Origin of the sequence: Peribacillus sp. NPDC076916 (genome assembly GCF_050269675.1) — a bacterium.
GTDB classification, from domain to species: domain Bacteria; phylum Bacillota; class Bacilli; order Bacillales; family DSM-1321; genus Peribacillus; species Peribacillus aracenensis.
The window spans coordinates 1-57,149 of sequence record NZ_JBNNIU010000019.1; the positions used below are offsets into that span (position 1 = coordinate 1).

Sequence of the window (57,149 nt, forward strand, 5' to 3'; positions counted from 1 at the left end):
GAAATGTTTGACTTGCTCATTTGCTTTTTTGATAGTGTGTGCTCACTTAAAATTTAACGTTGGCGCTTTGTTTTGTTCAGTTTTCAAAGAGCAATATCTTTCGAAACAGCTTATTTATAATAACATTTTCATTACCGTGAGTCAACAACTTTTTTAAAACTTTTTAAAAGTTTGTAATCTGTTTGCAACTCGTTCGTAACGACAGATATAAATATAACACCATTACGTTAACTGCGCAATACTTTTTTAAAAGTTTTTTTGAGATAATGTTGTTTTTCTTTCAAGCCCTCGAATCCATTCTATTGAAAGACATGAAATTATAATAAAAAAACAAAAACCGAATGGGACATACCAGGATCATGAGCTACGCCCAATGATCCCAGCCATCCGAATTCGGCCTGCAATCAATATTCATTTTGGTTATATTAGCGATGTCTCATCAACGGGAATAATAGGACGTCACGTATAGACGGAGAATTGGTCAATAGCATAACCAAACGGTCAACACCAATTCCAAGTCCGCCAGTTGGCGGCATTCCATATTCTAACGCCTCCAAGAAATCTTCATCCATTTCATGGGCCTCATCATTACCTTGCTCCCGCTCTTTTAATTGAGCTTCAAAGCGTTGACGTTGATCAATAGGATCATTTAGCTCCGTGAAGGCATTTGCATGCTCCCTACCTACAATGAATAACTCAAAACGATCTGTGAAACGGGAATCTTCCGGATTTTTCTTTGCCAAAGGAGAGATTTCCACCGGATGGCCATAGATGAATGTAGGCTGAATCAACTTATCTTCTACCTTCTGTTCAAAGAATTCATTTACGATATGGCCGAACTCCATGGATTCCTTAACTTCAATCCCATTTTCTTTAGCAAGCTGCTGGGCTTCTTCTTTACTCATTTGAGTCCAGAAGTCCACACCAGTATATTCTTTTACAGCATCAACCATGTGAAGTCGTTTCCATTCCGGCTTTAACTCTATCTCATACTCCCCATACTGGATGGTAGTTGTCCCCAGAACTTCTTGAGCGATATGGGCAATAAGGTTTTCCGTTAAACTCATGATATCTTGGTAATCCGCATATGCCTCATATAATTCGATCAATGTGAATTCAGGATTGTGTCTTGTAGATACTCCTTCATTTCTGAAAACCCGGCCAATTTCATAAACTTTCTCCAATCCGCCGACGATTAAGCGTTTTAGATGAAGTTCGATGGCAATCCTTAAATTCAAAGGCATATCCAAGGCATTATGGTGAGTAAGGAAAGGGCGTGCTGCAGCTCCACCAGCAACAGAGTGCAGTAGAGGCGTCTCCACTTCAAGGTATCCATGATCATCCAGATACCGTCTCATGGCTTGTACAATACGACTGCGCATGATCAATGTGTTTTTGCTTTCTTCATTTGTAATTAAATCGACATAACGCTTCCGATAACGCTCTTCAACATCCTTTAGGCCATGAAATTTATCAGGCAACGGGCGAAGCGCTTTAGCAAGGAACACATATTCTTTAGCTTTAATGGAAAGTTCCCCGACTTTCGTTTTGAAAATAACGCCAGTTACCCCTACGATATCGCCAAGATCCGTTTGGTTGAAAATTTGGTAAGAATCTTCTCCTATGTTATCTAAACGGACGTAGATTTGGATTTGGCCGCTAATATCCTGGATATGGGCAAATCCCGCTTTCCCTTTTCCACGCTTCGTCATGACACGGCCAGCGATTGTAACTTCAATTTCTTTTTCTTCAAGATCTTCTTTTTCTAATTCACCATAAGCACTGACTATCTCCTCAGTGTTATGTGTGCGCTCGAATCTGCTCCCGAAAGGGTCTTGTCCATTATCCATCATGGCCTGCATTTTATCGCGCCTTACCTGCAGTTGGTCATTCAATTCTTCATGACTCACGAAAATCATCTCCATCTTTATTAATAAATGCAATTATATAATTAATCAGAAATTCTTTTGCATACATATTTATTCTTACATAAAGTAAAGGAATTCAACAGCTTTTTATCTTAAAACATCGTTTATATACATATAAAAACTGCCAGGATTACTGGCAGTTTAAGATAAGCGTATTATAGGAAAATAGGAAGGTAATGTCAAACATCAGACCATTTGGATATTTTGTTGCTTCGCTTCAATTTCATCAACAAGTCCATATAGAAGGCTAACAACATCGTCCCTTGTTTCACAAACATTAATCCCTTTACGAGCCATAGCATTCCCTTTAACACCTTTTAAATACCAAGAAGCATGCTTGCGCATTTCACGAACAGCGACATTTTCATTTTTCAACGCGATTAGACGATCCATATGAAGCACGCAAACTTCCATCTTTTCACGAACAGAAGGTTCATCCATCAGTTGACCAGTTTCCAGATATTTCACAGTCCTGTAAATCATCCACGGGTTACCTAGAGCTGCACGGCCGATCATGACTCCATCAACACCCGTTTCCTTGAGCATTCTTTCCGCATCCTGTGGAGTTTCCACATCGCCGTTACCGATAAGTGGAATATTAATTGATTTCTTCACTTCACGGATGATGTCCCAGTTAGCTTTTCCTTCATACAATTGAACTCGTGTTCTGCCATGCATGGAAACAGCTTTACCACCCGCGCGTTCAACAGCCTGGGCATTTTGAATCGCAAAAACGTGCTCATCATCCCAGCCTATGCGCATTTTCACCGTTACCGGCTTTTCAACAGCATCAACCACCGCTGAAACCATCTCATAAATTTTGTTTGGATCGAGAAGCCACTTTGCACCCGCATCACATTTAGTGATTTTAGGGACAGGGCAGCCCATGTTGATATCAATGATGTCAGCATTTGTATTTTTATCTACAAATCGTGCTGCTTCGACCAAAGATTTCTTTTCACCGCCAAAGATTTGCAGACTTAACGGCTTTTCTCTTTCATCTATATAAAGCATATTCATCGTTCTAGCATTTTGTAAAACGATTCCCTTGTCACTGACCATCTCCGCACAAACAAGGCCAGCACCAAATTCCTTGACGGTCAAGCGGAATGCCGAGTTACAGACTCCCGCCATCGGTGCTAGCACTACCGGATTCTTCATTTCTATATTGCCTATTTTTAACACGGTGTGCCTCCTATAACATTCTTTCATTTATCCTCTGGTGGCTGAAGCTCCTCAATGGAAACATGAAGAATTTCCGCCACTTCCAGTAAAAATGCTTCTGAAGGGCTGCGGTTCCCTCGTTCGACTTCTCCCAACAAGGAAACAGAAACGCCTATTTCTTTCGCAAATCCCTCCTGGGTATAACCCTTTAACTTTCGAAAAGCGCGAATACGCCTTCCCCATTTTTCACCTTCCATAATCGAACTCCTTCTTTATCCGAAATCTGTTCAAGCAGGTCGCTCAAAGGTGCATACATTTGCGGAAGTGATATATCAGGGTCCACTTCCATTAAAGGCACGATAACAAAAGCCCTCTCGTGCATACGAGGGTGCGGGACTGAAAGAATCTCTGTCTCAATATTTTCATGATTATATAACAAAATGTCAAGGTCTAAAGTACGGGGACCCCACCTGATTTCCCTTTTTCTCCCTAATTCTTGTTCAATTTTCATACAAGCGTGAAGTAATTTTTCCGGTTCTAAATCGGTTTTCACTTTTAGGACAGCATTTAAAAAACAGTCCTGATCTTCATATCCTATCGGGTCTGTTTCGTATAAAGAAGAGCAGGCCACCAACTTGATATGCGGATTTTCAGACAGTAACTGGAAAGCCCTTTGGAATGTTTCAAGGCGATCCCCTAAGTTCGAACCTATTGAAAGGTAAGCAATATTTACCACAATCAGCGTCCCCTTACAATCTCTATAGCAACCGAGTCATAATGACCTGCTATTGGAGGATCTGGTTTATAAACCTTCACGGTGCATTTCTCGATGGAAGAATATTTAATAAGTAGTTCAGAGGCAATTTTTTCAGCAACAGCCTCCACTAACTTAAAAGGTACTCCCTCGACAACACTTTTACACACTTCATATAACTCACCATAGTTGATGGAGTCTTCAAGGTTGTCACTCTTCCCAGCCTTGGCTAAATCAGTCTGGACAATCAAATCCACCTTAAACCGCTGGCCAAGCTTCGTTTCTTCCGGAAAAACTCCATGATAACCGTAAAACTCCATTTTATTCACATATATCTTATCCATTTCATTCACCTTTTCCTAATAAAGCATCCATCATCTTTGCAGTACGTGCCATTTCCTTCACATCATGTACACGAACCATTTGACAGCCTTGTTGAATGCCATGGCAGATCGTGGCGGCTGTTCCTTCCATCCGCTCATCAGGCGGCAGGTCCAGAACATGTCCAATCATGGACTTCCTTGATGTTGCTAGCAGTACAGGATAACCTAAAGATACCAGCTTATCAAGATTCCTCATCATTTCCAAATTTAAATTTAAATCTTTCGCAAAGCCGATTCCCGGATCGAGAATGATGTTTTCATCCTTGACCCCCGCATCCTTAACCAACATGATACTTTCGAATAAATCCTGTAGTACATCCCGCACAAAATGTCCATAACTCATATTATCCCTGTTATGCATCAAGATAATAGGCACCTTATATTCCGCAGCAACCTTTGACATCAAGGAATCAGCCTTACCTCCCCAAATGTCATTTAATATATGGGCCCCTGCTTTTACAGCCGCTTCGGCTACTCTTGATTTATACGTATCGACCGATATTGGTACCTCAATATTACGGGATATGGCTTCAATAATCGGGGCGACTCTCTCTATTTCCTCTCCATCCGATATCCTCTCATAGTTAGGACGGGTGGACTCCCCGCCTACATCCAATAAATCAGCTCCGTCGTTAACCATCCGTTCGGCATGCTTCAAAGCGGCATCTATCCGATTATATTTCCCGCCATCCGAAAAGGAGTCCGGCGTAACATTCAAAATACCCATAATTAAGGTTCTATTACTGTAATCCAAATCAAATGAACCGCATTTTATTTTTGACGCTCCAGCTAATGTCATCCAACGTTCTCCTTCGCCTAAAGAAATCTATATATATGAGTTTACCCATTTACATAGGCATAGTGCAAGTTCCATGAAGATTTGGGAAGCTTCTGCAGACTTTACTACAAAAAGAAAAGCAAAGCCCCTAAGGAAGGAACTTCGCTTCTAATTTTAGTGTCTTGTCTTACTCAAAGTTATATAATGGCGTACTTAAGTAACGTTCACCATTACTTGGTATGATAGCTAGTACCTTTTTGCCTTTTCCCAGCTTGTCAGCCACTTTAATGGCAGCTGCAATTGCTCCACCAGAGGAAATTCCACCAAGGATTCCTTCCTCTTTAGCCGCACGGCGGGCATAATCAAACGATTCCTCTGTATTGACTTGAATGATTTCGTCATAGAGATCAGTATTCAAAATACTTGGGACGAAGCCCGCACCGATTCCTTGGATTTTATGAGGTCCTGGAGCCCCACCCGATAATACCGGAGAGTCCGCAGGCTCAACAGCGTAAATCTTAATGTCAGGGTATTTTTCACGCAGGACTTCACCAGCACCTGTTATCGTTCCGCCAGTACCGATTCCGGCAACGAATGCATCCAGACCTTCATCACCAAAGGCTTCAACGATTTCAGGTCCTGTAGTGTTCCGATGAACTTCAGGGTTGGCTACATTCTCGAATTGCTGTGGAATGAAGTAACCTTTTTCTTTAGACAGCTCAGTCGCCTTTGCAATTGCACCCTTCATTCCTTCAGGTCCAGGAGTAAGAACTAATTCTGCACCATAAGCACGAAGCAAGTTACGGCGTTCCAAACTCATCGTCTCCGGCATAACCAGAATTGATTTATAGCCCTTTGCCGCAGCTACCATTGCAAGTCCTATTCCAGTGTTTCCGCTTGTAGGTTCAATGATCGTATCACCTGGCTTGAGGGTACCATTTTTTTCTGCCGCTTCGATCATCGCAAGGGCGATACGGTCTTTTACACTACTGCCTGGGTTAAAATACTCAAGTTTCAGATAGATATCTGCACTGTTTTCATTTTGAAGCTTGTTTAACTTCACAATAGGTGTTTGTCCAATTAAATCGATTACAGAATTAGCTATACGTGCCATTTTCTCCACTCCTTATCATTTCAATACCGAGTATGTTTATTGGTTTTATAAATTTAAAGTTACCAGTTTTTATAGTTCATTGTCAATGATTATATACTATATTCTAAATTTTCTCACACAACCATAGACCTACTTTTGTTCTTTCAATCCATAAAACCATTCTACATCAAATTCGTCCCAGAAAATTTTCCCTGAGACCGGTGCCTGAATCTGTTCAAGAGCTATTTGGCGGTGAATCTTGTCTTTAACCTCATCATATTCATACTGCTTGCCCTCTATTCTTTCATGCAGATAGATAATGGCCCAGCCTTCTTCCGTTTGAATCGGATCACTCCACTTTTTCACCTTCAAATTCTCGGCAGCAGTAATGTATTCCTTGGAGACTTTCTCGTTATCCTGGGATATATAACCCATGTCGCCTCCTTGGTTGGCAGTGAATTCATCAAGGGATTTTTCCATCGCTAAGACATCAAAGGGGACGCCCTTCTCCAGTTCACGTACGATTTGGTCCGCTTGCTTTTTTGTAGACGAGGTAATATGGGATATATGGAAAGCTGTAGGGATTCTGTAGATATCCTTATTATTATCATAATGATTCCGCATTGCCGTTTCGGAGACCGAAACGTCCTTGGTGAGGAGCTTCTCGAGGAGGAGACTCGATTGAATTTCCTGCCTCAGTTGATCGTTACTTTTATTAAGGTTCTGTCCGGCAGTCCCATACATCGTTTTCATCATTTTAAGTTCCCGATCAAGCTCTTCATCCGAAATTTTCACTTTATATTTTTCAGCTGCCTGTTTCACGACCTCTTTATCGACCATTTCCTCAAGTACATCTTCCCCATATCTTTTTTCGAGCTCATTAATCCATGCGTCCCGGGAAATATCCTTAGATCCAACCTTTGCGGCCGTTTCTTCCCCGATGACGGATTTTGAAATGATTAGTGGTTTTATGACAAAGATAATGATAGTCAATAGGTTCAACAAGGCAAGGGCAGCAATAATCGCCCGAAGCTTTTGTTTTGGCAAACCCTTATCCCCCGTATATTAATTTTTGGTTTCTGCTTCTAGTTCCTCGAGATCTTCCTTCGAGAATTGGTAGGTCTGATTACAAAAATGACAATGTGCCTCCGCTTGTCCCTCTGTATCAATGATATCCCTAATCTCAGCTTGCCCTAGGCTAATCAATGCATTTGCAATTCTTTCCCTAGAACATTGACAGGAGAATTGGACATCCATTTTTTCTAGTATATTCACATTGCCCTCACCTAAAATTTCGGTTAGGATTTCTTCAGGAGTCATCCCGCTTTGAATCATCTTAGAAACAGGAGTTATCGTGCTTAGTCGATTTTCAATTTTCGAAATCGTATCTTCCGATGTGCCCGGCATCAACTGGATGATGAATCCACCCGCTGCAAGGATTGAATTATCCGGATTCACCAGGACCCCAACCCCCACAGATGAAGGCACCTGTTCGGAAGTAACAAAGTAATAGGTGAAATCTTCACCTAATTCTCCCGATACAAGCGGTACCTGACCTGAAAAGTAATCACGAAGACCGATATCTTTTACAACAGTCAACAATCCATCGGTACCCACCGCTTTCCTTACATCAAGCTTTCCTTGCTCATTCAAATCAAAATGGGTTTGCGGGTGAGTGACATATCCGCGGACTTCTCCCTTTGCATTGCTGTCGACCAATATGGAACCGATCGGTCCTCCGCCCTCGATTTTAATCGTCAGCTTTTCTTCACCTTTTAACATTCCGCCCATCATGACACCTGCAGTCATCGCCCGTCCAAGGGCAGCTGAAGCAGTAGGCCATGTATAATGGCGCCGCTGAGCTTCTCCTACCGTGTCTGTTGTTGAAACAGCATATGCCCGAACCTGTCCCTCATAACCTAACGCCTTTATTAGATAATCTTTCATTTATTTTTGCTCCTTTCATGCTTTGTTTTACTTCTTCACTTGCTCACGATTACGTTTATAAATCAACTGCAGCCCCTTCAAGGTCAAAAATGGCTCCACTACGTCAATCACAGTAGACTCATTGGCAATTAAGGTAGCCAATCCACCAGTTGCTATTACCGTTGGTTCTAGATTACTTTGCTCCTTAATTCGATTAACGATACCTTCTACCTGTCCAACATACCCATACAAAATGCCAGCCTGCATGGCGGACACCGTATTTTTCCCAATAATCCCTTCTGGCCGGCTGATTTCTATTCTTGGAAGTTTGGCTGCCTTTGAATAAAGTGCTTCAGTAGAAATATTTATACCCGGGGCAATGGCTCCGCCCATGTATTGTTTATCCTCATTTATATAGCAATATGTAGTTGCCGTGCCAAAGTCCACGATAATGAGAGGGCTTCCATATTCCTGAATGCCTGCAACAGCATTAACGATCCTGTCCGCACCCACCTCACGCGGATTTTCGTATTTAATATTCAATCCAGTTTTTATTCCAGGTCCAACTATAAGCGGTTTAATGCCAAAGTATTTTTTGCACATTCGTTCAAGCGCAAACATAATTGGCGGAACTACCGAAGAAATGATGATTCCATCAAATTGATCAAACGAAAGACCTTCATGTTGCAGCAAAGACTTTATGACCATTCCATACTCATCTTCTGTCTTGTGACGGTTAGTCTCAATTCGCCAATGATATTTTAAAATATCTTCATCGTATACGCCTAGTACAGTATTCGTATTCCCAACATCCAATACAAAAATCATCGTTTCATCACTCCGGTAAATTATTCTCCAACATCATACCACACTGTTATTTACCACGCTATTAGTCGCACTTTTCGAAAGGTAACCCAGAAACTTCATCATAATTAATTCAAGAGTGAAGAAAAGGGTATTTCCGAGGCGGAAATACCCTTTTGAATTCAGTCAACTTAAGACTTTTTATTGTCATCTTCGTTCGGGAAGGAAAGCGGCTGGTCTTGAGGCGCACCTTCTTTGATTGGAGGAGTATTCAATCCTTCCTCCGTTATTTCAAGGTCCTCAGGTCCTCTCTTATCCAATGGATCTAATAAGGCCTCTTTTTCTTCCTTCTTCGTATTGATGTTCACCTTGACATTCTCATCAGTTGTTAAATTCCCATTGAGGGCTGTATAATCCCGTTCTGGCAATTTACCATTATGGAATAAACCTTTGATCTGTTCAGCATCAAGTGTTTCCACTTCAAGCAAGGTTTTTGCGACCAAATCAAGTTTTTCACGATTTTCAGTAAGAATCGTCTTACATCTTTCGTAAGCTTCCTTGATGATACGTTGAATTTCAAGATCAATTTCATATGCTATTGCATCTGAATAGTTTTGATCATTGTTGAAATCTCGGCCTAGGAAAACCTGACCTTGTGAATTACCGAATTGAAGTGGTCCGAGTTTACTCATGCCATATTCCATGACCATGCTCCTAGCTATGCCCGTTGCACGTTGGAAATCGTTATGGGCACCGGTACTCACTTCTCCGAATGTGACCTCTTCGGCTACACGACCACCCAATAGCCCTACGATTTTATCTTTAAGCTCAGGTTCCGTCATGAAGAAACGATCCTCTTTCGGCAGCATAACTGCATAACCGCCAGCTTGACCACGAGGGACAATCGTAACCTTATGAACGACTTCGGCATCATCCAGAACCAATCCAATAATGGTATGGCCTGCTTCATGCCACGCTACGATATTTCTTTCCTTTTTGGAAATGACACGGTTTTTCTTGGCAGGTCCAGCGATAACGCGATCCGAAGCTTCATCCAAATCGGACATGTCGATCTTCTTCTTATCTTGACGGGCAGCTACAAGCGCAGCTTCATTCAGTAAGTTTTCAAGATCAGCACCAGAAAATCCTGGAGTACGCTGAGCGATCGCTTTCAAATCGACTGTTTCTGCTAATGGTTTATTGCGTGCATGCACTTTCAGAACTTCTTCACGGCCCTTAACATCAGGGCGGCCCACCGTTATTTGACGGTCAAAACGTCCTGGACGCAGTAATGCCGGATCCAATACATCAGCACGGTTAGTCGCAGCGATGATTATGATTCCTTCATTGCCACCGAAACCATCCATTTCCACCAGAAGTTGGTTCAATGTCTGTTCGCGTTCATCGTGACCGCCGCCAAGACCTGCGCCACGTTGACGTCCGACTGCATCAATTTCATCGATAAAGATGATACATGGTGCATTCTTCTTAGCATTTTCAAACAAATCACGAACACGGGATGCACCGACACCCACAAACATTTCAACAAAATCAGAACCACTGATTGAGAAGAAAGGAGTTCCGGCTTCACCAGCCACTGCTCGTGCAAGTAAAGTTTTACCTGTACCAGGAGGCCCTACTAAAAGTACCCCTTTAGGAATACGGGCTCCAAGCTCGGCAAATTTTCGAGGATCTTTCAAGAATTCAACAACCTCGACAAGTTCCTGCTTTTCTTCGTCCGCCCCGGCAACATCGTTGAAGCGTACTTTTTTCTTATCATCATTATACAATTTCGCCTTACTTTTCCCGAAGTTCATGACACGGCCACCACCGCCGCCCTGAGCTTGGTTAAGTAAAAAGAAGAAGAGAATAAAAATGATTACAAATGGAATGATGGAAGTGAAAAATGTCACCCAGCCACTTGTTTTTTCTGGAGGTTCAACAGTGATGATGTCCTTATCCAACTTGGTTACGGCATCATTGATTCTGCTTTGAGAATATTCACTGAAAGGCACGTACGTCACAAAGAATTTATTTTCCTCATAACCTTTGAGCTTTCCTGTGATTTCAAATACACTGCTTTCGGGCTGCATCGTCAGTGCAGTAACATCCCCATTCTCCAAATGCTTATAGAATTCATCTTGGGTCATTTTCTCCGTTGGTTCATTGTTATTATTAAAAATGCTTACAATCCCAATGATGACCAAAAAGATCAGTAAATAAAATATGGTATTACGGAAGATCCGATTCATCCCTTACCTCCTCCCACGGGTAAACAAACTATAGTAAATACTATCATACAAAATTAATGAATTACAATAATTTAACACCGCTGTTTTTATCTGGTCTTCTCTTTCAAACAAGTACGATTAATTCGAGTAAATTTCAGGCTTCAATATGCCAATATACGGGAGATTACGATACTTTTCCGCAAAATCAAGACCATATCCGACAACAAATGCATCCGGAACGATGAACCCGGCATAATCCGGAGTGATATCCGCTTTCCTGCCTGTTGGTTTATCCAATAATGTAACGATTTTAATTGATTTTGCTTTTCGATAACGGAAAAGTTCCGCAAGATAGCTAAGAGTCAAACCGCTGTCGATAATATCTTCAATGATTAAAATATCCCGGCCTTCAACCGATGTATCAAGATCTTTGATGATTTTCACTTCACCGGAAGATACAGTGGAGTTACCATAGCTTGAAACATCCATAAAGTCCATTTCAAGATGTGTATCCACACGTTTCAGTAGATCTGACATAAATGGCATGGCGCCTTTCAGCACTCCGATGGCCAACGGGAACTTACCTTGGTAATCAGCTTCAAGCTGCGCACCCAATTCCCTGATTTTTTTTTGAAGTTCTTCCTCTGATATTAAAACCTTTTCAATGTCGTTTTGCATGGTCATTGTAATTTATTGCCCCCCAAGAAGAATTAAGCTTTTTTATATTCTAAGTAGATTAAAGATTTTTCATCAGAAATAATATCCGGCTCAATATTCGATTTCTTTAAACCAGGTAGCCAAATGGCCGTTCCCGTTTGATCGATGATGACCGGCCACACATTTCTTTCTAGCATCGGGATCTTTTCATTAATAAAAATATCCTTTAACTTTTTAGTTCCACCCAATCCCTTGACGGCTATCCGTTCGCCTTCATTCCTGGTTCGGACTGTAAGAGGAAACTGAACAGCTGATTCGGGAAGAATAAAAGAATGATTTCCTCTAAGTACCGGAATTTCTTCTTTTATATAGTGCGCTTTAATCTTATATCCATTCGGAAGAATAGTCTCACCGGGAATTTGTAATTTAAGGGAATATTTATGGCTTTTTTGCCGAAAAAATCTAAAAGTGCAAGCTTGATATGATTTTTCCGCAATAAGGCCCTCCGGAAGATGCAATTCTGCAGATGGTTGAGGATTTAAAAACAAAACTAAAAGTTGGTCAATATGTAATGCCGAAAGCGATGAAGGTCTCTCCAAATAAAGATAGTTTAATATTAGTTGAATCGCCCTTCTTTGTAAAGGTTTAGGCATCGCTAGAACCTTATCAATCTGAATAACCGCTTGATCTTTATCCTGTTGGATCCAAACCTCGGACATTTTGCTTGAAACCATGTTCAAAAAAAACTCTTCATCTTCATAAAGCTCTTCACTGAATCGCTGAAAATGCTCATGAACCTTTCTATTTTCTTTCTTTAAAAATGGAAGGACTTCATGTCTAAAACGATTTCTTGCATAGGCACCCGTTTCATTGCTCGGATCAAACCTTGGTTCAATATTATGAAGGCTCGCATATTCGATTATTTGGCTTTTCGTAATTTCAAGAAAAGGCCTGACCAGATTCCCGGTATGGAACCGTCTTTTTATAGGAATACCAGCTCTTGCCTTACCTGTCGCCCCTCTTGTTAAACGCATGAGCATCGTTTCTATTTGATCATCTCCATGATGCCCCAGGACAAGCGTGGAGGCTTGATGTTTATCCATCATTTCCTCATAGAAAGCAAAACGCGACTTTCTTGACGTTACTTGTGAACTTTCCCCCGTCTCCTCCATCCGGGCAGGAACATCGATCCTTTTTCCCTCGAATGTAATGCCCCACCGTTTACATATATGCTCGACATATTTGTAATCCTCATAGGATTCTTCACCTCGAAACATATGGTCAACACTTGCAACGATCATCTCGTAATGAAAAAGAGGTTGAATTTCCTTAAGGATATGGAGAAGCACCAATGAGTCCGGTCCTCCGGAAACGCCTATTAGCAACTTCGAGTGTTCCTTAATCAATTCATTTCTATAAATGGTACTCAGAACTTTTTCCTTTAACATACAATCTTCCTTCTTTATGAACAGGCATTAGTTTTATACGATTCAATCATGAAATGGTTTCAACTATTCCATGGCATTCACCTAATAACTATATCATAACAACTGTTCATATATGTATAGAACATAGAGCATCGATATGATGGCAACCAGCAAAAAAGTTTCAAAAAAACCGCCACTTTTCTTTTTTGAATGGTTTTGGGACCTTCTTGCTTGTCTCGTTGCAGGTTGTATTGTATGCGGCTGACCTGCCGCTGCCTGAGTCGGGCCCTTTTTCTTCGAATGATTTCGCTTACTTAGAACCATGACCAAATCCTCTCGCATTTGGAGGGCTGAATCATACTGACCGCGGAGAGCTTTATCCAGCATCTTCCTATATGGGTGCAATTCCTTTTTCTGCTTAATCAGGTCGTTAAGCTGTCTATACCCCTCCCCTTTCTTGTGGAAACGTCCAGGGTAGGCTGAATTGATTATAATCATCGCCACAGCGAACAAGTCATATTGCGGATCAGCCTTTCTTGACCCAAGTCCCCAGTAGCCCCTGTCAAAAAACTCAGTGAATTCTTTAACAGATCGCCCGATTAAGGTGGTTCCGCCAACATCCACACACCGTACCTTATAGGCTGGTGAAGTCACGATCAAATTCTCAGGTTTTAAATCCCCGAATACCCATCCATTGGCATGCAAGGCAGACAAGCTTGTTAAAAGCTGAAGCATCAAGACTCCAATCCATGATGAACCTTTTTTATCGATGAAACGCAAAAAATCGTGTCCGTGGATATATTCCATGACATAAAAAGGGAGCTGCTTTCCTGTTTTCATGAAATCATCCGCTTCCAAAAAGGAAGGTCCAAGGGTAGACCCCTGGACCTTGGAAAAGGATTTTAGGATATTCATCTCCGAAATAATGGACGTCCCATTATCACTGAGCTTTAAAGCATAATGACGATTTCCGCTTTCAACCAAATAGACGATCCCGTTCGCCCCACACCCCAATTCCTTAATTATTTTGTACTCATTTTTATTCCATTTTCCAGTGACAACACTGCCAGGTAGGAGTTTACATTGATTCCTCAAAGTATTGTTCATCATCATGTGATAACAATCCCCTCAATGAACGTTTTTTATTGAAATATGTCAAAGCTTCACGAATGGCTGGACCAGTCGGAGTGAGTCCCCCTGTGCTAAGCTTAGGAAAAGTTGCCGTCAAGGCTTCAAGGTTCGGGGTCCAATCCAGCAACTTTTCAACATCATTTCTTTTCCCAGGAAATACGAATACGGAAAAACGGCTGTCACCCATTCTTGCATTCATACTAAGGGAAAGATCTAATAAGGAATCTTTTACTGTAGGCAGTTTATGTTTCATGCTTGCACTTGTATCAACAAGAATCAATACTTCGAGCTTGCTTGTTTCCCCAAGCTCATCGACCACCTCCATCACTTCTCCTCGTTTATCAGGCGGAAGATCCTCCATCGTTTTTGAATCTCCAAGTATTTGTTGAAGTTCACGATTGATAACTCCCTGTATAGTTTGAGTCATTGCCTTTTGGGTCACCATTTGAACGGTTTGGGACAACTGCTGAGCATAGACTATTTGACTTACGCCACCTCCGGAACTTGCAATCTTCTCAATTTCCTTAAGCCCCTTTTCATCTATCACATCATTTTCCATGACACCTATGACATTGATGGTTATGCCTTGCTCCCTTGCTAATTCAGCCATGGCAGAAGGTTCCTCACCATGATTTGAACATCCGTCGGTTATAAGCAAAATCTGTCTTAAGGTTCCTGTTTTCATGTTTTGCTCTCCCTTCCTATCAATTTGTTACCATAATTGACTAAAAAGGGGGAAATTATACGCCAAAGAAATCGCGTCAAGTCACATCATGGAGTGAAGAGATTGAAAAGAGTGCAACCCTTACCTTTTATCCGTCTTCCATTTCTCCACCTCATTTTGGTTGTATTTATTTATATAAACGGCCCCTACTGTGCCTTTTTACGTTTTGGAGAAACGGGAATGGACGCCCATTTCGGTGTGTTATGCTTAATTTTCGATGTAACCACTGTCATGTCATCATCTATGATCCCTTTAGTTCGGATGACTTCTTCCAATATTAAATCAGAGATTTCCTGCGGGTCGTCTGTTTCCATTTCCTTGATTTTTCGTTTAAGCCAGAACTCGATATTTTCGACATGTGCGGGGCCATCGAACACTCCATCGCTCATCATGATTAATATGTCCCCTGCCTTCAGCTCTTCTGATACAACATCAACATCGAAATCCTGGATGATTCCCATAGGAAGGTTACTTGATTCGATTTTTATTATCTTATCCCCCCTTTTAATGAAACTCGGTATCGAACAGATTTTTAAAAACTTAGCCCTTGCGTCCTGAAGATCAATCATTGCCAAATCAAGAGTCGAAAATATTTCATCGGTAGTGCGTAGAGATAATACGGAGTTTACGGATTTAATGGCTATTTTTTCTTCTATTCCCGATTGTAAAAATTTTTGTAGCAGCTTCAATGTCTCTGTACTTTCAAAATGGGCCCTTTCCCCATTTCCCATTCCATCACTGATGGCTATCGCGAATTTTCCGCAGCCAATTTCCATGGTCGTATAACTATCTCCTGATACAAGCCCTCCCCCCTTGGCAGCATGAGCCACACCCGTTTCGACCGTGAATTTTTTTGCTGACCTAAATATCACCTCACATTGCCCGTTTGGATATGTTGCACACTCTTCTGAATGAACGACTATCGTTTCCCCTAAAATGTCAGAAAGCATGGGTGCAATCAACTTTTCACATTCCCCTCTGCCCTGGCAGTATGGGACACTCATCTCTATATCAACATTTCCTTGTTCTAGACTGTATATTTCAACATGCCCTATGTGCAGGCCAAAATCCTGGATAGCTTCCAAAATGGATTCTTCATGTACATGATGATTCTTCCTTTCCCTTTGAATTTCTTTCGCAAAATCATCCATTACTGCCGAAACGCCCCTCAGTTGATCCGCCACCAGCTTCCGACTTTCCTTCACCTGCCTTTTTAATTTTTGGTTAGCTTCAAAATAAGTAAGTTCCTGTGCTATCGCCCCAATGACCTGAGGCCCGCGGCTACAATATTTCCCCCATTCTTTCGAAGTTTTTTGGGGGAGCTGACCATTATTTTCACTTAATTGAAGCATAATTTCCTGCATGCCGTCATAGGTTGTATTAAAGTTCTTGGACCAGCATTGTTCCTTCTTAAAACAAAGCTGGCACGTCTTTTCCGTTACATTACTTAAGAAGTAGTCGAATTCTTTCTCATCTTCCTCCAATCTCCCCCTTTCATCCACTTGGGAAAAGCTATTTGAGAGCGCCTCAAATACATGTGAGAATTGCTCCACCCTTTGAGCGGTGACATCCCTCACTTTTCGGGCATACTGCTGCTGTTCATCAGAATTCTCGACTGTTCCCGGTATATGTTTCGCTATTTTGTTGATTATGGATGACGGCGTCAATATAAATAGGGCCACAGCTATAAGTGATTCATAAAGGGTCACCATAATATTATTGGTGCCCTCACCATATAAACCTATCAGTAATGTAGCAATCAAGAGGCCGCTAGCAACCCCTATCTTCCTTCCCTCTTTCAATAAGCCTCCCAGGAGCCCTGAAAATGCGAGAAGGCTCATTTGATAAAGACTTGCAATACTTGCCAAGCTGAATATCAATCCAGTAACTACACCTACAGTGGAGCCTATGGCGGCCCCTCCTGCCAGCCCGAAGAGGAGGACCAGGTATCGCGAGAATATATGGTCGAGTGATAAATCGTAGATCATCCAGCCGATGGTTCCGGTCATCACCGAAGCCAGCAGGATGATGATGCTGACGATTTCCTCCGTCTTTAATGATTGGGACTTTGTCCGAACGGTCAGCATCGGGATGGATTGTATGAAGATTAAGGTTAAAATCATTGCGAGTCCCGCCTCTACCCCTATCATCATTAAGTCATACAGCTGAATCGTTCGAAATACCAGATATTGCTCCGCCAGGTTGACCAGGAATAGTGAAGCAAAGACGTACATCGACATGGTCTTGAATTGTCCTTCCACGGCGGGCTTCTTGATTTTATGAAATAACAGGAGCAGGAACGCCGATGCAAAGATGACTAAACTATTCGAATAGTGAACGGTCAGCCCACCTGCAATCAATCCGAATAAAGCCAGTGGAGCCCTATCACGTCTCATGAGAAAAACAGCTGCGAAAAACGGAAGTCCAAATGGTGCAAGCTGCGAAAGAATTAAAGCCCGTCCTAATAAAAAACCGATAATTGCTAAAGAGATACCTTTTTTTATGAATATGTCTTCCGACTTCATTTGCAGTTGTTGGATCCAATTGATGGCCCCTGCCTTCGCTTCTTTTAATTGAACATCTCCAAGAGGTTCCATCATAGGTCTTTCTACTTTTTCCATTTCAACACCCCATTCGTATTAGTGGTTTTTATTATATAGAGGGCTTATCTATTTTTTTGTCAGAATTTTATAAGCGGATAAAAAAAACGTTCGACGAAATTCTTCTTGAACAATCATTTGTATACAGGTTTTTGTCCCTTTTTTCCCAATACGGAAACAGGCGTTCTTTTTATTTTTGAAGAAAAGCAAAGTTTTTAGGTTATTTTTGCGGAAAATAACACGAATAAATAATCAGGAAATGGAAACCGACAAACTTTATTTTTTTTGTTGACATTTTTTCTTCACGACTGTAAGATATAACTTGTGCTTCAGTAGCACTTACCATTATGGCGGCGTAGCTCAGCTGGCTAGAGCGTACGGTTCATACCCGTGAGGTCGGGGGTTCGATCCCCTCTGCCGCTATCTTTTTTCATGAAAATCACGGCCCGTTGGTCAAGCGGTTAAGACACCGCCCTTTCACGGCGGTAACACGGGTTCGAATCCCGTACGGGTCATCATATATCAAAAGCGCCTCTGTACACTTATATCGGTAAGTGTGCAGAGGCGCTTTTTTATGTCGTTGGTAAATAAAAGAAGACAAGCCAGCAAGCTTGCCTTTATCTACACTATGAATAATTTCACAGGAAAAGTTGCTAAACTATTATTTTCAGCAGCAGTTTTATCCGCGTCTTCCTCCTCGACCTCCCCGTTTCGTTTCGGTGCTACGTTTAAGGGTCGTTAAGCGGTCTTCGCTATCTTTTAAGAATTTAGCCATTTTTTGCTCAAAGTTTTCTTTAGGCTGGAAACTATTACCTTTCGAGCGGAAGTCTTTGGAACGGCTGTCATTCCCTCTTCCTTGGCGCGGACGTGGTGTGTATGCAGGTTTTTGCTCAGCTTCAGGACGGTCTATCGCTTTTTTTATGGACAAGCCGATCTTGCCATCTTTAACGTTGATGACTTTCACCTCAACTGTATCGCCCACTTTTAAATGATCATTGATATCCTTGACATAGTTATCAGCCACTTCACTGATATGGACAAGACCGGTTGAACCTTGAGGTAGCTCTACAAATGCACCAAAATTAGTTATGCCTGTTACTTTACCTTGTAACTTGCTGCCTACTTCGATTGACATAAAAAAAATGTTCCTCCTTAGAAATGTTAAAAAAATCTCTTCACATTATATTATAACGAAAGTAAAAAAACAGTGTCAATATTAGTCACTATCTTCCTTCCCTTTTGGAAGGGTAAAAATGATTTCACCTTTTTCAGATAAGAAATAATCCCGTCTGGCTATTTTCGCTATATAATCGTCGTCATTAAGCTTTACGATTTCTTCTTTAAGAAGGGTCTCGTCTTTTTTCAATTCGGCTAACTTCCCCTTCATTTCTTCCTTTTGTTTAACTTTCTCATCCAGTGCAACATTTTGCGTTATGAGGGTGGAAACAGCAAAAATCAAAAAGACAGCGGCGAAAACTGAGTAAAGGGTTAATCTACGCATTAGACCACGCTTCTTTTTTTCTACGGTTTGTACTTTTTTCTCTTGTTGAGCGACGTAGGGATTTTCCATTTTTGCCACTTTCTTTTTACGCAGGCTACTCATTTTTTATCGCTCCTCATTTCTTTTTATTTCTCCATCCATTTAGCGTTCTAAATATAGAATTCTTGATTTTCAATAAAATCCCTTTTCCTTTATTATAAAACTTCCCGACGTTTTTCGTAACAAAAACCGGCAATAAATTCCATATATAAGTCAGAATCCATTTTACTGGTCTCCAGAATATAGTCAAAATAAAGAGAAGTATTTTTCCCGCCCATTTTAATAATGCCAAAACGAACTTACTTATCCCGATGATGATGGCCAATACAGATACTAATACCCATTTTATCGGTAGAAATATCAGCATGTGAACCGAATTCGTTATAAATCTCGCCAACTTTATCACAAGTATTATCAAAAACTCTAATGAACGTTGATAGAAACCTTTGAAAAGTGCTTGATAAGCTGAAAAACCGCATAATAAGGCCAAAAATAAATAGAGGCGAAACTCCCCCTCATTCACTAAAAACAAAACATAAAAAATAAGGAGACCCTGAATGATCCAGAAAAGGAAGTCATGGATGAATACAACCCACCTTTTCCTTTCTGAACGATTCAGGAACCGGCTATACGTATCCAGGGCAGCTCCAAAGCCACTGCCCATGCCTATCATCGCAAGCAACGTATAAAATTGGATCGTTAAGTTCATTTGAACAACTTGCCAAAGAAGCCTTTAGCTTTCTCCCCTGATTGCTCATCTAAATAAACAAGGTCGAAAATCTTTCCCTTAATCGAAACGATGCCTTTATCAACGTCTAAATTCTTCATTTGCAAGTTTTGGCCCCGGATAGATAAGAAACCCATTGACGTTTCGAGCAGAAATTCTTCATTATCGAAACTTTCAACTTGTTTGACACCGGTAATATCAAGCAAACGGCGGCCTTTCATCGTTACATCATGCTCTTGGGTCGTTCCTTTTGTGTAACCAGCATTCGGATCAATATATTGGCTCATTTTTTCATCCCTCACAGTACCACTGATTTTGTACAAGTGTATGTCCGTAAGAGTGGAATTAGAACCAAGCCTGTTCTTACTCCTCTGCTAGCTTTTCTTCCTTTACGATGGTATACATATCTGCAGCGGCTTCTTTTTTCGTCGTTTCTTGAATTTTATCGACGCGTACCGTAACAAGCTTTTGACCGAACCTTACAGTCAACTCATCGCCATCTTTCACATTCGAACTTGCTTTGGCCTGTTGTCCGTTAATCGTGATTCTCCCTTTATCCGCAACCTCCTTGGCAAGTGTGCGGCGCTTAATCAACCTTGAAACTTTTAGGAATTTATCCAATCTCATCGACATTCAAATCTCTCCCTTAATTAAAGTCCTTTAGTTTTTGCTTCATCCCAATATGAATCCAGTTCTTCCAATGTATAATCCTCAAATTTTTTGTCTGCCCTTTGAATGCACTCTTCTATATATGTAAAACGCTGGTGGAATTTCCGGTTTGCTTTGTAGACGGCTTCTTCCGCTTGTATGTCATAATAACGTGAAATGTTGACAAGCGCAAAAAAGAGGTCGCCCAGCTCTGATTTTATTCTTTCGACATCCCTGTTCGGGCTTAATATTTCCTCTTCCAATTCCTGTACTTCTTCCTTGACCTTTTTCCAGGCTTCGGAAACCTCATCCCAATCAAATCCAACCTTGGCAGCCCTTTTTTGATACTCTTCGGCCCGTAGTAAGTTTGGCAGCGATTTCTCAATACCATCCAGTATGGATTTCGGAGTTTTTGTTTCGCTCCCTTTTTCATCTTCTTTGATTTTCTGCCAGTTCACTAATACATCTTCCTCACCGTTCACTTTAACATCTCCGAATACATGAGGGTGGCGTCGAATCATTTTTGCCGTAATGCCTTCAATCACATCATCTATCGTGAACATGCCCTCATCTTCACCAATTTGTGAATGAAGCATCACCTGAAGAAGGACATCCCCAAGTTCACCAATCATGCCCTCGTCGTCCTCTTCATCGATGGAATCAATCAGCTCATATGCCTCTTCTATTAGATATTTCTTCAAGCTTTCATGAGTTTGTTTCTTATCCCAAGGACATCCGTCAGGACCTCTAAGTTCTGAAATGACCTGCCGCAGCTTAGAGAACTCCCTATATCGTAAAGCTTCTTCGCTAACAGGCGGGACATAAACACTCGTCAAGTTACTTAACTCCATCTGACGGTCGAGTTCGAAGAGGGCGCATTTTGTCACTTTTTCCTGACTGCTTCCTGCCGCTGTAACAATATATACCTCGTAATCATCCGGTAGCTTTTCCATTAAGGTCAGCTTCACATTGGATGCACTGAATGCGTCATACACCTGTCCGATTATCATATGCTGGGCAATGTGCAAATCATCTGGTGAAAGAGCTGTTCCATCCAATAGCTGAAACCCTTCAATCGGATCGATTCTAACAGCCTGAAACAAGGGATCAAGGAAACTTTGCCCGCCTTCCAACTTAATGGCTATTCCAAGAGCCGGACCCTTTTCAAGCAAAAGCTGCACCGTTTTTTCCGCAACCATGGGATGCCCCGGAACTGCGTATAGAACGGAACGGTTTGAAGCCTCTTGTAATAATGTTCCGGCAATTTCTTCATATACAGCTTCAAATTGGTCGTGCTTTTCATATATCCCGTCAAACGCCGTGAAATTTATCCCTTCCTTTTTCAAATCCCCGATTACCGGATGATCGATCGTTCTGACGAAACATTGTTCCGTTTGAATCAATTTTTTATAAATACCTAGCGGAAGCTGATCTAAATCCCCTGCACCAAGGCCTATTATCGTAATCTCATTCATGATTTCGCATACTCCTATTCGTTATTATAAATCGTTTAAGCTTCGAACCTGCAGGTATAAGTGAAAGTTCTTCTTCACCAAATAAGCCTGCATGAATGGCCGTCATCACAAAAACGGCCGCACCGATCCCTACACCGATCAAAGCTTGGATCGTAGCTAACAAGCGGCTCTCGCCTGATAACATCAATTCGAATAAACTATTGAATAAAACAACCGCCGTACCCATGTAAACCGTACTCTTCAAAATTATTAACACGTGCCTCTTTTCAATTAATGGCTTTTTGATCTGTACCCTCAATACCACATAAAATAATACAGACATGATCATAAACGCAAGCACTGTTGCCGAGGCTGCTCCCGCGATCTTGTAATGGGGCACTAGAACAAGGTTCAAAGCCCACTTGCTGCCAACCCCCACAATCGTGATGATCACCGGCACGAACGAATGGCCTAAACTTTGAATCACTGCCGCTTCTGCCATTATGAGGGATGTGAATAAGATCGATAAAGAGAAAATTGCTAAAGTAATCGTCCCTTTGTTATCCGTGAACAGCATATGGTTGACAGGCTTCATCGTCACCACCAGCCCAATCGCAGCAGCAAGTCCTATCGTCGCACTTACTCGAAGCGCCAATTTGATCTTATTCAATAATTCATGCTCACTTTTCCTCTGAACGAATCCGGATATTACAGGTACAAGCGCCAATGCAAAAGAATTGGCTACGACTGTACCTAGCTGAAGCAACGGCTGTCCTCGATCATATACCCCTTTCCATTCTTTTGCTTCCCTTTCCCCCATTCCCGTTTCCCTCAGTAAGGAATACAGGTGCAATGAATCGACAAACTGAAACAAGATAAGGATCAAGCCAGTTATGCAAAAGGCAAGCCCTTGAAAAATCAGGGCTTTGGAGATTTTGATGAAATTTACAGGTTTGATTCTCATTCGTAAAAAAAGCTTCCATTCTTCTCTTAAAATAACGAAAGCAATAAGCAGTACCAGGCCAGTTATGCCGCCGGTGATCGAACCGAGGACCGCCCCCTTGCCGACCACATAATGAGAATAGCCCTGAGAAACGAATATTGTTGAAAGAACCAGAATCGTCAACACACGGATGCATTGTTCAGCGACCTGCGAACTTGCCGTAGGCAGCATGTCGTTTATGCCTTGAAAATAGCCTCTTAACACAGATGAAATCGGCATTAATAAATAGGAGTAGGCAACGATTCTCAGCAGACCGGCTAAATGCGGATCCTTCATCCACCCTGCAATCCAATCAGCTCCAAGGAATAGTGCAGCAAACATCATGACTCCTATCGAACTTAAGACGACGAATGAAGTCACTAAAATGTCCTTGACCGCAAAGTTATGTTTGGAGGAGTCCCGTTCTGCAATAAGTTTAGATATGACTACCGGAAAGCCGAGTGTTGATAATGTAAAAGCAACACCGTAGAAGGGATAAACCTGTTGATAGATATAAAACCCGATGTCACCCGCAATGTTCTGATATGGTATGCGATAGGCCGCGCTCAATACTTTTACGATAATCGCCGCTGCGCTCAAAATCAGCGCTCCCCGGAAAAGTTCATTTGATGTTTTAAAAGGCTTTTCAGCCATTATTTTTCCCCTTTTCACTCATATGTGGTAGTTATTATAGCATAATTCCAATGGTTATTTTTAATTCCAGCGCATACTGTTAATTAGTTTCCATATTCACCTTGAAGAATAATCTCAGCCTCTTTATGTTTGCCCCCATCGGGTTAACCTTTTAGAAAGAGCAAAAAGGACAGCGCGATTGCTGCCCTTCCACCTTAAAAATTATAATGGCATGTCCATGGTTACTGTTCCATTTGTCTAGCTAGGAAACTTGCTGCTGTTTCAACCGATTTCTGTTCCACTTCACCAATGGTACTATCTTTAGAGAAAATCAAGACGGCACCAATCGGGTCGCCACTCGCAATGATCGGAGCTGCCGTATAAGATTGGACATCTTCATCATTGGAATCAACGAATGAAATTTGTCCGTTTGGAGACTCCAGGACAGGATTTCTTTCTTCCATGATTTTTTCCACCAGGTCACTAACACTTTTATTTAAGTATTCTTTTTTGGAGCCGCCTGCCACTGCAATGTAAGTATCCCTGTCACAAATCATAACTGGGTTTCCAAGGCTATCATAAAGTGCTTCTGCATATTCCCTTGCAAAATCGCCTAATTCACTGATAGGAGAGTATTTCTTTAGGATGACTTCTCCATCCCTATCCACAAATATTTCCAGTGGATCTCCTTCACGAATACGGAGGGTCCTGCGAATTTCTTTCGGGATGACGACTCTTCCTAAATCATCAATTCGGCGAACGATACCAGTTGCTTTCATCTAATGTTGCCTCACTTTCATCTAATTGATTTGATAAATCCTCATTTTGTAGCAAAATCATCACCAGCTATTGTACTTAGTATTTTTCTAATGGTAAGTTCTATGCACTTTGAAAAAATTTTTCTTCTTGTTGCATTTTTTTACCATGGTACCTAAAAAAATTTCTTCAAGAGGACTATCATTCAATTTTAGTTTTTAGTGGCTTGCGTCTCTTTTTTTACATACTGTAAACCCTTGGTCATCTCAAATAAGATATTAAGCCATTTGCTTTGTTCTACACCTTTTATGTGCAGGACCAGTTTCATTCGATTGCCGTCCATGCCAAAGCCCACCATTCGGCCATACTTCGATCCCAGCTCGAACACCTTTTGTCCATCCACATCGCTGCTGACCTTTTCCCTAAGGAGAATGCTGATTTCCTGCTTTAATTGTTTAATGCTTTCAATTCCGGCCTTTTCAGCATATACCTTCATCTCAGCAATCATGAATAAATAGGAAACTTCTTCTGGGTATTCTCCGAAACGATCGATCATTTCATCCTGTAATTCTTCCACTTCTTCAAGCGACGCAATCCCTCTGAACCTTTTATACATTTCTATTTTCTGATGTCCATCCATTATGTAGGCATCAGGGATATAAGCATCCACCTCAACGTCAATTTCCAGGGTGTTCTTTTCTTCGGCTGGTTGGTCATTACGTTTCGCATCTACAGCTTCTTTCAACATTTGTGAATAAAGATCAAAACCAACTGAATCGATGAAGCCATGTTGTTGAGCCCCTAGAATGTTTCCAGCTCCCCTGATGGATAAATCACGCATCGCGATTTTGAACCCTGAACCCAATTCTGTAAATTCCTTAATGGATTGAAGACGTTTTTCTGCCACTTCCGTCAACACTTTATCTTTCCTATAAGTGAAGAATGCATATGCCACCCGGTTGGATCGCCCTACACGTCCACGCAGCTGATAGAGCTGTGAAAGTCCCATTCTATCCGCTTCATTCACTATGAGCGTATTGACATTCGGGATATCGACACCCGTCTCTATAATGGTTGTACTTACCAAAACATCATATTCGCCTTCTAAAAAGCTGAACATGACGGCTTCCAGTTCTTGCTCTGTCATTTGCCCATGAGCATAGGTGACACGGGCATCGGGCACCAGCATGGAAATTTCTTCTGCTTTTCTTGCTATATCCTCTACCCGATTGTAAAGGAAATAAACCTGCCCCCCCCTTGCCAATTCCCGTTCTATGGCTTCCGTTACCAACGAGCCATTATACTCCATGACATAAGTTTGGATCGGGAACCGGTTCTCAGGCGGTGTTTCGATTACGGATAAATCCCTCACGCCCAACATGGACATATGAAGGGTCCTCGGAATCGGCGTCGCAGTCAAAGTCAGTACATCCACATTCGTTTTTAACCGTTTGATCTTTTCCTTATGTGTAACGCCAAAACGCTGTTCTTCATCAATGATAAGCAATCCCAAATCGCGGTACACGATATCCTTGGATAAAATCCTATGCGTTCCAACGACAATATCCACCGTGCCGGCCTTCAATCCTTTAATCGTCTCCGTTTGCTGTTTTTTAGTCCGGAAACGGCTCATATGACCGATCGAAATGGGATAATCCTGAAAACGCTCCCTTAATGTTTCATAATGCTGCTGGGCGAGGATTGTGGTCGGAACAAGAAATGCAACCTGTTTGCCATCCATTATGGCTTTAAAAGCAGCCCGGATCGCCACCTCTGTCTTCCCATATCCAACATCGCCGCATAATAAACGATCCATCGGCCGTTCACGTTCCATATCCTTTTTGATTTCGACTATGGAACGTAATTGATCTTCCGTTTCGTTATAAGCGAATGATGTTTCGAATTCTCTCTGCATATCACCATCAGGTGAAAAGGCATAGCCCTTTGCGGCTTCCCTTTCTGCGTATAATTTGATTAAATCATCGGCAATGTTCTCAACGGATGATTGAACCTTACTTTTGACACGTTTCCATTCCGTTCCGCCTAGCTTATAAAGCTTCGGTTCTTTTCCTTCAGAACCGACATATTTTTGGACAAGATCAATTTGGTCGACAGGAACATACAATTTGTCATCCGCTTGATAACGAATATTCAGGTAATCTTTATGGACCCCATTTATCGTAAGGGTTTCAATTCCCAAGTATTTACCGATACCGTGGTTAACATGAACGACATAGTCACCGATCTTCAGTTCGGAATAACTCTTGATTCGCTCCGCATTCGATAGTTTTTGTCTCCGTATTGATTTTTTTGACTTCTTATTAAACAATTCCGTTTCCGTAATGATACTGAACTTTTGCATAGGTAATTCAAAGCCGCTATTTAGACTGCCGCGTAAAATCTGTACTTTACCTGGAAGAATGCTGTCCGCATTAAACAGTTCTGCAGCCTCTATATCATAATCGGCTAAAACCGAATGCAGCTTTTTTACCCGTTCTTCATCCTGTCCAAGTATGACGACTGTATATTTCCCTTTTTTCCAACGTTCCAATTCAGCTTTGAACACATTCATCTGTCCATGGAAATTTTGCATTTGTTTACTGGAAAAATTCAGGATATTCTGAGGATTCGTATGCGGTACATGCCGTAAAAACAAAGAAAGGTATACAAACGGCCTGCTGGATTTCATGATTAATTCCTGCATCGGATGAGCCAATTTGATGTCATGGATAATTTGTCCCTGACTTAAAAGATCCGTGTACCACCCAGCCTCTTCTTTTTCCAAAGAATCATTGATTTCCTGGATTCTACTGATTTCATCCAAGAAAACCAAACCATTTACCGGTAAATAATCTATTAAACTAGCTGGATCTTCATACGCTAAACTTAAGTATTTAAAGATTTTGTCGGGTATATTCCCCATTTTCAGCTGTTCAAGTTCATAACTGATCGTTTGAACCAGCTGTTCCTTGGTTTTCTCGTCTTTAAGTTTCTTCAAGCTTTTACTTAATCCGCTCTCGAGCCTTGTTATGATTCTTTCGATATGCTCCGTCTCTAGCAAAGCCTCACTGACGGGACCAATCGTCACTTTCTTGAGTTTCTCGATGGATCGCTGATCTTCGCTTGAAAAGGTCCTTATTGAATCTATTTCGGTATCGAATAATTCAATTCGTATTGGATTGGGTTCGGTGATCGGATAAATATCGATTATACCGCCCCTGATACTGAATTCACCTGGAGAAGCAACCATTTCAGACCGGTTATAACCCATGGCAATGAATTTACTAAGCGTTGGTTCAAGCTCGATGTCTTCCCCTAAAGTAAAGATAAGCTGATGTCTCTTCCAAATATCCTTCGGAGGAAGCACGCGACGCACCCCGGGAATTGGCGCAATGACGATCCCTTTCTTTCCCTCCGCCCAAAAGTTCAATGCCTCTACACGTTGGGCCCTTAATTCCGGGCTGGCAACACTCAAATCAGCCGCAATCAATTCATTGGCTGGATATATATATAATTCTTCCTCGGGAATGAAACTGGATAAGTCCTCATGGAATTTTTGTGCTTGCAATAAATTATGGGTAACCAATAAAATGGGCCTATTCGTCTTTTCATATACGGAAGCCAGCAATAGAGACCTCGAGGAACCTGTGAGACCAGAGACGATCTGCTCCTTAAGTCCTTCATCGATGCCGGCTATTAACGAATGAACATCATCTTGTTTGGAGAACAAGTTCTGCAATCCATTCATTTTCTTTCCCCCTCCTCTCTTTAACGTGCGAAAAACATTTGTAATCCTTTTATTTGAACTTGGCCATTTCACCAAGCGTCCTCTTTATTAACGGCAATTTTATGTGCCCTGGTATTCCAGACAAACGGAAAAATGCTTTGGATTTTGTCCAAAGCCCTCTCCCGCTAATGAATAATATAATCGTTTTCATACAAATCAGGGTTTCTTTGCAGCGTTTCATGGCAATCTTCACATATCGCCCTTACATGCATATCCCCTTCAGAATCATAAACGATCATCTCTTGTCGCTCTTCATCGGTAAGTTGATTAAAACCTAACTGCTCCGTACTCAGTGAGTGTGCCTCGATTGAGCCCAGCTTAGTTCCGCAATGTCGGCATCGATAATGGAGAGCCATTTGGTAACCCCCTATTTTAGTAATAGTGTTAGTATGTACAAAAATAGAGGAGTTTTATTCAGCGAAACAGGAAGATATTATTCTTTACTTATATCTACTCTCTGCTTATTGGTTATATTCGTTCATGACCTGTATAAATGGCTTTTCCATCCAAGCTTCACAAGAAGCTGCGCTTTTTTCGATCGTTGCCCCGACATGATCCCATTCTTCAGGCGAAAAACGCCCCAATACATAATCAGATACCGGAATGCGGCCAATCGGGCGGCCAATGCCTATTCTGATTCGATTGAATTCTTGCGTACCCAAATGGGCAATTGATGATTTTATCCCATTATGACCGCCTGCACTACCCTTTTGACGAAGGCGGAGCTTCCCTGGAGGCAAATCAAGGTCATCATAGATAATAACCACATCCGCGATATCCACCTTAAAGAAATGCATGACAGCCGAAATGGATTCGCCTGACAAATTCATGTAGGTTAATGGTTTAAGCAATAAAACTTTTTCTCCCTTTACCATCCCTGCACCATATATTCCCTTATGTTTTGCTTGATCAAGCGGAATCGACCATCTTTTGGATAACTCATCTATTACTTCAAATCCGACGTTATGCCGGGTTTTTTCATACTGTTTACCTGGGTTCCCTAACCCTACAATAATTTTCATGATTCACACTCCGTCATTACGGTTATTTAGGGAGTTACGCTGGGACGAAGTTTTTCCAAGATCATTGACCTTAGAAAAATAGTACCCTAATTTCAAGCTGGCCTGCAAGCGACAGGAGAACTAATTAGGAAAAATCCTAATTTAAGGAATCCATTACGAAAAAAATGGTCCGGTTTAAAAGACTGCATCCAGAGATTGAAAAGACGTAACTCGTTAAGAGCTACGCCTATTATATCACGATTCACTTGTTTAATCCCGGCATCATGACTCTTGTGATGCCTTGGTTTCCCTGCCTTCTTCATTTTCAGGGATACCGCCATCTTGCTGTTCACCTGTACTTATTTCCTCTTCCTGACGAGGAGCCAAAACGGATGCAACAACTTCTTCTCCATCATTGTCGATTGTAACTTGCTTTTTCGTTTGGATATCGGATATGTAGATTGTATCCCCTACCTGAAGTTCAGTAACGTCCACATCGATGGAGTCAGGAATGTCATTAGGTTTAGCCGTAACCGTGACTTCATGAAGTGACTGCTGAAGGACCCCACCGTCTTTCACGCCTTTACAAACACCGACAAGGTTAATGCGAACTTGCGCTTGTAATTGAGCGGACATATCTACAATTAAAAAGTCTGCATGATAAATGGAGTTCTTTATTGGATCCTTTTGATAGTCAGAGAGCATGACTTTATAACTCGAACCTTCCATTTCCAAAGAAATGATTCCATTACGGCCTATTTCCTTGATCGTCTTTTGAAGCTCGATACTATTGACTGAAATGGCCGTACTGTCATTTTTATTGCCATATACTATCGCAGGGATTTCGCCGCTTTCCCTCAAATTCCTTAAATTAGAGTGTTTTGAATCCGTACGTTCTTTTGCAGCTAATATATTACTCATACATCCTCCGCCTTCCTGAATATGAATTACAAGTTTCTCTATATTTAACATTTCCCTAAATGGCGAATCATTAAACATGAAAGGTAAAATCCGAAGGAAGCAAGAAGGGGATAAACATATGGTAAACATAGGGATTTCCCACAAAATCTTTTTTCGCTCATTCAAGCGTGAATTGCCTTTTTTTCCATTCCCCCCTCAACTTGCATCACTCTGTCAAGGATTTGTGCTGCTAGTGATGAGTATTGAATACTATCCTTTTTCCGTGGTCTCGGCAGATTGATTTCCTTATTCATGACGACTTTTCCCTCTTCGATTAATATGACGCGGTCGGCTAGCATTACGGCCTCTTCAACATCATGTGTAACAAGCAAGGCAGTAAAGTCCCTTTTCCTCCATAATTCTTCAATCAGCCTTTGCATGCCAATTCTCGTCAAAGCATCCAATGCCCCTAACGGCTCATCCAAGAGGAGAATGTCAGGTTGGTTCACCAATGCCCTTGCTAATGCAACTCTTTGTTTTTGCCCACCGGATAAAACGGACGGCCAATCACTTGCCCGGTCTGCTAGGCCCACTTGCTCCAGTAATTCCATAGCATTTGGCTTCCAATCCCCTTTCAAGCCGATACCAATATTTTCAAGGATTTTTTTCCAAGGAAAAAGCCTTCCGTCCTGAAACATCGTACGTGAAGATTTATTTAATCCTTTCAATGGCTTTCCATTCACCAGTATCTGCCCGCCTGTCGGTTTTTCCAGGCCTGCCACAAGACGAAGCAATGTGCTCTTTCCACATCCACTCTTACCGACAATGGCTACGAATTCCCCTTTTTTAAATGTGAGGTCCATCCCTTTTAATACTTCAAACTCCCCAAAATCCTTTCTTACACCCTGCAACTCCAACGATTTTCCATTTTTCATATTAATGACCTCCTCATTGATATGATGGATGCCACTTCAAGCATCTTTTTTCGATCATTTTGGCCGCAACGTCCGATATTTTTCCCAATAAGGCATATAAGAGAATACTAAGAACAACAATATCCATCCTCATGAATTCCCGGGCATTCATAGCCATATATCCTATTCCAGAATTAGCGGATATTGTTTCAGCGACAATTAATGTGACCCACATGATTCCAAGAGAGAAGCGGATACCCACCAAAATGGATGGAAAGGCGGCAGGGAGAATAACATTCCAGAATAAAGAAATACCGCTTAACCCATAAACCCTCGCTGCTTCGACCAATCCCTTATCCACCGATTTCACTCCATGAAATGTATTTAGATATATGGGAAAAAGAACACCTAAAGCGACAAGGAAGATTTTCGCTTCCTCTTCTATACCAAACCATAGAATCACCAGCGGTATTAAAGCTAAATGCGGAATGTTACGCAACATTTGAAGCGAGGTATCGAATAAGGTTTCAGCAATGGATGATAATCCATTTAATAAACCTAGTACAAAACCAATGATCCCGCCTATTAAAAAGCCGATGAAGGCACGCTGGGCACTGATGCCGATATAATCTATAAGTTCACCTGTCTTCAATAAAGCGACACCTGCTTGAAACACTTCAGTCGGGGCAGGCAATATCCGATCCGACAAAATCCCCCACAAAGACAGCAGCTGCCAAGTTATCAAAAGGAGAATCGGCACAAGCCAAGATATGAGGTGGAACCTATTGAACTTTTTGCTTAATTTTTTCTGCATCTTCATTTTCACTTCCTTTTGTAGGGTAGTGGTCATTGGCCAGTATTTCCCCAAATGGGCTCGTAGCTTTAGAAACGGGACTTTCCAACTGTTCAACAGGGAGTAAAGGGAATAATAATTCCGCAACTCTGTACGCTTCTTCAAGATGAGGGTATCCAGATAAAACAAAGGATTCTATTCCGATTTCTTCATATTCCTTCATTCTGGCAGCGACATTTTCTGCACTCCCTACTAGTGCCGTACCAGCGCCTCCACGGACTAGGCCTACACCTGCCCAAAGGTTAGGGCTGATTTCAAGCGAATCCCTATTTCCGTTATGGAGTTGCGACATTCGCTTTTGGCCCACTGAATCAAACCTTTCAAAGATCTTTTGTGAATTTTCAATCATTTCGTCATCCACATATTTTATGAGTTCATCCGCTGCCTGCCAAGCTTCTTCTTCCGTTTCCCTTACAATGACATGCATCCGTATGCCAAACCTGACCTCACGTCCATATTCGGCTGCCTTTTTACGTACCTTTTCAATTTTTTCAGCCACTTGCACAGGCGGCTCACCCCAAGTTAAGTACACATCAATATGCTTTCCTGATATATCGATGGCCGGGTCGGATGAACCTCCAAAATAGAGCGGTGGGTACGGTTTTTGTACAGGTGGCAACAGAATATCCCCGCCTTCAATCTTTAGGTGCTCCCCTTCAAAGTCCACTTTGTCCCCGGACATCTCCTTTCTCCAGATGTCAAGAAATTCATCTGTTTGCCCATATCGTTCCTTATGATTCAGAAATACGCCATCACCTGCCAGTTCGACCGGGTCCCCTCCAGTTACCACATTGATCAAGAGACGTCCATTCGACAGCCGGTCGAAGCTCGAAGCCATCCTGGCAGCCAAGGTTGGCGACATTAAACCTGGTCGGACCGCAACTAGAAATTTCATTCTTTCCGTTGCGGAAATCAATGAAGAGCCCACTACCCATGCATCCTCACAAGACCGTCCCGTCGGAAGTAAAGCCCCTTCAAAACCCAAATGATCAACCGCCTGCGCTATTTGTTTTAAATAAGGAAGCGTGATTGCCCTCCCTCCCTTTGTCGATCCTAAATAGCGACTTTCCCCGTGCGATGGTAAAAACCAAAATACTTTCATTTTCATTTCCCCCTTAATTTTTTTTAACATCTGCAGATGCATCCAGAACATTAATCTTGCTTGGAATTAATTTAAGATTGTAAAACGTATCGGCAATCTTTTGTTGATCATCCAAAACCCCATTGGAAATCTCCTCAAGTCCATATTCTTTTCTATTTAATGTTTTTTCCAATGCCTCCACACTCATTCCAATTTCCGGAGATAAAAACTCAGCGACTTCCCTTGGGTTTTCTTCAATCCATTTATCAACTTTTATCAGTTCTTCTTTGATAATCTTCAAGGCCTCTTCGTTCCCGGCAAATGAATCAGTTGCCAAAAAGAATTCACGATTCGCCACCAGTCCATCTCCATCCTGAATCGTTTTCGTTTCAAGTTCCAATTCCGCTGCTGATAAAAATGGATCCCATATTACCCAGGCATCGATTTGGTTCCCTTCAAAAGCAGCCCTCGCATCAGCCGGTGGCAAGTAGACGGGCTGAATGTCATCAAGAGTAAGACCTGCTTCCTCTAACGCTTTGACCAATAGGTAATGAACATTGGAACCTTTATTCAAGCCAACCTTCTTACCTTTTAAATCTTTCACATTTTTAATGAGTGAATCCTTTTGTACAACTATAGCCTCTCCTGATGGGTTAGCCGGCTGATTGGCAATATAGACAAGCGGAGCATTGGCCGCTTGTGCAAATATCGGCGGTGCCTCCCCTGTGTGCCCAAAATCAATGCTGCCGACATTCAAAGCTTCAAGCAGTTGAGGTCCTGCAGGGAATTCAGTCCAATCGACTGTATAACCCACTTCCTTTAAATGTGTATCCAGCTCCCCTTTTGATTTTAAAATATTTAATGTCCCGAATTTTTGATAACCGATTCGGATGGTCTTATTCAATTCTTTTGCATCAGCACTTGTGGAACTGTTCTTTTCCTGCCCGCACGCACTTACTATCAGCATGAAGATGCTGAAGATGGACAGCAGCCATATCTTTCGTTTTTTCTTCATATTCTGCACACCCTTCTTAAACTATTTATTTAAAAATAAAAGGCTCCTTTTCTTCACCAATAGGACAATAGGGCAAAAAGATGCCTAATGTTCAATGGTAAGTGAAAAGGAGCCTTCGGTAGTCCGATCGGCGTTAACCAATATGCACTTGCTTTAGTACAGGTTTTCATTCCATGAATATGAAGTGAATTTGTATAGCTATTTTATTATTAGTATTCATATCTGTCAACTATGGATTTATATTTTTTGAAAATTTCAAACCAAAATACGGCGAGCCCTAGGGCCCGCCGTGTTTGGTTAATTTTTTTTTCAATCGAATAATGTGCTGACTGATTGTTCCTCATGCACACGAATAATTGCCTCTGCAATCAAAGGTGCTACAGAAAGTCCAGTAATTTTATCGATTTTCTTATCTTCAGATAGGGCAATCGAGTTAGTCACGACCAATTCCTTAATCGTTGAATTTTGAATCCTTTCGATGGCAGGGCCTGAAAGGACTGGGTGTGTACAACAAGCATACACTGCTTTAGCACCATTCTCTACAAGGGCATTGGCTGCTAGTGTAATAGTCCCGGCAGTATCGATGATGTCATCAATCAGTATTGCTGTCTTCCCTTCAATATTACCAATGATGTTCATGACTTCAGCCACGTTCGGTCTTGGACGGCGCTTATCGATAATGGCAATCGGTGCTTTTAGGCGATCGGCCATTTTACGGGCACGTGTTACACCACCATGATCTGGGGAAACGATGACGATATCACTTAAATCTTTTTCCTTGAAGAAATCAGCTAAAATCGGAACAGCAACAAGGTGATCGATCAGAATATCGAAGAAACCTTGAATTTGTGGTGCGTGAAGATCTAATGTGATAACACGGTGGGCACCAGCCGTTTCTAGAAGATTTGCGACAAGTTTAGCTGTAATTGGTTCACGCGCACGCGCTTTACGATCTTGTCGGGCATAACCGTAATATGGCATGACAATATTGATCGTTTTAGCTGAAGCACGTTTAAGAGCATCGATCATAATTAAAAGTTCCATTAAATTTTCATTGACTGGTTGGCTTGTTGATTGGATTACGTAAACGTCACAGCCACGAATACTTTCTTCAATATTGATCTGAACTTCACCGTCACTGAAACTTGTTACGCTACATTTTCCAAGTTCAACACCGATTGCAGCTGCAATTTCCTCAGCTAAATCGAAGTTTGAATTTAAAGAGAACACTTTTAAATTAGGATCTAAATACTGATTTGACATGATGACCTCCGTCGGTTATTTATTAAATTTCAAATTCTTGACATAATCTTCTTTGTTAACTTGACGAGCACGGGCAACGGATAGGGCTTCCGGCGGTACATCTTGCGTAATGGTTGACCCAGCAGCTACATATGCCCCTTCTCCTACCGTCACGGGTGCAACCAGGTTAGAATTGCAGCCTATGAAGACATTGTCTTCAATCTTCGTCAAATGTTTATTTTTCCCGTCGTAATTCACGGTAATTGATCCGCAGCCTATATTAACATTCTCCCCAACCTCTGCATCTCCAATATAACTCAAGTGAGAGGCCTTGCTTCCTTCGCCAAAAACGGTCTTTTTAATTTCGACAAAATTACCGATCTTAACGGAATCCTTAATATCCGATTGAGGTCTAACATGTGCGAATGGACCAATTTTAACAAAACTTCCAATACTGCTTTCATGTACAACCGATTGGAGGACTTCCGTTCCATCACCAATTTCACAATTACTGATTTCCGTATTCGGGCCAATTATGCAATCCTGCCCGATAATACTTTTTCCTTTAATGAATGATCCAGGGCTAATGACTGTATCCTGTCCGATTTGCACATCCGCTTCAATGTACGTAGTTAGCGGATCGATGATCGTTACACCATTCCTCATATGCGTTTCATTGATGCGTTTCCGTAAAATTTGCTCCGCCTGCGATAAGGCAACTCGGTCATTTACACCCAATGTCTCCTCTAAATCACTGGATTGGAAGGCCGTCACCACTTCGCCTTCCTCTTTTAAGATTTCAATAACATCCGGTAAATAATATTCTCCCTGGACGTTTTCATTTGAAACTTTTTTCAGCGCGCTAAATAATGCTTGATTATCGAAGCAATATGTACCGGTATTTATTTCCTTAACATATCTTTCTTCATCAGTGGCATCCTTATGCTCGACGATTTTTTCTACAAGACCGCCTTCACCGCGAAGGACCCTTCCATAACCAGCAGGATTATCTGCATATGCTGTTAAGATTGTTGCTTTCGCCTGACTTTGCTCATGCAATGCTATAAGCTCTTTCATCGTTTCCGCTTTAATCAGAGGCGTATCACCGCAAATAACAAGGGTCGTTCCACTTTTTACGGATAAAGCGCTTTCCGCTTGCATTACAGCATGTGCCGTACCTAATTGCTGTTCTTGTAAGGCATACTTGCATGAATCACCAAGTTGTTCTTGTACTTTTTCAGCTCCATGGCCGATGACTGTAACAATATCTTCTATTTGAAGTTGATTGACTTGATCGATAACATGTTGTACCATTGGTTTCCCGCAAACAGGGTGCAAAACCTTATAAAGCTTAGATTTCATCCTAGTACCTTGCCCAGCGGCCAATATTATTGCATAGCGATTACTCATAACAGGCCTCCATTTTCACCTTTTTATCCACTAAAAATATTATCTCAAATAGTGATTCTTTTCAAGGTAACAATTAAAAGTACATATAATTGTCAACCAATCAGGTAAAAAAAGTTCAGTTTCCGACAGCCTTGTTAATGTTATTAATGGACCTTTTAGCATTATTTTAAATCATGGTCGATGTCATTTTCATTAACGGCATAATACAGGAACCACGTCTCCTCCCTTCTATAACACCAGCAAGCCCCATTGTCCCAAAACATTGCCATGATCGCGCTAGACCTATGTACAAGCCATATGAAAGTACTGCACCCTTTGTTAACTTCCATTCCAAAACTAGATTACCGTTTCAATTCATCTTCAGCACATAAGACGGATGGAGTAAGTGATATCCTCAAATCCCGCTTAAGTGAATTTCAATTTCAGGATGAACAAAAAGGTTTAAAAAATAAAAAGGTTGGGTATTTAAACTTTGAAGATATCACCTTAATTTTACAATTTTGATAATTAAAGCAATTGCCTATGCGATGAGCGAATAGGTTCTATACTTATCCGTTTATGAATAAATAAAAAAGAGCACTACTTATGAAGTAGGCTCTAGATGCACTAATTATAAATTTAAAGTTTAAAAGTAAGGTTATTTTAAGAAGCACCTGCTCCAGCTTCCTCTAATTCAGTTTCAAGTTCTCCCAATCGATGATATTCTGTCAAGACAGCTTCTTGAATTTTCCCGCGTGTCGAGGAATTGATTGGATGAGCGATATCCCGGAATTCTCCATCTGGAGTTCGTTTACTTGGCATTGCTACAAATAAACCATTGTTTCCGTCGATCACACGAATATCATGAACCACAAATTCATTATCCAGTGTAATTGATGCGATAGCTCTCATACGACCATCCGTATTCACACGGCGTAATCTTACGTCAGTTACTTCCATTTAAGCTCACCATCCCTTTTTGTTGTTGTTAAAACTTAAAGTACATATTCAACAAAAAAACGTGAACTCCTTCTATTATCTGTAATTTTTTTAGAAAATTCAGCCTAGTTTTCAAAAATACTAAAAATCACCCTGATATTACAGGATGATACCCATTACGAATTTCCTAAAAAATAAAAAAACGCCCGTTTATTTAACGAGCGCTACCACTTCTATTTCCACTAGTGCATCTTTAGGAAGGCGAGCAACCTCTACACAAGAGCGAGCAGGTTTGTGAGCAGAAAAATATTCTCCGTAAATTTCATTAATCGAACCGAAATCATCCATACTTTTAATGAATACTGTTGCCTTAATGACAGTTTCCAATGAAGCCCCAGCTTCTTTCAAAACAGCTTGGAGATTCTTAAAGACCTGGTGTGTCTGTTCCTTTACATCCCCAGTCACCATCTCACCAGAAGCAGTAAGTGGGATCTGTCCTGAACTGAAAAATAACTTATCCACGATCACGCCTTGTGAATATGGTCCGATCGCTGCCGGTGCTTCATCAGTATGTATCGTTTTCATTAAATGATTCCCCCTATTCCTTTTTCGTAAAATAATTCCCACGGCTTACATTGATTTTCTTGTCTCTTTCGACCACCTGCGTCAACTTGATTAATGAAACATAGTCCTCGACAAGGCACTCCTCAGTATGTTCGGATTCGACCAGCACTGCTATTCCGGCAACTGTTGCCTTAAATTCATCCAATAGACTGACCATACCGTTAATGGTACCCCCAGCCTTCATGAAATCGTCTACAATTAATACATTCGAACCTTCAACCAAGCTTCTCTTAGAGAGTACCATAGTCTGAATCCGCTTTGAAGAGCCTGAAACATAATTGATGCTCACTGTAGAACCTTCCGTTACTTTATTATTCCTTCTTACAATGACAACTGGAACATTCAAATAATTTGCCACGGCGTATGCTAATGATATCCCTTTGGTTGCCATTGTCATGATGACTGAGACATTTTTCTTGGCATACATTGAAGCGATTATCCTTCCAACCTTATTCACGGTTTGCGGATGTCCTAATATGTCTGTCATATATAGATAACCGCCAGGAAGTAACCTTTCGGGACTAGCGATCGTATCGCATAATCCGTCAATGAAGGCATTGGCTTCTTCTTCCTTGATGGAAACAATATATTTCACCCCACCGGCCGCACCTGGAACGGTTGTTAAAGATCCTATCCCCCGTTGTTCAAAGGTATCTTTGATGATTGTCAAATCTTCACTGATCGAGGATTTTGCCGAACTATATCTTTCAGCAAAATAAGTCAGCGAAACAAGTTCCCCTGGATGTTCTAATAAATAATTGGTCATATCGACTAGCCTCTCGCTGCGACGAAATTTCATTGAGACACCCCCTTTGTTAATTCCCGAATATTATATAGCAACTATACCACTAATGTACGTTTCTATTCAAGATTGTTTCGATCACCCAGTAAACGGACCGCATAGACTTGGTCACAAAATCCACGAAGTCCATTATAAATTCTTTGCATGCGCGAATCATGTTCCACCAAACCAAAAACGGTCGGACCACTTCCGCTCATCAAGACCGAATCTGCTCCAAATGTCTTCATTTGATCTTTAATGTTTGCAACCTCTGGGTATAACTGCAATGTCACTTGTTCCAGAACATTACCCAACCCTTCACATACATCGTGATAATTGTTTTCCATAATAGCCGAAATCATTCCAGGTACATCCGGATGCTCCATTTTTGATGTCTGGAGCCTTTTGTATATATCTGCCGTCGATACGCCGATCGTCGGTTTGGCCAAGATGACCCAGCATTTTGGCGGTGCGGGAAGATGCGTGATTTTTTCCCCGCGCCCCCTGGCCAATGCCGTTCCTCCATATACGCAAAATGAAACATCAGAGCCAATTTCAGCTCCTATTTCCGCAAGTTCATCCATGGAAAGACCAAGTTTCCACAGTCTATTCAAGCCTCTCAAGGTAGCTGCGGCATCACTGCTTCCACCAGCTAGTCCTGCAGCCACAGGTATATTTTTCTCTATAGTTATGGAAACACCTTTTTTGATCCCAAAACGTTCCTTTAGAATAAATGCAGCTTGATAAGCTAAATTCCGATGATCATCCGGAACAAATCGATTATGGGATAGAATTTGAATATGATTTCCCTTTATTTCCTTTAGTTCAATTCTATCGGCAAGGTCGACTGTCGTCATGATCATTTCCACCTCATGATATCCATCAGGCCGTTTGAAAAGCACATCCAAAGCCAAATTAATTTTAGCCGGGGCTTTTTCCATAAGCTTCAATATGTCCACCTACTTTAACGTTCTTAAAAGTTCTTGTCCTATTCTATCATATTTGTTTATATTCTAAAGGTTTTTTCATCGTAATTTCAATGTAATGAAGCTAAGATCACCCTTAGAGGAGAATAGACACATGTAGGCACGTTGGGGTTCCTGCATCCCAAAAGACTTGCTACATATCCATACAGCATTCACCGATACATAAAAAAACCAGACTCCTTAACTACAATGTAAGCAAAAATGAATGGAGCTATACATTGTATAAAGAGTCCGGCTTCTTCAACATGACGACATGATGCAATTAAGTGTTTGATCTACTCTTTGTTCACCAATTGACGTTGTGCTTTTTCGATAGCAAGCTTTACCATGTTCCCTGCGTCCCTGGCCCGGATTCCTCCCCAGCCTTCTTTCTGGACAACATCGTAAAATCCAAGTTCTTTAGCCAATTCCTCTTTAAGATCATTTGACATAATCCCTTTTTTCCTGCTCAAGCGAAGCAACCCCTTTCCATGCCGTCACATGCCTAGTGTTTGCATCATACGCTATTTCATTACATCCTTTTTAAGCCTTTATTGGAGCTCACAGGTATTCTATACAAAACAAAAGGCAGCAAACAAAGTTGTTCACTGCCTCGTCTAAGTTACATCTCTTGTTGTTTGTTTAAAAATGTTAGTTCTACGGTTTCCGTTAAAACATCCGCATAGCTGTAAGATACTCTTTCAAACGCATTTTCATCTTGGTCGAGCTCAATTACAAAAACAGCCGGATAAGTTTCCGCCAAAGTTCCGAATCGTTCTACAGTCTTTCTTCTTCCACCGTTTGCTTTTAAGAGCAATCTTTTACCTAGGTTTGAATCAAGTGCAGTTTTAATATCAGCTAGAGTTTTTGGCATTTTCGGTCCACCTCACTAAGTTAAGTATATCACAATTTACAAATATACGCAAACAAAATAATAAATTATATCAGCACTTAAAAATGTAGTCAATATATTTTTATCTGAAATTCGGCAAAATCGCGAACAATTTTATTATATCCTGGGAAATGAAAAATTATGTAAACGAACTATTCCATTATCTATTAAGCCGAACTTTCGTAATTAAATCATTACTTACTAACATCACTTAACAAAAAACCGGTTTTTCTGTAACGATATCCGAATTCTTACCCACCAAAAGCAAGCTGCATTCTTTCAAAATGCAGCTCGTTCATTCTTCCTGAAATGGCTTGAAGGGCAGCCCGGTCCGTAGCACCCCTTTTGTCTCAATTCCCCCCAACCCCTTTTCTCCAGTTAATGTATTCCGAAGGACATCCCATACATGAATATGATCGGAAAAAGGCGTAAAGCTTATCTTTCCGACGATATATACCGGATCAAGAGCATGAATATTAACACGGGAAGGAGAACTTGCAAAATTTGCCCCCGCTTGGATCAGCGATTCAAAATGTGACTGACAAGCCCCGGCAAATATAATCAGTTGGTCTAAATGAGAAACTCGCCTTCTCGCTTCTCTAACCGTCTGCACAAAATCCTTTGAGTGACGGTAGGCATTAATATCGGATATCGGCCCTTTTGATTTTGAATAGGCATCATGACCGGTGACAACAAGAATGTCCGGTCGATAATGGTCCAACAGCCCCCCGATTCTTTGGGGCATTTCCTTTTCATTGCAATAGATACCATTGACCGGAATACTGAATTTCTGATATAAATCCATACATTTCCTTAAGTAAGATGCATCCCCATCAACATGGAGGACCCGCCCTGGTATCTGAAAGTATTCACCGCCGTACCGATAACCATTACTTGATTGATAGCCACTTTTTTGTTGTTGCAGCTCTAGATCTTGCGTTAATAAGCGGTAAGATTGTTCTTGAAGTACCTCATTCGACCTTTGTCGATCATTTCTTTCATTATCATTAATGATCATTAAATCTTGAAAAGGTGCATCTGCAATCAATCGGATATCTTCCCCATAAAGAACAGCTTGACGCCTTCCGTCAATATCACGGATATCGATTACCCGGAACAACACGTCGCATTTATAAGAAACCCGACCAACAATATCGTTTATTTGAATATTCATGGCCCCACCCCATGAGAAGACTTATTTTCAGCCCGCCCTAGTTTATTTTCATTCTTAAGTTATGCGAACCATTCTTGAATGGTGAAAGGCGGGGATTGATTACATTTTCGGATACGTTCCCTCATGGCTGGCCCATTTCATAATAAAAAAAGCCGGAAGCTGGGATTGACCCCATTCCGACTTGAATGTTTCACATTTCCTTTATTTGAAATTCGGCAATAATGCATCACTTAAGCGGCCAAATTCTTTGATGCTCAGCGTTTCCCCCCGTCTGGAAGGATCCACTTCCGCAGCTTCGAGAGCGGCCAGTATATGTTCTTTTTTCGCTTTACCATCTGGCAGCTGACTGGTTAAGTTATTTAAAATCGTTTTCCGGCGCTGGGCAAAACTCGCCCGGGTCACCGTGAATAAGAAATCCTCATCCAGGACCTCGACGATCGGCTTCACGCGCTTTGTAAGGCGGATTACAGCTGAATCAACATTAGGCTGAGGCATGAATACCGTTTTGGGTACTATCATCACTGTTTCGGCTTCCGTATAATATTGAATGGCAATGGATAAAGAACCGTATTCCTTTGTCCCAGGTTTTGCGGCAATTCGATCGGCCACTTCCTTTTGCAGCATGCACACGATGCCCCTAATGGGCAGGTCCTCGGACAATAGCTTTAAAATGATGGGTGTCGTGACGTAATATGGAAGATTCGCAACGACCATCAGGTCCGAAAATCCGGAAAATTCCTCCTCGATGACCTTCTTGACATCAGCTTTAAGAACATCCCCGTGAATGATGTTTACATTGTTATAGGGAGACAGTGTATCCGATAAGATGGGCAGCAGACGCTGATCGATTTCAAAGGCCGCAACCTTTTTGCTGCTTTTCGCTAGTTGTTCCGTCAATGCCCCGATTCCCGGCCCAATTTCAATGGCGCCGCTTTCCTCTGTCAAATTGGCATGTTCGACAATACGTTTCAAGATATTCGTATCAATTAAAAAGTTCTGGCCTAAGCTCTTTTTAAAGGAGAATCCATATTTCTTTAATATTTCTTTCGTTCTGACAGGGGTTGCAATATCCTTATTCATTTTTTTCCTCCTGAATTATCTGTACCATCGCTTTTTCAAAAGCCTCAGTTGATATTTGGAACATTTTTAGTCTCTTATATAACTGTTTACCATTGGTAAACCCGATTTTTAAAATAGATCCAAGTTTTTCCCTTCGTTCCTTGGCACCGGATCCCCCGATTAAACCGGCATCTATTAAATCTTGCTGTGAAATCTCTTCTGAAGCCTCTTCATCCATTAATTGGGCTTCCTTTAAAGCATTACGAATTGCCTCAGGAGAAGCATGTTCCACACCAATTCCTCTACCTGACTTAGGAAGGGCTTCCTTCTTCGTTAAAAAGGCGTGTTTACAGCCTTTTACTTGTTCTGAAATTATATTCCTGATTTTTTGACCAGGAAAATCAGGGTCTGTGAAAATGATGGCTCCACGTGTCTTTTGTGCAAGCCTCACCTGCTCAATACAAGACTCGTTCACCGCGGAACCGTTGGTTTCTATTGTATCAGCATTAACAGCCCTTTTTATTGCTACCGTATCGTCTTTTCCTTCTACAACGATAATTTCTTTAATCTTTTTCATGGTTTCCTCCATACAGAAAAGCGCAAGCGCTTTGATTAGCTCTTGGATAAACGTAACCGGTCCCCCGTAAAATTTTCTGGATAGAGAATCCAGTCAAGATCATTTATGAAGTTCACACGCACATATTGAAATCTTATGGAATAGTGGGACGTCTATCTTATTAAAACAGTTTTACCTAGGGTTTTTCAACAAATGGAAAATAAAACGCAAAAAACAGGAGACGAATTCATCTCCTGCGAGAGAAACCTTATTAGTCCAATACACGAATCTTTACCCTCTTTACACCCCAGCGATAAGCATCATTTTTCGAGGAAAAAAAGACGTCAATCCTATTTCCCTTTATTGCTCCGCCTTTGTCAGCAGCTACTGCATAGCCATAGCCATCCACATATACTTTCGAGCCCATAGGAATTACGTTTGGATCGACAGCGATGATTTTCGCACCCGGATTGCTCTTTAGATCCACGCCTGTGGACGTGACACCGGAACAGCCCTTACAACTGGCAGTATAAGCTGTTGATGATACATATATTTCTTTTCCACTTGAAGAACTAACGTTAGTTACTCCGCGTGATGCTTGGGCAACCGTCGTTCGAGTTCCGACCGTTACAACTTTATCCTGCTTTTTATTAACCACTTTTTCTGAAAGTAATTCTCTTTTAACCTCTTTGCCATTTTCTTTAATAACTTCATATTCTTTGGAAATGAGTCCGTCTTTTCCTTCTGTGACAATTTTCTCTTTCCCTTTTGATAAAGAGTCATCTTTTTTAGTTATGACAGCAAAGTCAACTGGTTCTTCCACTACATCGGTGACTTTTTCAATTCGAACTACGTTTACCGTATTCTCAGCTTCAACTTTTTCGGTTAATTCTGGCTCAACACGATCCAAATCATTGAGTTTTACTCCTTGTTGCTTTAAAAAGTCAGCGACAGTAGTCGAAGTTGACCATACCTGCTTTTCGTCTCCACCCACCACTAATTTCAGTGAAAAGGCTTTGTCTATGGCAACTTCCATATTCGCTTTCAGCTTTGTATTTTTCGAAGGGGTGATCTTATCCTGTTCCTTCACACTAAGATTTTGGTCTTTTAAAAGTTCGTCTACCGTATCGGCGGTGGACCAAACATCCTTCGTCTTACCATCCTGTACCATGACGATTTTTTGTGCAGGCTTCCAAACCACCTCTAAATCATCATCTACCTTGGTGGTTCTAGATGGGTGGACGTAGTCTGCGGCTTTAACGGTAATCTCTAAATCTTCCAACATATCATTTACAGTAGCCGCGTGTGTACGCACTACCTCTTTTTTTCCGTCTAGCATGATTGTAACTGTATCCTTTGTTCCTTGATATATCAGTATTCCCAATGCTGTAGAAACAAGAATAGCACTGAAAATGGCAATTGCCATTCTCTTCTTCCCAAAAGGTCTGGGAATAAGGTTTTTCATAGTTTTTAATAGAATGAAAAACTCCTCCTTCCTCCCGGTGATTATATAGACTTAGTTATCAAGCTGTCAACCCATTCACTTCTCATTTAGGAAATTACTACCTATTATGCATATTTCACCTTGAAAAGGAAAGGGCGACTTCTCGACATAATAAGCCTATAGTTGGAGTGAGATTTGTAGAAACCTTAGAAAAAATCAATTTTAGCTAATGAACCCCGGGAGATATTGTAAAAAAAAATGTCAGTTAATGCCGAATAATTTCTTGGCATTTTCCGTTGTTGCCTGGGAAACTTCCTCTAATGTGAGTTGTTTGATTTCTGCAATTTGTTCAGCAACAAGCTTCACATACGAAGGTTCATTACGCTTCCCTCTATAAGGATGGGGAGCCAAGTATGGACAATCGGTCTCTATCAGTAAACGGTCTAAAGGTACGGCTGCTGCCACTTCCTTTGGTTTTTTTGCATTCTTGAAGGTCACAGGGCCACCCAATGAAATATAAAAGTTCATATTGATGCATTCCAAAGCCGTTTCTGCACTTCCGCTAAAGCAATGCATGATGCCTCCAACCCTTGATGCCTCTTCTTCCTTGAGTATGTTCACGATATCCGCGGTCGCTTCCCGATTATGGATGATAATGGGCAGCCCCACCCTTTTTGCCAGTCGGATTTGCTTCCTGAACACCTCCATTTGAACATCTTTCGGTGATTTATCCCAATGATAATCCAGACCCATCTCACCAATGGCCACAACCTTTGGATGATTGGATAATTCCTCGATCCATTGTAAGTCCTCTTCTGTCATATCTATAGCATCCACAGGATGCCATCCGACCGCGGCATACATGAAATCATAAGCTTCTATTAATTCCATTGCCCTTATAATAGTTGGCCGGTCAAAACCAACGACTACCATATGATTGACTCCTGCTTCCTTAGCTCTGTCAATTACGTCCTCGAGATCCTCGTTGAATTGTTCCGCATTAACATGTACATGTGTATCAAATAACATTATTTTTCTCCCTTTCTAGCACTATTTTATTAAAAAATGAAAGTTTTATGTTTCACATTTAGGTAACAAAAAGATTACAAAGGCTCTTATATGTCCAACAAATAAATGCAGAGCCTGAACCTGTATTAAATTACTTTTTCCAAAAGCATAAAGAAAAAAACATAAAAATGTTTCATATGAAACACCTTTATGTTTTCATCGGTTTATTTCACCTTAGAACCATTAGGAATCGATGAATCTATTGTAGCGACTGAGAGCACTCCATCCTGGCTTCCCGCCAAAATCATTCCTTGAGAGAGCTCGCCACGAAGTTTAACAGGTTTCAAATTTGTTACGCATATCACTTTTTTGCCTACTAAATCTTCAGGTTTATAGTGCTGTGCAATGCCTGATACGACTTGGCGCTTCTCATAACCCAAATCAAGCTGAAGTTTAAGAAGCTTATCCGCTTTCTTTACAGGCTCAACTTCCATGACCTGAGCAACACGAAGCTCCACTTTTGTAAAGTCATCAATAGTGATTTCATCGACTTCAGGAATCGTCTCTTCCACTTTTTCCTCGGCCTTGGGGGCGCCACCCTGCATTTGATCTTTAATATATAAAACTTCCTCTTCCATATCCAGACGAGGGAAGATCGGCTCTCCCTTCAAGACTTTTGTTTCAGCAGGAATTTGACCGAATTCCGCTAAACTGTCCCAGGATTTTAACACATCATCTTTGATGCTAAGCTGAGCAAAGATTTTTTCTGGTGTTTGCGTCAAGAACGGTTTCAAAAGGATTGCCGTCCTGCGCAATGATTCCGCCAAATGAACCATGACACTAGCAAGGTCTTCTTTCCTTGATTCATCTTTAGCAAGAGTCCATGGCTGGGTCTCATCAATGAATTTATTGGTTCTGCTCACGAGTTGCCAAATGGATGTTAGTGCAACTGAAAATTCCATGTTTTCCATGGCTTCCTCATACTTGCCTACCGTATCTTGGTTCATTTCAAGCAAAGCCTTTTCGAATTCGCCATTGGATCCTTCGTAATTAGGAATCACACCATCAAAATACTTATTGACCATTGCAACAGTTCGATTTAATAAATTCCCTAAATCATTTGCCAGATCAAAATTGATACGCTCCACAAACCCTTCCGGTGTAAATACTCCATCTGAACCAAATGGTACTTCTCGCAATAAGTAGTAGCGTAAAGAATCCAAACCGTAACGATCAATCAATGTAACGGGATCCACTACATTCCCTTTTGATTTGGACATTTTACCATCTTTCATGAGAAGCCATCCGTGGGCAAAGACTTTCTTTGGAAGCGGCACATCAAGAGCCATTAACATGATCGGCCAATAGATTGTATGGAAACGAACGATTTCCTTTCCTACCAAATGTACATCGGCAGGCCAATAATTCAAGTATTTAGAGTCATTATCCGTCCCGTAACCTAATGCCGTTATATAATTGGTCAATGCATCAATCCATACATAAATAACATGCTTTGGATCTCCCGGCACCTTGATGCCCCAATCGAAAGTAGTACGGGATACGGCCAGATCTTCCAATCCAGGCTTGATGAAGTTATTGATCATTTCATTTTTGCGCGATTCCGGTTGAATGAAATCCGGGTTTTCCTCATAAAACTTCAGTAACCGATCCGCATATTTACTCATCTTAAAGAAATAAGATTCCTCTTTCACCTTTTCAACAGGCCTGCCGCAATCCGGACAATTTCCATTGCTTTCTTCCACCTGACGTTCCGTGAAGAAAGATTCGCAAGGTGTACAATATAATCCTTCATATTGGTCCAAATATATATCACCCTGGTCCAATAGCCTTTTGAAAATCTTGGCTACGACCTCTTTATGGCGATCTTCCGTCGTCCTGATGAAATCATCATATGAAATATCAAGCTTTTCCCAGAGCTCTTTAATCCCTGATACGATATTATCAACATATTGCTGAGGAGTGACTCCATCTTCAGCTGCCTTACGCTGGATTTTTTGACCATGTTCATCAGTTCCTGTTAAATACATGACATCGAAGCCACGCATCCTTTTATAACGAGCCATGGCATCCCCTGCCACTGTCGTATACGCGTGCCCTATATGTAAATTACCACTCGGATAATATATGGGTGTCGTGATATAGAATGTTTTTAATTTATCTTGCACTTCGTTCCCTCCTCATCATTTGAAAAACCGGCTATAGGACTTGCCCAAGCCATAAGAATATATTTTAAGCTATTATCTCTATTTTAACGCTATATACAATTCTGCGCGACAATAATCACTAATCTAATCATCATGTTAATAGAATAAAAAATTGAAGTAAATTTTTCATTTTAACAATAAGGGTACTGGAAGTGAACTTCCCTTATGACAGCATTACCTCTTACCTCAACAAAATATACCTAAATTTCTTTTTTTGTGCAACAACTCACATATTCGTAAACTTTTTCAGAAAATTATCCTTAATTCAGAACTTTTGTTTTGAAACTAAATTATATTTAATCATATAATAGTGAAGTGTGTTTTTTATATGCATACTTTGTCGAAATGTGGTGAAGCGAGTAGTCCTCTGTTTCCTGCTATTTCTTCATTTTTAAAGATATAACCGATTTTTTCTCTATAAAAGCCCTTTTGTTACACGAAAAGAGTCATGCTATTTCTTACAAAAAAATGAAAATAAATCATTGACGAATTTGGGAATGGCTGGTATTATAAATTTATAAAAAAATTTGTCGAATATTGGCGAAAAAAATAGAAATAGGGTACTAGATTGTAACTGAGAGGAGAATTTTTTAAATGAAATCTACAGGTATTGTTCGTAAAGTTGATGAGTTAGGCCGGGTGGTTATTCCAATCGAACTTCGTCGTACATTGGGTATCGCTGAGAAAGACGCTCTTGAAATCTATGTTGATGATGAGCGCATCATCTTGAAAAAATACAAACCAAACATGACTTGCCAAGTTACAGGTGAAGTTTCCGATAACAACCTTACACTTGCTAATGGTAAATTGATCCTTAGTCGTGAAGGTGCAGAATTACTTATTCAAGAAATTCAACAAAACTTCACTGCTTCTAAATAAATGATAAAAAAACTTCCGGTCTTCGGAAGTTTTTTTATGTTTATTATTATTTTATATCAATGTGATACGCCTGATATACATCACGTTTTTGCATATTGCGATCTTTTGCGACCTGCTTGATTGCATCCTTTGAGGTGAACTGCTTGGTTTCCATATAATGATTAACATGACCGACGATGTCAAGGGCCGTCCACCAAGCTTCTTCAGGTTCATCTTCCGACCATTGCCCACCTTCAATTATTAAACAGAACTCACCGCGAATTTCTGATTCCGTCGCCCACGTCAATGCTTCACTCACAGTCCCTCGAATGAACTCTTCAAATTTCTTGGTTAACTCGCGGCATAATACTATACGGCGGTCACCTAAAATTTCATGCATATGTTTCAATGTTTCTTTCAATCGATGTGGCGATTCATAAACAATCCAAGTCGATTCCACTTTTTTTAATTTTTCCAGCTCCTGCTTTTTTTCTTTTGCTCCCCGTTGTAGAAAGCCATAGAAGTAAAATGGCTGCGGAATCAGTCCTGATGCGATCAATGCAGTTAATGCAGCATTGGCCCCTGGCAACGGGATGACTTTAAACTTTTCGGCAATGGCCTCTTTGACCAGTTCATATCCCGGGTCGGATATCGTCGGCAAGCCAGCATCACTTACCAATGCGATGACCTCGCCAGATCGAAGCCTCTCTAGCATTTGCTTCCCGCTATATTCCTTATTATGTTCATGGTAACTGACGATAGGTGTCGAAATTTCAAAGTAGTTGCATAATTTCTTCGTATTTCGCGTGTCCTCAGCAGCAATGACATCCGCTTCCTTCAAGATTCTTAAAGCCCGGAAACTCATATCCTCAAGGTTTCCTATCGGTGTAGGAACCAGATATAGAGCTGGCTCCAATCCTTCTTTTTCAAAACTCTTTTGCTGCCACATATCATGTATCCTCCTTTGCCATCCACTTTTGCTTTTGTTTTCTTGTTAATTGCTTAAACTTATATTCAGCCTGCATGGCCAATGTCCGTGTTTCGAATATTTCATGGTAAATCAGTTCAACCGGGGTCCGGCCCCGTGTATACTTTGCTCCCCTGCCATTATTATGAGCATTAATCCTGCGGTGCAAATTATTCGTATACCCTGCATAATAGCTGCCGTCCCTGCATTTCAAAACATAAAAATAATGCTTATTCCTCTCCATATAGAATCCTTCTGATTTCCGGATTATACTCATTTTGATCATTATATACAACAAGCGGAGGAAGAATCTTCAAATCGGGGCTGCCGTCCTTTATCCCTTCTATAAGAATCGTATTCGCTTCTTTTGAGCTCTTAGGATAAACGAATTGCAGCCGCTTCGGTTCAATTCTGTACATCCTCATGAAATGCAGGATATCCATCAGGCGGCCCGGTCTATGAACGAATGCAGCTTTCCCACCTTGACGCAGCAGCTGGCTTGTAACACGCATGACATCCTCAAGATTGCACATTATTTCATGTCGGGCAATTGCAAAGTGCTCATTTTTGTTAATTTCCTCGATGGATGGCGTCGGGAAATAGGGTGGATTGCAAGTTACGACATCATATTTGCTATACCCTATCTGTTTTGGAATTTCTTTTATATCCCCATGAATCATCTCGATTTGGGAGGACACGCCATTATAGTCCATGCTTCTCTGGGCCATGTCATATAACCGCTCTTGTATTTCAACACCGGTAATTGTCCCTTTCGTTCTTGTACTCAACAGCAAGGGTATGACCCCATTACCTGAGCAAAGATCTACGATTTTCCCTTTTTGGATCGGTACATTTACGAACCTTGATAATAAAACGGCATCTAATGAAAAAGAGAACACCGATGGGCTCTGGATGATCCTTAAATTCTCAGCCAATAGATAATCCAGGCGCTCATCGCCTTTAAGTTCCACCATTGCTGTTACCCTCCTAATCATGTATCGAAAAAGCATGTGTAGGGACCATGCTTCTACATTACTATCGTACAAAAAGGGGCCTGACTCATAGTATGCGTCAGACCCCGAATCACTATATATTGTAAACGGTCTATCTATCACGTAAAAGAAACATCTTTTATATTATTCCTTTATCACTTCTTGTTTAAAAAAGATAAACAGAACAGGCAATCCCCTTCTTTTCGTAAACTGCCAAAATGCAGATTGCAAATATGAAAGCCTTCTTGATAGATACGGGCTAAATTATCATAGCCTTCCCCGATATCCATAACCTTGTCCGTACTTGCGGTACGGTTTTTCACTTTTTGTTTGACCTTTACTGCAGCAGGCGCACTTTCGACTTCCACAAGGCCCAACCGATGGCGCAAATGCTCTTTCTCCAGCTTGAGCGACTGATTTTCCTCCAGGATTTCAGCTAAGTTCTGCTTCAATTCTCCAAGCTGCTTATATAATTGGCCTATCTGGGTTTCCATATTGGTCACCGACTCAAAAATATCTTTCTTATCCACGCTCTCCCACCACCTTAATAATCTGTGGCTTGAATAGAAACGGCTCCCTCTTTTAGAATCTCATCTAGAGTATACTCTAATACTCTTTCTTGCTCGATTAGTTCAATCTGAAGTACGCGTTCTAGAATATTAAGCCCCACTACCTTGCCTTTGCCACCAGGCGTATTAATCATTTCACCTAAATCAGGAAGCATTTCCTTCGCACTTTCATACTCATCATTTTCATATTTCAGACAGCACATCAATCGACCGCATAAACCTGAGATTTTTGTAGGGTTTAATGATAAATTCTGATCCTTCGCCATTTTGATGGAAACCGGTTCAAAATCTCCAAGAAATGTGGAACAGCAAAGCATTCTGCCACAAGGCCCGATGCCACCAAGCATCTTTGCCTCATCCCTTACCCCAATTTGGCGCAGTTCTATGCGAGTTCTGAATATGGCAGCTAAATCTTTGACTAAATCACGGAAATCCACGCGACCATCCGCTGTAAAATAAAACACGACTTTATTTCTGTCGAAAGTATATGACACATCAACCAGCTTCATATCCAGCTTATGCTCCACAACCTTTTGACAACATATAGAGTAAGCCTCTTCTGCAGCCGCCTTGTTCTCGTCTACAATCAGCTTATCTTTTGCATCAGCGACCCGAAGTACTTTTTTCAATGGCAGGACAACATCGTTTTCATCTACTTGTTTTCGGGCTGTAACGACTTTACCGAATTCAACACCGCGGACAGTCTCCACTATTACAAAATCGTCCTTAGGAATTGCGAATTCACCCGGATCGAAGTAGTATATTTTGCCCGCCTTTTTAAAACGGACACCTACAACATCATACAAATCATGATCCCTCCTGCAAATTCAGCACAAGCTGTTCCATCAACAGCTGTGGATTCGTGTTGGACATCAGCTTCCTTTTTGCTTCCAAAATGCAACCCATATGTTCAGCAAGGCGTCTTGGGGAAAGATGAAGAGCGTGAGTTTCAAATTCCTTCAGTTTATTTTGGAACACAACGAAGTCCTCTTTGTCCAACTGAATGTATAATAAATCCTTATATATAAGAAGTAACAAATCAAGACCTCTGTCAACCTGTTCTCTTTCTTTAAAGTGTGTGAACCAATCCGTCTGAAGGTACAGCAATGCCTTCAAGGAATTAAGTTTTAACACTTCATATAATTTTACCACTATTTTTTGAGCTTGTACAAACCATTCATCATGACTAAGCCCGATTCCAGCTTCCACATTCTGTGTTATGTGTGCAATAACCGAAGCCAGCTGTGGTTCTACATCCTGTTCCATCAGCTTCCGTTTCACATTCTCAGGAGATAATGGCTTGAACGAAATCACTTGGCATCTTGATAATATAGTCGGCAGAATCCTCTGAAGCTGTTCGGTCATCAATATTGCTACAGTATCAGCTGAAGGTTCTTCTAAAAATTTCAATAGACTGTTGGCTGCCCCCACCGACATTTTGTCGGCATCGGCAATCATATAAACCTTCCGATCCGCCTCTACGCTTTTTTTCGAAAATTCTTCCTGAAGCCCCTTGATTTGTTCTTTCTTTATTGAGAGACCGTCTCTTTCTATTAAATGGACATCCGGATGATTCCCACTTGAAATCCGTTTGCAATTCCGACAAAGTTCGCATGGCTCATAACCTGCTGTCGGGGCTTCACATAGTAAGCTTTTGGCAAAGGCATTGCTTATCTCTTGCTTACCTGTCCCTTTTTCCCCTTCAAATAAATACGCATGGGCCACCCTTTTCTTCGTTATGCTATTTTGCAGCATCGTCATTACCTGCGGCTGAATTTGACTCATGTCCCGCCATGTTTTATCCAAAACCATCAACTCACTTAAGTATATAAATTAATCAGAAGACCCTTAATTTCGCCTATCATTTCCAAAATTTCAAGCGAGCTTTTCTCTTTATTAAGAATTTCCTCACTTAACTCAACTAATCTTACATCTATCGTTTCCACGGTTTTCAACGGCCTACTCTGTCCATATTCATTCCAGCTCGTGGATTGCTTCAGTTCCAATCCATATTCAACCGCTTCTTTAACAAACCGTTTCACCAATGCTTTATATTTTGCCAATTCCCTAAAAGTGCGTGACCTAACTAAACGCTGACCCGCCCCTTCAATATCGCCTAACAAACGGTTTAATGTTTGGATTTGCATCTTTTGATCCTGTGTTTGGACCATTTGTTGAAATCTTCCATTTCCGGTTTGAAACTGTTTGGCATCCTGACGCGATTTATCCAGCTTTATAGGGATATCATAGTTGATTTTCATAATGAACCTCCCTGAAACTAACCGTTAAAATTGTAAAAAGTTTTCAACTGGCAGAACAAAAATGGTCGCACCGCCTACTTGAATCTCCACTGGGTAAGGTACATAGGACTCGGCATTCCCGCCCATCGGTGAAACCGGTGATACTAACTGGGATCGTGATTGACAATTCTGTTTGATGATCTGGATGGCTTTGTCAACACGTTCATCCTCTGTGCCAATCATAAAAGTCGTATTGCCTGATTTTAAAAACCCGCCAGTGCTGGCTAGCTTGGTCGTTCCGAAATTATTTTCCACTAATTCATTCAGCAGGCGATGACTATCCTTGTCTTGAACGACAGCAATGATCATTTTCATTCTCATCATCCTCCGGTTACTCTGAATTTTTACTAACTCCATTATAGCAACTAGTCCTTGTCTGGAATAGTATTGGTTGAATAATATGGAAACCCGTATATTTAGTTTCCTGCTTTCGCTAAAAATTTCAGCAAATTGGCTTTCGTTTCCTCAAAAACCTCATCTATTGTCCGGCCTGCATCCACGATAATGAAACGGTCTTTCCATCTATTTATAATGAACTGATACCCCTCATAAACTTTTTTATGGAAGTCGAGGGCTTCAAGATCCAGACGGTTCACTTCCCGTTCCCCATTGGACTGGATACGTCTCAATCCCTCTTCCGGGTTTATATCAAAAAAGAACGTGGCATCTGGCATCATATCTCCAATTGCGAATTTATTGATATTATAAACTTCTTCTATTTCCAAACCCCTAGCATGACCCTGATAGGCTAACGAGCTATCTATGAATCGGTCACAGAGGACAATTCCCCCTCGTTCCAACTCAGGAATGACCACTTCCACTAAATGCTGACGCCTTGCTGCTGCGTATAATAAAGCCTCTGTCCTCGAGTCCATGGCTGTATTATCTTTATTAAGGATCACTTCCCTAATTTGCTCCGAAATGGGAACACCCCCTGGCTCACGCGTTAATAGGACTTGATAGCCTTCTTGTTGCAGGGCCTTGCCAAGCATTTGGGTAATTGTTGTTTTCCCAGCACCCTCAGGCCCTTCCATTGTTATAAAAATACCACGTTTCATCGATGTACCTCCAAGGTTCTTTGTTTGTAGTATATCATTTTAATGCCTGCTTTCATAAACGATCAATTCTCCGTTTGAAAGGGAGGAACCGCCATGAAACCTTGATCCCAGTTCTCGCAGTCTCCTCAGATTGTATATATGCTCAGGAGTAATCATTTCCCCGGACATAATTAAAGGGATGCCTGGCGGATAGGGAATGACCATCTCGGCAGATACCTCACCCACTGCTTCCCGTAATGTGACAGGCTTTGATTTACTATGCTTCATGACGGAGTATGGCATTTCAAGTCCTGTCATTGACCTTCCATCAGTCCATGGGACCCCAAGATCTGGTTCCTTGTTTCCAGTTCTGTCTTCAGTGGCTCTTTTTATAGTTTGAACGATTTCATGAAAAGGAAATTCGGTACCCATTTTTAATAAGGGTAAAATCATTAATAAATTATGAGGATCAGCCAATTCCGTAAAAATGCCTTTGGCTTCACATAGCTGCTGTAATTCAAACCCGCTTAAACCATTTGTTGATTGAATGACCACTTTCAACGGGTCTGCCAAGGTGCCTTGTGGCGCCTCCAGCACCTTTACTGTTTGCAAGGCACCTAATTCCCCTCTGAAGTCTGATATCTTTTCAATAAGGGATATTTTATCTTCTGATGTAAAAGCAGCTAAGTAGGCCCTGGCCAAGTCGAGCGATCCCATAATTGGGTAAGATGGACTGCTCGACTGAAGCATTTGTAAATAAAATGATACTTGATCGACATCAACTAAGGGTGAATTAACATGAAGAAATGACCCCATCGTCATAGCCGGCAGTGTTTTATGCGCTGAATGGACAACGACATCTGCCCCTGCCAAAATTGCCGGCTTAGGAAATGGGCTTCCCAACTGAAAATGAGCGCCATGTGCCTCATCCACCAGCACAGGAATCCCCTTTTGATGTGCGAGTCTTACCATTTCCGTCAAGTCTTCACCAAGACCATAATAATTAGGATAGGTAACAATGATGGCTTTTACATCTGGATGTACACTCAAGGCTTCTGCAATTAATGTTGATCCCACACCGCCAGCAATGCCCCATTTCTCATAATAGGCTGGTTGTAAAAAGATCGGTTGTACATTCGCTAACATCAATCCATGTAAAATCGATTTATGGCAGTTTCTTTGGACAAGGACCTTATCACCTTCCCGGCAGGTAGCAAGAATCATGGCAATGTTGCCTACGGTGGACCCATTAACCAAAAAATAACTCCGCTTTACCCCATATAGGTCAGAGAGTAGTTGCTCGGACTGTAAAATGGCGCCCTCTGGAGCATGCAGGTCATCTAAACCGCTTATCTCCGTGGCGTCAATACCAAGAATGAGATTGTATAAGGCTTGGCCCTTTTTATTAAACACCCACCCATTTTTATGCCCTGGGACATGCAGGGATATTGGCCTTTTTTTATGAAAAGCACTCATTGCATCGAACAACGGTGTCTGTGATTGATTCATTTTTCTTTTCCCTCATATATCATAGTATTTTTTCATTTTATCAAATAAGTTCAATTTTATCTCATATTGCGTCGACTGAAAGGCAATTATGCGTTTCCGAACATGTCTGTTTGGAGGAAACAAACAGTAACATGGGAGCATCTTGCCAAGCATTCTTCTAAAGTACCAAAAAAAGAATCAGAGATTAAAGAAACACATCATTTCTTTTTTCTCTGACTCTTTAACTTTCCACATACTATTTTTTCATGATAATATTTCAGGATTAGTGATTTTTCTTAATTGCTTTAAGTAATATTGGTACTTGGGATCATTCGTATCCGTCCTGATCATATCCCTTTCGCATTCCTCACAAATAAAAGTCGTATATAGATGTATACCCATCCCTTTTATTTGTTCACAAACCGCGCACGTTTCCCCTGCCGTTGTTTTGGTTGTTGTTGTCCCCAACATCTCCACCTCCATACCTGCATTCTCCCCAAAAACCATTGTTCGCATACATTAATTTAAATAGTTTAAGAGAACCGGGGATGCTTTTAACAATGTATGATGAAGAATTTCAATACGTGTATGTCTTTATAAAAGTTTCCTTAATTGATAATCCCTTTATATCCAATGATTTTTCTTTGCATTATGCAAAAAAAGACCAGCCAGATGGCTGATCTTTTTAAATGGCTTGGCGGCGTCCTACTCTCACAGGGGGAAACCCCCAACTACCATCGGCGCTGAAG

The 57,149-nt window shown here is 41.2% G+C and carries 58 protein-coding genes and 2 tRNA genes; 3 read left to right on the top strand and 57 right to left on the bottom strand.

Annotation, left to right across the window (positions count from 1 at the left end; genetic code table 11):
- Positions 1-425 precede the first annotated feature (425 nt).
- From lysS to spoIIE, 16 genes are all read right to left on the bottom strand, one after another.
- Positions 426-1,925 carry a lysine--tRNA ligase gene (gene lysS / locus ACQKFG_RS26210; RefSeq protein WP_192208113.1) on the bottom strand — a complete coding sequence of 500 codons (1,500 nt, stop codon included), beginning with the start codon at positions 1,923-1,925 and terminating at the stop codon, positions 426-428.
- A gap of 189 nt (positions 1,926-2,114) precedes the next feature.
- A complete protein-coding gene (gene dusB / locus ACQKFG_RS26215) occupies positions 2,115-3,113 on the bottom strand; it encodes a tRNA dihydrouridine synthase DusB (RefSeq protein ID WP_427563958.1) in 999 nt (332 codons plus the stop codon).
- Between the two features lie 23 nt (positions 3,114-3,136).
- Positions 3,137-3,349, bottom strand: coding sequence for a helix-turn-helix domain-containing protein (locus ACQKFG_RS26220; protein WP_192207424.1), 213 nt, complete (start codon positions 3,347-3,349; stop codon positions 3,137-3,139).
- A complete protein-coding gene (folK, locus tag ACQKFG_RS26225; protein WP_192207423.1) occupies positions 3,301-3,828 on the bottom strand; it encodes a 2-amino-4-hydroxy-6-hydroxymethyldihydropteridine diphosphokinase in 528 nt (175 codons plus the stop codon). The genes ACQKFG_RS26220 and folK overlap by 49 nt, the downstream gene beginning before the upstream one ends.
- A 2-nt stretch (positions 3,829-3,830) precedes the next feature.
- Positions 3,831-4,190: a dihydroneopterin aldolase gene (folB, locus tag ACQKFG_RS26230; protein WP_192207422.1), complete on the bottom strand. Its 360-nt coding sequence runs from the start codon at positions 4,188-4,190 to the stop codon at positions 3,831-3,833.
- Between the two features lies 1 nt (position 4,191).
- Positions 4,192-5,028: a dihydropteroate synthase gene (gene folP, locus ACQKFG_RS26235; protein ID WP_427563961.1), complete on the bottom strand. Its 837-nt coding sequence runs from the start codon at positions 5,026-5,028 to the stop codon at positions 4,192-4,194.
- Between the two features lie 166 nt (positions 5,029-5,194).
- Positions 5,195-6,121 (bottom strand): cysteine synthase A, encoded by a 927-nt coding sequence (gene cysK, locus ACQKFG_RS26240; protein ID WP_192207420.1) that lies wholly within the window; start codon positions 6,119-6,121, stop codon positions 5,195-5,197.
- Between the two features lie 129 nt (positions 6,122-6,250).
- On the bottom strand, positions 6,251-7,147 hold the full coding sequence (locus ACQKFG_RS26245; RefSeq protein WP_192207419.1) for a peptidyl-prolyl cis-trans isomerase: 897 nt from the start codon (positions 7,145-7,147) through the stop codon (positions 6,251-6,253).
- Between the two features lie 18 nt (positions 7,148-7,165).
- Positions 7,166-8,047 carry an Hsp33 family molecular chaperone HslO gene (gene hslO, locus ACQKFG_RS26250; protein WP_260288349.1) on the bottom strand — a complete coding sequence of 294 codons (882 nt, stop codon included), beginning with the start codon at positions 8,045-8,047 and terminating at the stop codon, positions 7,166-7,168.
- 27 nt (positions 8,048-8,074) lie between these two features.
- Positions 8,075-8,854: a type III pantothenate kinase gene (locus ACQKFG_RS26255; RefSeq protein WP_098372673.1), complete on the bottom strand. Its 780-nt coding sequence runs from the start codon at positions 8,852-8,854 to the stop codon at positions 8,075-8,077.
- Between the two features lie 167 nt (positions 8,855-9,021).
- Complete coding sequence (gene ftsH / locus ACQKFG_RS26260) at positions 9,022-11,082, bottom strand: ATP-dependent zinc metalloprotease FtsH (RefSeq protein ID WP_192207417.1); 2,061 nt, start codon at positions 11,080-11,082, stop codon at positions 9,022-9,024.
- Between the two features lie 117 nt (positions 11,083-11,199).
- On the bottom strand, positions 11,200-11,739 hold the full coding sequence (hpt, locus tag ACQKFG_RS26265) for a hypoxanthine phosphoribosyltransferase (protein ID WP_076373001.1): 540 nt from the start codon (positions 11,737-11,739) through the stop codon (positions 11,200-11,202).
- A gap of 32 nt (positions 11,740-11,771) precedes the next feature.
- Positions 11,772-13,166 carry a tRNA lysidine(34) synthetase TilS gene (gene tilS / locus ACQKFG_RS26270; protein WP_427563964.1) on the bottom strand — a complete coding sequence of 465 codons (1,395 nt, stop codon included), beginning with the start codon at positions 13,164-13,166 and terminating at the stop codon, positions 11,772-11,774.
- A 93-nt stretch (positions 13,167-13,259) separates the two neighbouring features.
- Positions 13,260-14,258 carry a protein kinase domain-containing protein gene (locus ACQKFG_RS26275; RefSeq protein WP_353618323.1) on the bottom strand — a complete coding sequence of 333 codons (999 nt, stop codon included), beginning with the start codon at positions 14,256-14,258 and terminating at the stop codon, positions 13,260-13,262.
- The gene (locus tag ACQKFG_RS26280) at positions 14,224-14,961 is read right to left on the bottom strand and encodes a VWA domain-containing protein (RefSeq protein WP_342614888.1); all 738 of its coding nucleotides are present in this window, start codon (positions 14,959-14,961) and stop codon (positions 14,224-14,226) included. The genes ACQKFG_RS26275 and ACQKFG_RS26280 overlap by 35 nt, the downstream gene beginning before the upstream one ends.
- Before the next feature lie 185 nt (positions 14,962-15,146).
- A complete protein-coding gene (gene spoIIE, locus ACQKFG_RS26285) occupies positions 15,147-17,621 on the bottom strand; it encodes a stage II sporulation protein E (RefSeq protein WP_192207414.1) in 2,475 nt (824 codons plus the stop codon).
- Between the two features lie 328 nt (positions 17,622-17,949).
- Between spoIIE and ACQKFG_RS26290 the strand changes: the two genes are divergently transcribed.
- Together ACQKFG_RS26290 and ACQKFG_RS26295 are read left to right on the top strand one after the other, a co-directional pair.
- A tRNA-Met gene (locus ACQKFG_RS26290) sits at positions 17,950-18,023 on the top strand.
- A 20-nt stretch (positions 18,024-18,043) separates the two neighbouring features.
- Positions 18,044-18,115: transfer RNA gene (locus ACQKFG_RS26295), tRNA-Glu, on the top strand.
- Positions 18,116-18,279: 164 nt separating this feature from the next.
- Here the strand turns inward: ACQKFG_RS26295 and ACQKFG_RS26300 are convergent.
- From ACQKFG_RS26300 to metG, 30 genes are all read right to left on the bottom strand, one after another.
- Entirely contained in the window at positions 18,280-18,735 is a 456-nt protein-coding gene (locus ACQKFG_RS26300; protein WP_061440341.1) for a S1 domain-containing RNA-binding protein, read from the bottom strand.
- Positions 18,736-18,816: 81 nt separating this feature from the next.
- Positions 18,817-19,203, bottom strand: coding sequence for an FtsB family cell division protein (locus ACQKFG_RS26305; RefSeq protein WP_192207413.1), 387 nt, complete (start codon positions 19,201-19,203; stop codon positions 18,817-18,819).
- A 13-nt stretch (positions 19,204-19,216) separates the two neighbouring features.
- Complete coding sequence (gene yabQ / locus ACQKFG_RS26310) at positions 19,217-19,849, bottom strand: spore cortex biosynthesis protein YabQ (protein ID WP_342614887.1); 633 nt, start codon at positions 19,847-19,849, stop codon at positions 19,217-19,219.
- Positions 19,846-20,154 (bottom strand): sporulation protein YabP, encoded by a 309-nt coding sequence (gene yabP / locus ACQKFG_RS26315; RefSeq protein ID WP_034316308.1) that lies wholly within the window; start codon positions 20,152-20,154, stop codon positions 19,846-19,848. The genes yabQ and yabP overlap by 4 nt, the downstream gene beginning before the upstream one ends.
- Positions 20,155-20,230: 76 nt before the next feature.
- The gene (locus ACQKFG_RS26320; protein WP_034316386.1) at positions 20,231-20,494 is read right to left on the bottom strand and encodes an RNA-binding S4 domain-containing protein; all 264 of its coding nucleotides are present in this window, start codon (positions 20,492-20,494) and stop codon (positions 20,231-20,233) included.
- Positions 20,495-20,517: 23 nt separating this feature from the next.
- Entirely contained in the window at positions 20,518-21,990 is a 1,473-nt protein-coding gene (gene mazG, locus ACQKFG_RS26325; RefSeq protein WP_342614886.1) for a nucleoside triphosphate pyrophosphohydrolase, read from the bottom strand.
- Positions 21,983-23,605 (bottom strand): putative polysaccharide biosynthesis protein, encoded by a 1,623-nt coding sequence (locus tag ACQKFG_RS26330; RefSeq protein WP_427563969.1) that lies wholly within the window; start codon positions 23,603-23,605, stop codon positions 21,983-21,985. Before ACQKFG_RS26330 ends, mazG begins: the two co-directional genes overlap by 8 nt.
- 221 nt (positions 23,606-23,826) lie before the next feature.
- Positions 23,827-24,363 carry a stage V sporulation protein T gene (spoVT, locus tag ACQKFG_RS26335; RefSeq protein WP_192207409.1) on the bottom strand — a complete coding sequence of 179 codons (537 nt, stop codon included), beginning with the start codon at positions 24,361-24,363 and terminating at the stop codon, positions 23,827-23,829.
- Between the two features lie 188 nt (positions 24,364-24,551).
- Complete coding sequence (mfd, locus tag ACQKFG_RS26340) at positions 24,552-28,088, bottom strand: transcription-repair coupling factor (RefSeq protein WP_427563971.1); 3,537 nt, start codon at positions 28,086-28,088, stop codon at positions 24,552-24,554.
- A gap of 164 nt (positions 28,089-28,252) precedes the next feature.
- A complete protein-coding gene (locus tag ACQKFG_RS26345) occupies positions 28,253-28,483 on the bottom strand; it encodes an anti-sigma-F factor Fin family protein (protein ID WP_063574553.1) in 231 nt (76 codons plus the stop codon).
- A gap of 105 nt (positions 28,484-28,588) precedes the next feature.
- The gene (gene pth / locus ACQKFG_RS26350) at positions 28,589-29,149 is read right to left on the bottom strand and encodes an aminoacyl-tRNA hydrolase (RefSeq protein WP_098372664.1); all 561 of its coding nucleotides are present in this window, start codon (positions 29,147-29,149) and stop codon (positions 28,589-28,591) included.
- 261 nt (positions 29,150-29,410) lie between these two features.
- Positions 29,411-30,049 (bottom strand): 50S ribosomal protein L25/general stress protein Ctc, encoded by a 639-nt coding sequence (locus ACQKFG_RS26355; RefSeq protein WP_192207407.1) that lies wholly within the window; start codon positions 30,047-30,049, stop codon positions 29,411-29,413.
- 161 nt (positions 30,050-30,210) lie between these two features.
- A complete protein-coding gene (locus tag ACQKFG_RS26360; protein ID WP_192207406.1) occupies positions 30,211-30,963 on the bottom strand; it encodes an ATP-binding cassette domain-containing protein in 753 nt (250 codons plus the stop codon).
- A gap of 13 nt (positions 30,964-30,976) precedes the next feature.
- Complete coding sequence (ssuC, locus tag ACQKFG_RS26365; protein ID WP_192207405.1) at positions 30,977-31,762, bottom strand: aliphatic sulfonate ABC transporter permease SsuC; 786 nt, start codon at positions 31,760-31,762, stop codon at positions 30,977-30,979.
- Complete coding sequence (gene ssuD, locus ACQKFG_RS26370; protein WP_192207404.1) at positions 31,725-32,897, bottom strand: FMNH2-dependent alkanesulfonate monooxygenase; 1,173 nt, start codon at positions 32,895-32,897, stop codon at positions 31,725-31,727. Before ssuD ends, ssuC begins: the two co-directional genes overlap by 38 nt.
- A 13-nt stretch (positions 32,898-32,910) precedes the next feature.
- Positions 32,911-33,891 (bottom strand): sulfonate ABC transporter substrate-binding protein, encoded by a 981-nt coding sequence (locus tag ACQKFG_RS26375; protein ID WP_427563975.1) that lies wholly within the window; start codon positions 33,889-33,891, stop codon positions 32,911-32,913.
- 309 nt (positions 33,892-34,200) lie between these two features.
- Positions 34,201-35,154 (bottom strand): ribose-phosphate diphosphokinase, encoded by a 954-nt coding sequence (locus ACQKFG_RS26380; protein WP_427563977.1) that lies wholly within the window; start codon positions 35,152-35,154, stop codon positions 34,201-34,203.
- Positions 35,155-35,169: 15 nt separating this feature from the next.
- Positions 35,170-36,543 (bottom strand): bifunctional UDP-N-acetylglucosamine diphosphorylase/glucosamine-1-phosphate N-acetyltransferase GlmU, encoded by a 1,374-nt coding sequence (gene glmU / locus ACQKFG_RS26385; protein WP_427563979.1) that lies wholly within the window; start codon positions 36,541-36,543, stop codon positions 35,170-35,172.
- Between the two features lie 642 nt (positions 36,544-37,185).
- Complete coding sequence (spoVG, locus tag ACQKFG_RS26390) at positions 37,186-37,482, bottom strand: septation regulator SpoVG (protein WP_034316332.1); 297 nt, start codon at positions 37,480-37,482, stop codon at positions 37,186-37,188.
- A gap of 189 nt (positions 37,483-37,671) precedes the next feature.
- Positions 37,672-38,046, bottom strand: a complete 375-nt coding sequence (locus tag ACQKFG_RS26395; protein WP_053537019.1) for a RidA family protein — start codon at positions 38,044-38,046, stop codon at positions 37,672-37,674.
- Positions 38,047-38,059: 13 nt separating this feature from the next.
- Complete coding sequence (gene purR, locus ACQKFG_RS26400) at positions 38,060-38,884, bottom strand: pur operon repressor (protein WP_101225907.1); 825 nt, start codon at positions 38,882-38,884, stop codon at positions 38,060-38,062.
- Positions 38,885-38,946: 62 nt separating this feature from the next.
- Positions 38,947-39,816, bottom strand: coding sequence for a 4-(cytidine 5'-diphospho)-2-C-methyl-D-erythritol kinase (ispE, locus tag ACQKFG_RS26405; RefSeq protein WP_098372657.1), 870 nt, complete (start codon positions 39,814-39,816; stop codon positions 38,947-38,949).
- A gap of 311 nt (positions 39,817-40,127) precedes the next feature.
- Complete coding sequence (locus ACQKFG_RS26410; RefSeq protein ID WP_034316340.1) at positions 40,128-40,304, bottom strand: small, acid-soluble spore protein, alpha/beta type; 177 nt, start codon at positions 40,302-40,304, stop codon at positions 40,128-40,130.
- A 149-nt stretch (positions 40,305-40,453) separates the two neighbouring features.
- A complete protein-coding gene (gene veg / locus ACQKFG_RS26415) occupies positions 40,454-40,705 on the bottom strand; it encodes a biofilm formation stimulator Veg (protein ID WP_034316343.1) in 252 nt (83 codons plus the stop codon).
- Positions 40,706-41,018: 313 nt separating this feature from the next.
- Positions 41,019-41,897 carry a sporulation peptidase YabG gene (gene yabG / locus ACQKFG_RS26420; protein WP_427563982.1) on the bottom strand — a complete coding sequence of 293 codons (879 nt, stop codon included), beginning with the start codon at positions 41,895-41,897 and terminating at the stop codon, positions 41,019-41,021.
- A gap of 201 nt (positions 41,898-42,098) precedes the next feature.
- Positions 42,099-42,977 carry a 16S rRNA (adenine(1518)-N(6)/adenine(1519)-N(6))-dimethyltransferase RsmA gene (rsmA, locus tag ACQKFG_RS26425; RefSeq protein ID WP_349730533.1) on the bottom strand — a complete coding sequence of 293 codons (879 nt, stop codon included), beginning with the start codon at positions 42,975-42,977 and terminating at the stop codon, positions 42,099-42,101.
- Positions 42,970-43,533 carry a ribonuclease M5 gene (rnmV, locus tag ACQKFG_RS26430; RefSeq protein ID WP_192207399.1) on the bottom strand — a complete coding sequence of 188 codons (564 nt, stop codon included), beginning with the start codon at positions 43,531-43,533 and terminating at the stop codon, positions 42,970-42,972. Before rnmV ends, rsmA begins: the two co-directional genes overlap by 8 nt.
- 250 nt (positions 43,534-43,783) lie before the next feature.
- Positions 43,784-44,938 carry a G5 and 3D domain-containing protein gene (locus tag ACQKFG_RS26435; RefSeq protein WP_228467586.1) on the bottom strand — a complete coding sequence of 385 codons (1,155 nt, stop codon included), beginning with the start codon at positions 44,936-44,938 and terminating at the stop codon, positions 43,784-43,786.
- A gap of 279 nt (positions 44,939-45,217) precedes the next feature.
- Positions 45,218-45,985: a TatD family hydrolase gene (locus tag ACQKFG_RS26440; RefSeq protein WP_192207397.1), complete on the bottom strand. Its 768-nt coding sequence runs from the start codon at positions 45,983-45,985 to the stop codon at positions 45,218-45,220.
- 203 nt (positions 45,986-46,188) lie between these two features.
- A complete protein-coding gene (metG, locus tag ACQKFG_RS26445; protein ID WP_427563986.1) occupies positions 46,189-48,150 on the bottom strand; it encodes a methionine--tRNA ligase in 1,962 nt (653 codons plus the stop codon).
- Between the two features lie 633 nt (positions 48,151-48,783).
- On the opposite strand from metG, the gene ACQKFG_RS26450 reads away from it, so the two are divergent.
- Positions 48,784-49,068 carry an AbrB/MazE/SpoVT family DNA-binding domain-containing protein gene (locus ACQKFG_RS26450; protein ID WP_048689982.1) on the top strand — a complete coding sequence of 95 codons (285 nt, stop codon included), beginning with the start codon at positions 48,784-48,786 and terminating at the stop codon, positions 49,066-49,068.
- A gap of 46 nt (positions 49,069-49,114) precedes the next feature.
- Here the strand turns inward: ACQKFG_RS26450 and rsmI are convergent, their stop codons facing one another.
- The 11 genes from rsmI to ACQKFG_RS26505 all read right to left on the bottom strand — a co-directional run bounded on the left by rsmI (position 49,115) and on the right by ACQKFG_RS26505 (position 56,883).
- Positions 49,115-49,996 (bottom strand): 16S rRNA (cytidine(1402)-2'-O)-methyltransferase, encoded by an 882-nt coding sequence (gene rsmI / locus ACQKFG_RS26455; protein WP_427563988.1) that lies wholly within the window; start codon positions 49,994-49,996, stop codon positions 49,115-49,117.
- A gap of 1 nt (position 49,997) precedes the next feature.
- Positions 49,998-50,258, bottom strand: coding sequence for a GIY-YIG nuclease family protein (locus tag ACQKFG_RS26460; RefSeq protein WP_192207394.1), 261 nt, complete (start codon positions 50,256-50,258; stop codon positions 49,998-50,000).
- On the bottom strand, positions 50,245-50,988 hold the full coding sequence (locus ACQKFG_RS26465) for a tRNA1(Val) (adenine(37)-N6)-methyltransferase (RefSeq protein WP_349730536.1): 744 nt from the start codon (positions 50,986-50,988) through the stop codon (positions 50,245-50,247). The genes ACQKFG_RS26460 and ACQKFG_RS26465 overlap by 14 nt, the downstream gene beginning before the upstream one ends.
- Positions 50,989-51,161: 173 nt before the next feature.
- Positions 51,162-51,500 carry a DNA replication initiation control protein YabA gene (yabA, locus tag ACQKFG_RS26470; RefSeq protein ID WP_370662572.1) on the bottom strand — a complete coding sequence of 113 codons (339 nt, stop codon included), beginning with the start codon at positions 51,498-51,500 and terminating at the stop codon, positions 51,162-51,164.
- A gap of 50 nt (positions 51,501-51,550) precedes the next feature.
- Positions 51,551-52,381: a PSP1 domain-containing protein gene (locus ACQKFG_RS26475; protein ID WP_061440314.1), complete on the bottom strand. Its 831-nt coding sequence runs from the start codon at positions 52,379-52,381 to the stop codon at positions 51,551-51,553.
- 1 nt (position 52,382) lies between these two features.
- Positions 52,383-53,387 carry a DNA polymerase III subunit delta' gene (holB, locus tag ACQKFG_RS26480; RefSeq protein WP_427563991.1) on the bottom strand — a complete coding sequence of 335 codons (1,005 nt, stop codon included), beginning with the start codon at positions 53,385-53,387 and terminating at the stop codon, positions 52,383-52,385.
- Positions 53,388-53,395: 8 nt separating this feature from the next.
- Positions 53,396-53,836 carry a YaaR family protein gene (locus tag ACQKFG_RS26485; RefSeq protein ID WP_192207391.1) on the bottom strand — a complete coding sequence of 147 codons (441 nt, stop codon included), beginning with the start codon at positions 53,834-53,836 and terminating at the stop codon, positions 53,396-53,398.
- A gap of 24 nt (positions 53,837-53,860) precedes the next feature.
- Positions 53,861-54,190 carry a cyclic-di-AMP receptor gene (locus tag ACQKFG_RS26490; protein ID WP_063235895.1) on the bottom strand — a complete coding sequence of 110 codons (330 nt, stop codon included), beginning with the start codon at positions 54,188-54,190 and terminating at the stop codon, positions 53,861-53,863.
- A gap of 101 nt (positions 54,191-54,291) precedes the next feature.
- Entirely contained in the window at positions 54,292-54,933 is a 642-nt protein-coding gene (gene tmk / locus ACQKFG_RS26495) for a dTMP kinase (protein ID WP_427563994.1), read from the bottom strand.
- 39 nt (positions 54,934-54,972) lie between these two features.
- Complete coding sequence (locus ACQKFG_RS26500; protein WP_192207388.1) at positions 54,973-56,421, bottom strand: aminotransferase class I/II-fold pyridoxal phosphate-dependent enzyme; 1,449 nt, start codon at positions 56,419-56,421, stop codon at positions 54,973-54,975.
- 243 nt (positions 56,422-56,664) lie between these two features.
- Positions 56,665-56,883, bottom strand: coding sequence for a sigma factor G inhibitor Gin (locus ACQKFG_RS26505; protein WP_141993387.1), 219 nt, complete (start codon positions 56,881-56,883; stop codon positions 56,665-56,667).
- Positions 56,884-57,149 lie beyond the last annotated feature (266 nt).

Bases quoted from the DNA above. Each gene is read 5' to 3' on its own strand.
- lysS (WP_192208113.1), bottom strand. From the start codon at position 1,925: ATGGAGATGATTTTCGTGAGTCATGAAGAATTGAATGACCAACTGCAG.
- ACQKFG_RS26220 (WP_192207424.1), bottom strand. From the start codon at position 3,349: ATGGAAGGTGAAAAATGGGGAAGGCGTATTCGCGCTTTTCGAAAGTTA.
- folB (WP_192207422.1), bottom strand. From the start codon at position 4,190: ATGGATAAGATATATGTGAATAAAATGGAGTTTTACGGTTATCATGGA.
- folP (WP_427563961.1), bottom strand. From the start codon at position 5,028: ATGACATTAGCTGGAGCGTCAAAAATAAAATGCGGTTCATTTGATTTG.
- cysK (WP_192207420.1), bottom strand. From the start codon at position 6,121: ATGGCACGTATAGCTAATTCTGTAATCGATTTAATTGGACAAACACCT.
- hslO (WP_260288349.1), bottom strand. From the start codon at position 8,047: ATGAAAGATTATCTAATAAAGGCGTTAGGTTATGAGGGACAGGTTCGG.
- ACQKFG_RS26255 (WP_098372673.1), bottom strand. From the start codon at position 8,854: ATGATTTTTGTATTGGATGTTGGGAATACGAATACTGTACTAGGCGTA.
- ftsH (WP_192207417.1), bottom strand. From the start codon at position 11,082: ATGAATCGGATCTTCCGTAATACCATATTTTATTTACTGATCTTTTTG.
- hpt (WP_076373001.1), bottom strand. From the start codon at position 11,739: ATGCAAAACGACATTGAAAAGGTTTTAATATCAGAGGAAGAACTTCAA.
- tilS (WP_427563964.1), bottom strand. From the start codon at position 13,166: ATGTTAAAGGAAAAAGTTCTGAGTACCATTTATAGAAATGAATTGATT.
- ACQKFG_RS26275 (WP_353618323.1), bottom strand. From the start codon at position 14,258: ATGATGATGAACAATACTTTGAGGAATCAATGTAAACTCCTACCTGGC.
- ACQKFG_RS26280 (WP_342614888.1), bottom strand. From the start codon at position 14,961: ATGAAAACAGGAACCTTAAGACAGATTTTGCTTATAACCGACGGATGT.
- spoIIE (WP_192207414.1), bottom strand. From the start codon at position 17,621: ATGGAAAAAGTAGAAAGACCTATGATGGAACCTCTTGGAGATGTTCAA.
- ACQKFG_RS26300 (WP_061440341.1), bottom strand. From the start codon at position 18,735: ATGTCAATCGAAGTAGGCAGCAAGTTACAAGGTAAAGTAACAGGCATA.
- ACQKFG_RS26305 (WP_192207413.1), bottom strand. From the start codon at position 19,203: ATGAGTAGCCTGCGTAAAAAGAAAGTGGCAAAAATGGAAAATCCCTAC.
- yabQ (WP_342614887.1), bottom strand. From the start codon at position 19,849: ATGAACTTAACGATCCAATTTTATACGTTGCTTGCGATGATAGGCATG.
- yabP (WP_034316308.1), bottom strand. From the start codon at position 20,154: ATGAGCCAATATATTGATCCGAATGCTGGTTACACAAAAGGAACGACC.
- ACQKFG_RS26320 (WP_034316386.1), bottom strand. From the start codon at position 20,494: ATGAGATTGGATAAATTCCTAAAAGTTTCAAGGTTGATTAAGCGCCGC.
- mazG (WP_342614886.1), bottom strand. From the start codon at position 21,990: ATGAATGAGATTACGATAATAGGCCTTGGTGCAGGGGATTTAGATCAG.
- ACQKFG_RS26330 (WP_427563969.1), bottom strand. From the start codon at position 23,605: ATGGCTGAAAAGCCTTTTAAAACATCAAATGAACTTTTCCGGGGAGCG.
- spoVT (WP_192207409.1), bottom strand. From the start codon at position 24,363: ATGAAAGCAACTGGTATCGTTCGCCGAATTGATGATTTAGGAAGAGTC.
- mfd (WP_427563971.1), bottom strand. From the start codon at position 28,088: ATGAATGGATTGCAGAACTTGTTCTCCAAACAAGATGATGTTCATTCG.
- ACQKFG_RS26345 (WP_063574553.1), bottom strand. From the start codon at position 28,483: ATGGCTCTCCATTATCGATGCCGACATTGCGGAACTAAGCTGGGCTCA.
- pth (WP_098372664.1), bottom strand. From the start codon at position 29,149: ATGAAAATTATTGTAGGGTTAGGGAACCCAGGTAAACAGTATGAAAAA.
- ACQKFG_RS26355 (WP_192207407.1), bottom strand. From the start codon at position 30,049: ATGAGTAATATATTAGCTGCAAAAGAACGTACGGATTCAAAACACTCT.
- ACQKFG_RS26360 (WP_192207406.1), bottom strand. From the start codon at position 30,963: ATGAAAAATGGAAAATCGTTGGAGTTGCAGGGTGTAAGAAAGGATTTT.
- ssuC (WP_192207405.1), bottom strand. From the start codon at position 31,762: ATGAAGATGCAGAAAAAATTAAGCAAAAAGTTCAATAGGTTCCACCTC.
- ssuD (WP_192207404.1), bottom strand. From the start codon at position 32,897: ATGAAAGTATTTTGGTTTTTACCATCGCACGGGGAAAGTCGCTATTTA.
- ACQKFG_RS26375 (WP_427563975.1), bottom strand. From the start codon at position 33,891: ATGAAGAAAAAACGAAAGATATGGCTGCTGTCCATCTTCAGCATCTTC.
- ACQKFG_RS26380 (WP_427563977.1), bottom strand. From the start codon at position 35,154: ATGTCAAATCAGTATTTAGATCCTAATTTAAAAGTGTTCTCTTTAAAT.
- glmU (WP_427563979.1), bottom strand. From the start codon at position 36,543: ATGAGTAATCGCTATGCAATAATATTGGCCGCTGGGCAAGGTACTAGG.
- spoVG (WP_034316332.1), bottom strand. From the start codon at position 37,482: ATGGAAGTAACTGACGTAAGATTACGCCGTGTGAATACGGATGGTCGT.
- ACQKFG_RS26395 (WP_053537019.1), bottom strand. From the start codon at position 38,046: ATGAAAACGATACATACTGATGAAGCACCGGCAGCGATCGGACCATAT.
- purR (WP_101225907.1), bottom strand. From the start codon at position 38,884: ATGAAATTTCGTCGCAGCGAGAGGCTAGTCGATATGACCAATTATTTA.
- veg (WP_034316343.1), bottom strand. From the start codon at position 40,705: ATGCCAAAAACTCTAGCTGATATTAAAACTGCACTTGATTCAAACCTA.
- yabG (WP_427563982.1), bottom strand. From the start codon at position 41,897: ATGAATATTCAAATAAACGATATTGTTGGTCGGGTTTCTTATAAATGC.
- rsmA (WP_349730533.1), bottom strand. From the start codon at position 42,977: ATGAATAAGGATATTGCAACCCCTGTCAGAACGAAAGAAATATTAAAG.
- rnmV (WP_192207399.1), bottom strand. From the start codon at position 43,533: ATGAAAAAGATTAAAGAAATTATCGTTGTAGAAGGAAAAGACGATACG.
- ACQKFG_RS26435 (WP_228467586.1), bottom strand. From the start codon at position 44,938: ATGGCAATTGCCATTTTCAGTGCTATTCTTGTTTCTACAGCATTGGGA.
- ACQKFG_RS26440 (WP_192207397.1), bottom strand. From the start codon at position 45,985: ATGTTATTTGATACACATGTACATGTTAATGCGGAACAATTCAACGAG.
- ACQKFG_RS26450 (WP_048689982.1), top strand. From the start codon at position 48,784: ATGAAATCTACAGGTATTGTTCGTAAAGTTGATGAGTTAGGCCGGGTG.
- rsmI (WP_427563988.1), bottom strand. From the start codon at position 49,996: ATGTGGCAGCAAAAGAGTTTTGAAAAAGAAGGATTGGAGCCAGCTCTA.
- ACQKFG_RS26460 (WP_192207394.1), bottom strand. From the start codon at position 50,258: ATGGAGAGGAATAAGCATTATTTTTATGTTTTGAAATGCAGGGACGGC.
- ACQKFG_RS26465 (WP_349730536.1), bottom strand. From the start codon at position 50,988: ATGGTGGAACTTAAAGGCGATGAGCGCCTGGATTATCTATTGGCTGAG.
- yabA (WP_370662572.1), bottom strand. From the start codon at position 51,500: ATGGAAACCCAGATAGGCCAATTATATAAGCAGCTTGGAGAATTGAAG.
- holB (WP_427563991.1), bottom strand. From the start codon at position 53,387: ATGGTTTTGGATAAAACATGGCGGGACATGAGTCAAATTCAGCCGCAG.
- ACQKFG_RS26485 (WP_192207391.1), bottom strand. From the start codon at position 53,836: ATGAAAATCAACTATGATATCCCTATAAAGCTGGATAAATCGCGTCAG.
- ACQKFG_RS26490 (WP_063235895.1), bottom strand. From the start codon at position 54,190: ATGAAAATGATCATTGCTGTCGTTCAAGACAAGGATAGTCATCGCCTG.
- tmk (WP_427563994.1), bottom strand. From the start codon at position 54,933: ATGAAACGTGGTATTTTTATAACAATGGAAGGGCCTGAGGGTGCTGGG.
- ACQKFG_RS26500 (WP_192207388.1), bottom strand. From the start codon at position 56,421: ATGAATCAATCACAGACACCGTTGTTCGATGCAATGAGTGCTTTTCAT.
- ACQKFG_RS26505 (WP_141993387.1), bottom strand. From the start codon at position 56,883: ATGGAGGTGGAGATGTTGGGGACAACAACAACCAAAACAACGGCAGGG.